Origin of the sequence: Arthrobacter sp. NicSoilB4 (assembly GCF_019977335.1) — a bacterium.
In the GTDB taxonomy this organism is placed as follows: domain Bacteria; phylum Actinomycetota; class Actinomycetes; order Actinomycetales; family Micrococcaceae; genus Arthrobacter.
This window is the reverse complement of sequence record NZ_AP024653.1, coordinates 2,985,616-3,040,333: the sequence shown is the minus strand read 5'-3', so window position 1 is coordinate 3,040,333 and position 54,718 is coordinate 2,985,616. Positions and strand designations below refer to the sequence as shown.

The following is a 54,718-nucleotide window of genomic DNA, read 5'->3' as shown; positions in this document are numbered from 1 at the left end:
CCTCACATGACCGGTGGTGGCGTTGTCCACGGCCCCACGCCGCGTGACTACAGCCAGCGCACCCCCAAGAAGATGATTGCTGCTGCACTGCGCGGCGCTCTCTCTGACCGCGCCCGCAACGGCCGCATCCACGTTGTCGCTGAACTGGTAGCCGGCACCAAGCCGTCCTCCAGCGCTGCACTGGCAACCCTGCGAGGTGTCTCCGAGCGCAAGAACCTGCTCGTCGTCATCGAGCGCGCCAACGATGTTGCTGCACTCTCCGTGCGCAACCTCACGGATGTTCACGTTCTGTACGCAGACCAGCTGAACACCTACGACGTTCTCGTTTCCGATGACGTTGTCTTCACCAAGGCTGCCTACGAAGCATTCGTTGCTGACCGGGCAGTGGCAAAGAACCAGGAGGATGCCAAGTGAGTGCAGCCACCCTCAAGGACCCGCGCGACGTCGTGCTTGCACCCGTCGTCTCGGAAAAGAGCTACGGCCTGATCGATGAGGGAAAGTACACCTTCCTGGTGGACCCCCGCTCGAACAAGACCGAGATCAAGCTGGCCGTGGAGAAAATCTTCTCCGTCAAGGTCGACTCGATCAACACCATCAACCGTGCCGGTAAGCGCAAGCGCACCAAATTCGGATGGGGTACCCGCAAGAACACCAAGCGTGCAATTGTGAGCCTCAAAGAAGGCACTATCGACATCTTCGGCGGTCCGCTCTCGTAGCGGAGACCACTTTAACGAGGAAATAAATTATGGGAATCCGTAAATATAAGCCGACTACCCCGGGCCGTCGCGGCTCGAGCGTAGCGGACTTCACTGAAATCACGCGGTCGACGCCGGAAAAGTCGTTGGTACGTCCCCTCCCGAAAAAGGGTGGCCGTAACAACACCGGTAAGATCACGACCCGTCACAAGGGTGGTGGACACAAGCGCCAGTACCGTCTGATCGACTTCCGTCGCCACGACAAGGACGGCGTCAACGCCCGCGTTGCCGAAATCGAGTACGACCCGAACCGCACGGCTCGCATCGCACTCCTGCACTACGTTGATGGCACCAAGCGTTACATCATCGCCCCGAACAAGCTGGGCCAGGGTGACATCGTGGAAGCAGGTGCCGACGCTGACATCAAGCCCGGCAACAACCTGCCGCTGCGCAACATCCCGGTCGGTACCGTAATCCACGCAGTTGAACTGCGCCCGGGTGGCGGCGCCAAGATGGGCCGCTCCGCCGGCGCATCGATCCAGCTCGTTGCAAAGGAAGGCCGTTTCGCCCAGCTGCGTCTGCCTTCCGGCGAAATCCGCAACGTTGACGTGCGCTGCCGCGCAACCGTCGGCGAGGTCGGCAACGCCGAGCAGTCGAACATCAACTGGGGCAAGGCCGGCCGTATGCGGTGGAAGGGCGTTCGCCCGACCGTCCGTGGTGTCGCCATGAACCCGGTCGACCACCCCCACGGTGGTGGCGAGGGTAAGACGTCCGGTGGACGTCACCCCGTCAACCCGAACGGTAAGCGCGAAGGCCGCACCCGCCGTCCCAACAAAGAGAGCGACAAGCTTATTGTTCGTCGCCGTCGTACTGGCAAGAACAAGCGATAGGAGCCTGGACACATGCCACGCAGCCTGAAAAAAGGTCCTTTCGTTGACCAGCACCTCTTTGTAAAGGTAGCCAGGGAAAACGAAAAGGGCACCAAGAACGTCATCAAGACCTGGTCCCGCCGTTCGATGATCGTCCCCGACATGCTCGGCCACACGATTGCCGTACACGACGGACGCAAGCACATCCCCGTGTTTGTCACTGAGTCGATGGTCGGGCACAAGCTCGGCGAATTCGCTCCCACGCGGACATTCCGCGGCCATGTCAAGGACGACCGTAAGGGCAAGCGCCGCTAGGCGCCTGCACTTACGTCAAAGACGAGAGAAGGAAAGCAATGGAAGCCAAGGCAATTGCGCGTCACATCCGCGTAACGCCTATGAAGGCCCGGCGCGTCGTCAACCTTGTTCGTGGTAAGCAAGCGAATGAGGCTCTGGCAATTCTGAAGTTTGCCCCGCAGGCAGCTTCGGAGCCGGTATTCAAGGTAGTTCAGTCGGCAATCTCCAACGCCCGGGTCCTCGCGGACCGCGACGGCGTGGCGTTTGACGAAGGTGACCTCATCATCAGCGAAGCGTTTGTTGATGAAGGCCCGACCATGAAGCGGTTCCAGCCGCGAGCCCAGGGTCGTGCATTTCAGATCAAGAAGCGCACGAGCCACATCACCGTGGTAGTCGCTACCCCGGAGAAAGAGGAGGCTCGCTAAGTGGGACAGAAAGTTAACCCGCACGGGTTCCGACTCGGCATCACCACCGATCACGTATCGCACTGGTTTGCTGACAGCACCAAGGCCGGCCAGCGGTACAAGGACTTCGTTCGCGAAGACATCCGTATCCGCCAGCTCATGTCCACGGGCATGGAGCGCGCCGGTATCGCCAAGGTTGAAATCGAGCGCACCCGTGACCGCGTCCGTGTGGATATCCACACGGCACGTCCGGGCATCGTTATCGGCCGCCGCGGCGCAGAAGCAGACCGCATCCGCGGCGAGCTCGAAAAGCTCACCGGCAAGCAGGTTCAGCTGAACATCCTCGAGGTCAAGAACCCCGAGATGGAAGCACAGCTTGTTGCCCAGGGCGTTGCTGAGCAGCTGACTTCCCGCGTGGCTTTCCGCCGTGCGATGAAGAAGGCCATGCAGTCCGCACAGCGTGCAGGTGCCAAGGGCATCCGTATCGCTTGCTCGGGTCGACTGGGCGGCGCAGAAATGTCCCGCTCGGAGTTCTACCGTGAAGGCCGTGTGCCCCTGCACACCCTCCGCGCGAACATCGACTACGGCTTCTACGAGGCCAAGACCACCTTCGGCCGCATCGGCGTGAAGGTCTGGATCTACAAGGGTGACGTCACCGCCAAGGAACTGGCTCAGCAGGCAGCTGCTGCTCCGTCCCGTGGCCGTGGTGCCAGCGACCGCCCGGGCCGCCCGGGTGGCGCTGACCGTGGTGACCGCCGTCGTCGTAACGACCGCCCGGCTGAGGCTGCACCCGCTGCTGCCGAAGCTCCGGCGGCTGATGCAGCTTCTGCCGCACCGGCACAGGCAGTAGAAGGAGGACAGGCTTAAATGCTTATCCCACGTCGAGTCAAGCACCGTAAGCAGCACCACCCGGGTCGTTCCGGCGCTGCTACGGGTGGCACCAAGGTCTCCTTCGGTGAGTGGGGTATCCAGGCTCTGAGCCCGGCTTACGTCACCAACCGTCAGATCGAATCTGCCCGTATCGCGATGACCCGCCACATCAAGCGTGGCGGCAAGGTCTGGATCAACATCTACCCGGACCGTCCGCTGACGAAGAAGCCTGCCGAAACCCGCATGGGTTCCGGTAAGGGTTCTCCGGAATGGTGGGTCTCAAACGTCAAGCCGGGCCGGGTTCTCTTCGAACTCTCCGGTGTCAGTGAAGAGGTAGCTCGCGAGGCCCTGCGCCTGGCAATCCACAAGCTGCCGTTGAAGGCACGCATTGTGCGTCGCGAAGGTGGTGAGTAGAAATGGCAGTAGGATCCAAGGAACTTGCATCCGCACAGCTGGACGGTTTCGACAACGAGCGTCTCGTTGAAGAACTCCGCAAGGCCAAGGAAGAGCTGTTCAACCTGCGTTTCCAGTCCGCCACCGGTCAGCTGGAGAACCACGGTCGTCTGCGCGCGGTAAAGAAGGACATCGCCCGCATCTACACCGTTCTCCGTGAGCGCGAGCTGGGCATTCGTGCCGAGGTTGCCGCGCCGGTTGTGGAAGCCAAGGAAGAAAAGAAGTCCAAGAAGTCCGCAGCCAAGGCTGAGAAGGCTGAAAAGCCGGCCGAGGCCGAGACCGAGGAGGACGCCAAGTGAGTGAAAAGGACGAGAACGTGACGGAAACTGTTTCCGGTGCAGCCACGGCTGACGAGCGCGGTTACCGTAAGACGAAGCGCGGCTACGTCGTCTCGGACAAGATGGAAAAGACCATCGTTGTCCAGGTCGAAGACCGCGTGAAGCACGCCCTCTACGGCAAGGTTATCCGCCGCAACACGAAGATCAAGGCTCACGACGAAGAGAACAGCGCCGGCATCGGCGACCTCGTGCTGCTCGCCGAGACCCGCCCGCTCTCCGCTACCAAGCGGTGGCGTCTGGTGGAGATCCTCGAGAAGGCCAAGTAACACCTGCAGCCTCGCTGTCAGTGTGAGAAGCCCCCGTTCCCTGCTGGGAACGGGGGCTTCTCCGTTCCCCGGAGCTCTGGGTTTCCGGGCTGCCGGGTTTGCCGGGTTCGCCGCCTGCGCCGGCACGTCACGCGGTGCAGGCTTTCAGCCGTGCGTGACGCCATCGTCTGTGGTAATGGCTGATTCTGGCTGAGGCCCAAAACGTGCTAAGATTTTGAGTTTGTATGGCGCTATCTGTGCGCCGTCATCAACCTCGTAAACAATCGTGCCACGGCATAGTGCCCCCTAGCGCCCCGATTCGTCGGAACCCGTCTGGGAAGCAAATGTTTTTGGCACGGGAGTTTAGGCCTGGTCTGGCAAAATCCAGGCAGGTCAAGAGACACCCCGATCAACCGTTCCGCAAGGCTCATTCCGTAGGAAGATTTTCGGTCTGAGAACCAGCGCGACGCAAGGAGTAAATAGTGATTCAGCAGGAGTCGCGACTCAAGGTCGCCGACAACACGGGTGCTAAGGAAATCCTTACCATTCGCGTTCTCGGTGGATCTGGCCGTCGCTACGCAGGCATCGGCGACGTCATCGTCGCTACCGTCAAGGACGCAATTCCGGGCGGCAACGTTAAGAAGGGCGACGTCGTCAAGGCTGTCATCGTCCGTACCAAGAAGGAACGCCGCCGTGCGGATGGTTCCTACATCAAGTTTGACGAGAACGCAGCTGTGATCCTGAAGAACGACGGTGACCCCCGCGGTACCCGTATCTTCGGACCGGTTGGTCGTGAACTTCGCGATAAGAAGTTCATGAAGATCGTTTCTCTGGCTCCGGAGGTGCTTTAGTCCATGGCTAAGATCAAAAAGGGTGACCTGGTTCAGGTCATCACTGGCGCCAAGGCTGAGCGCGGCGGCGACAAGGGCAAGCAGGGCAAGGTTCTGCGCGTGTTCCCCGAGACCAACCGCGTGCTGGTCGAAGGAATTAACCGCGTAACCAAGCACACCAAGGTCGGTCAGTCGCAGCGCGGCACCAAGACCGGTGGCATCGAAGTCGTCGAGGCTACGATCCACATCTCCAACGTGGCTCTCGTTGACCCGTCCACCAAGAAGCCCACCCGCGTCGGTTTCCGCACCGAGACCGTTGAGCGCGATGGCGTGAAGCGCGAAGTGCGTGTCCGCGTGGCCAAGAGCTCAGGGAAGGACATCTAATGACTGAGACTCTCGAGACTCCGGCAAGCAAGATCGTTCCTCGTCTGAAGACCAAGTACGCGGATTCCATCAAGAGCACGCTCGTTGAGGAATTCAAGTACGAGAACGTCAACCAGGTTCCCCGCCTGGTCAAGGTCGTTGTGAACATGGGTGTTGGAGATGCCGCCAAGGACTCCAAGCTGATCGACGGCGCTGTCCGCGATCTGACCCTGATCACCGGCCAGAAGCCGCAGGTAACCAAGGCCCGCAAGTCGATCGCACAGTTCAAGCTGCGCGAAGGCATGCCGATCGGTGCACACGCAACTCTGCGTGGGGACCGCATGTGGGAATTCCTGGACCGTCTGGTCACGCTGGCTCTGCCGCGTATCCGCGACTTCCGGGGCCTCAGCGGCAAGCAGTTCGACGGCAACGGCAACTACACCTTCGGTCTGACCGAGCAGGTTATGTTCCACGAGATCGACCAGGATTCCATCGACCGCGTTCGCGGCATGGACATCACCGTCGTGACCACTGCCAAGACCGACGACGAAGGCCGCGCGCTGCTCAAGGCGCTTGGCTTCCCGTTCAAGACCGAAGATTAATCTAGCTACGTAAAAGGTCCGCCCGTGCTGGTTCCGAACTATGTTCGGAAACACCGCACGGCGGAAACCGTTATGAGGAAGGGCATGAGCCCACCATGACAATGACAGATCCCGTCGCAGACATGCTTACGCGTCTGCGCAACGCAAACTCGGCATACCACGATTCCGTGTCTATGCCGTACAGCAAGCTCAAGGCACGCGTTGCCGACATCCTGAAGGCCGAAGGTTACATCGCCTCCTGGAAAGAAGAAGACGCTGAGGTTGGCAAGAAGCTGACCCTCGAGCTCAAGTTCGGTCCGAACCGCGAGCGTTCCATCGCTGGCGTTCGTCGTATTTCCAAGCCGGGACTGCGCGTTTACGCAAAGTCCACCAACCTGCCGCACGTGCTCGGTGGCCTGGGTGTCGCAATCCTGTCCACCTCTTCCGGCCTCTTGACTGACAAGCAGGCCGGCAAGAAGGGCGTGGGCGGCGAAGTCCTCGCTTACGTCTGGTAACGGGAAAGGAAGAGAATAATGTCACGTATTGGACGTCTCCCCATCACCGTTCCTGCCGGCGTTGAGGTCAAGGTTGACGGCTCTGTCGTCAACGTCAAGGGTTCCAAAGGCGAGCTGAGCCACACTGTGCCCAGCCCGATCGAGGTTTCCCTGGAAGATGGCACCCTGACTGTCGCCCGCCCGAACGACGAGCGCGCCTCACGTTCGCTGCACGGCCTGACGCGCACCCTGATCGCCAACATGATCCAGGGTGTCACCGCAGGCTACGAGAAGAAGCTTGAAATCGTCGGTACCGGTTACCGCGTTCAGGCAAAGGGTGCTGACCTGGAGTTCGCTCTGGGCTACAGCCACCCGGTTAACATCACGGCACCGAACGGCATCACCTTTGCAGTAGAGACCCCGACCAAGCTCTCTGTTTCAGGCATCTCCAAGCAGCAGGTCGGCGAGGTTGCTGCCAACATTCGCAAGCTGCGGAAGCCGGACCCCTACAAGGGCAAGGGCATCCGTTACGCAGGCGAAGTCATCCGCCGCAAGGTCGGAAAGGCTGGTAAGTAACCATGGCGATCGCAATTAACAAGAAGCGTACGAACAAGAGCAAGTCTGCCCAGCGCAGCCGTCGCCAGCTTCGTATCCGCAAGCGCATCTCCGGTACGGCTGTACGTCCTCGTCTGGTCGTCAACCGTTCCGCACGCCACGTATTCGTCCAGGTTGTCGATGACACCAAGGGCCTGACCGTAGCGAGCGCCTCCACTTTGGAAGCCGACCTTCGTGCATTCGACGGTGACAAGACAGCCAAGGCCAAGCGCGTTGGCGAGCTCGTTGCCGAGCGTGCCAAGGCTGCCGGTATCGAAGCAGTTGTCTTCGACCGCGGTGGTAACAAGTACCACGGCCGGATCGCCGCCGTCGCTGACGGCGCACGTGAAGGTGGGCTGGCACTGTGACCGAAAATAACGAAAAGGACATTCAGGTGACTGAAGCTGTAGCTGCTCCGGCAACTGAGACCGCTGCGCCTGCTACCACTGATGACCGCCGTGGTGGCGCTCGTCGTGGCGAGCGTGGCGACCGCGGCCAGGGCCGTGGCGACCGTGGTGGCCGTGGTGGCCGCGATGGTGGCCGCGAAGCCGAAAAGAGCCAGTTCGTAGAGCGCGTCGTAACCATCAACCGTGTTTCCAAGGTCGTCAAGGGTGGTCGTCGCTTCAGCTTCACCGCCCTCGTCGTCGTCGGTGACGGCAACGGTATGGTCGGCGTCGGCTACGGCAAGGCTAAGGAAGTTCCTGCCGCCATCGCGAAGGGCGTTGAAGAGGCCAAGAAGTCCTTCTTCCGCGTTCCCCGCATCGGCAGCACCATCCCGCACCGTGTTCAGGGTGAAGCCGCCGCAGGCGTCGTTATGCTGCGTCCGGCTTCCGCCGGTACCGGTGTTATCGCCGGCGGTCCGGTCCGTGCAGTACTGGAGTGCGTGGGCATCCACGACATCCTCTCCAAGTCGCTCGGTTCCTCCAACGCCATCAACATCGTGCACGCGACCGTTGACGCGCTGAAGCGCCTCGAAGAGCCGGCAGCAGTGGCAGCACGCCGCGGCCTCCCGCTCGACGAGATCGCCCCGCCGGCAATGGTGAAGGCGCTCCTGAACCAGAAGGCAGGTGTCTGAGTAATGGCTAAGAACGTGCTTGTCTCCGACGCGAAGTTGGAGATCACTCAGATTAAGTCCGCCATTGGCGGCAAGCAGAACCAGCGCGACACCCTGCGGTCCCTCGGCCTGAAGCGGATCGGACACACCGTTGTCCGCACCGCCGACGCCGTGACCGTCGGAATGGTCAACACGGTTCCGCACCTGATTACGGTAGAGGAGGCGAAGTAAATGGCAGAGAAGAAAACCGCCGAAAAGGCACAGGGCGCCACTGCTGAGAAGCAGAACGCACTGAAGGTTCACCACCTGCGTCCCGCCCCGGGTGCCAAGACCGCCAAGACCCGTGTTGGTCGTGGTGAAGGTTCCAAGGGTAAGACCGCTGGTCGCGGTACCAAGGGTACGAAGGCCCGCTACCAGATCAAGGCTGGCTTTGCCGGCGGCCAGCTGCCGCTGCACATGCGCCTCCCGAAGCTGCGCGGCTTCAAGAACCCGTTCCGGGTTGAGTTCCAGGTTGTAAACCTGGACAAGCTCAACGAGCTGTTCCCGGAAGGTGGCGCAGTCACCGTGGAGAACCTGGTCGAAAAGGGTGCCGTTCGCAAGAACCAGCCCGTCAAGGTGCTTGGCACCGGCGACATCACCGTCAAGGTTGACGTCACCGTCCACGCATTCTCGGCCAGCGCCGCAGAAAAGATTGCTGCAGCAGGCGGAAGCACCACCGCCCTCTAAGAGGCCGGCGGGGCAGTTGCCCGTTGTGGAAACTCCCGGTACCAGGGGCTCAGGCCCCAGGTGCCGGGAGTTTTTCTGTTTTTCCCGGCCCTGCGATTGTTCGCAGGGCGCGTCCACCCGTTAGACTCGGTTGTTGGGTTTATTTGACCTATCTCACACGACTTTACTTATTCATCAGGAGGACGCTTGCTTAGCGCATTTGGCCGGGCCTTTCGCACGCCTGATCTGCGACGCAAGTTGTTGTTCACGCTGGGAATCATCACAATCTTCCGCTTGGGTGCTTTCATCCCCTCGCCTGGTGTGAACTACCAGAATGTCCAGCAATGCTTGCAGACCGGTCAGACCTCGGGCGGTATCTACCAGCTCGTCAACCTGTTCAGCGGCGGTGCATTGCTGCAGGTGTCCGTTTTTGCCCTCGGCATCATGCCGTACATCACGGCCAGCATCATCGTCCAGCTGCTCCGGGTGGTCATTCCCCGGTTCCAGCAGCTCTACGAGGAAGGCGCCTCGGGCCAGTCGAAGCTGACGCAGTACACGCGTTACCTCACGATCGCACTGGGGCTGCTGAACGCCACGACGCTGGTGTCGCTGGCTCGCTCCGGGCAGCTGCTGCCGAACTGCCAGCTGCCGATCATCCCGGACGACAGCATCGTCACCACGATCCTGATCATCATCACGCTGACGGCCGGCACCGGCCTCATCATGTGGATGGGCGAGCTCGTGACCGAAAAGGGCGTCGGCAACGGCATGTCGCTGCTGATCTTCACGTCCATCGTTTCCAGCTTCCCCGGCTCACTCGGTGCGATCTGGACCTCACAGGGCCCGGGCACCTTCTTTATGGTCCTGGTGATCGGCCTGCTGACCGTGGCCGCGGTGGTCTTCGTGGAGCAGTCACAGCGCCGCATCCCGGTGCAGTACGCCAAGCGGATGATCGGCCGCCGCACTGTGGGCGGCACCAGCACCTACATCCCGATCAAGGTGAACATGGCCGGCGTCGTGCCCGTCATCTTCGCTTCCTCGATGCTGTACCTGCCGGGCCTGATCTCCCAGTTCAACCAGCCCAAGCCCGGTGAGCCCGTAGCGCCGTGGGTGGAGTGGATCAACAACAACCTCACCCGCGGTGACCACCCGATCTACATGGCTCTCTACTTCGCCATGATTGTGTTCTTCACTTACTTCTATGTTGCGATCACTTTCAACCCTGAAGAAGTTTCTGACAACATGAAGAAGTACGGCGGCTTCATTCCGGGTATCCGTGCCGGCAAGCCGACCGCGGACTACCTGCAGTATGTGCTTTCCAGGATCACCCTCCCCGGTGCCATTTACTTGGCGTTTGTGGCACTTATCCCGCTCGTCGCATTGGTCCTGATCAACGCCAACCAGAACTTCCCGTTCGGTGGCACCTCGATCCTGATCATGGTCGGCGTAGGTTTGGAGACCGTCAAGCAGATTGATGCGCAGCTACAGCAGCGTCACTACGAAGGGCTTTTGCGATGACGAGAATGTTGATTATCGGACCTCCCGGATCCGGCAAGGGAACGCAGGCGGAGCGCATTTCGGAGCGCCTCGGCGTCATTGCGATCTCCACGGGGGACATCTTCCGCGCCAACGTCAAAGGTGAGACGCCGCTTGGCATCGAAGCCAAGAAGTACATGGACGCGGGCGACTTCGTTCCGGACAGCGTGACCAACAAAATGGTCCGCGACCGCCTCAGCGAGGACGACGTGGAGAACGGCTTCCTGCTGGACGGCTACCCGCGCACTACCGCGCAGGTGGACTACCTCGACGGGATCCTCGCCGACGGCGACCAGAAGCTCGACGTCGTCCTGCAGCTCACGGCCGACGACGAGGAACTTGTCACCCGCCTGCTGGGCCGGGCCAAGGAAACCGGACGCACCGACGACAACGAAGCCGTCATCCGGCACCGCCTTGACCTGTACCACGGCCAGACGGAGGCCGTTGTCGCCAAGTACGACGACCGCGGCATCCTGACCCGTGTCGACGGCATCGGCGGCATGGACGAGGTCACCGACCGCGTCATGCAGGCCATCAAAGAGGCACAGTCGGCCTGATCGGCCCACGGACCCAGAGGCTCCTCCCGGAACACCGGGAGGGGCCTCAGCCATTTTGGCCGTCCGCCCCAGGGCGGCACGGTCCCATCGAAAGGAAGCTGCGGATGGCATTCGGCCAGCCACGCATCGAGTACAAGACCAACGCCCAGATGCGTTCCATGCACGAGGCAGGGCTTGTCCTGAGCCGCGCCCTGGACGCCGCTGTGGCGGCCGCTGCCCCAGGGAAGACCACCAAAGACCTCGACGCCGTGTTCGCCGCGGTGCTCAAGGACGCCGGCGCCACATCCAATTTCCTCGGCTACCACGGCTTCCCCGCCACGATCTGCACATCGGTGAACGAGGAAGTCGTGCACGGCATCCCCGGCGGCCGCGTCCTGCAGGACGGGGACATCCTCTCGATCGACGGCGGTGCGATCCTGGACGGCTGGCACTCGGACTCGGCCCGCACCGTGATCGTCGGCACCGCCGACCCCGAGGACCAGAGGCTCTCGGATGTCACCGAATCAGCCATGTGGCACGGGATTGCCGCGCTGGCTACCGGAAAGTTCGTCGGCGACATCGGCAACGCCGTGGACGACTATGTCTCCTCCGTGCCCGGAAAGGCACTGGGCATCCTCGAGGACTACGTGGGCCACGGGATCGGCTCCGAGATGCACATGGCCCCGGACGTGCCCAATTACCGCACCAACCACCGCGGGCCCAAGATCCGCCCGGGCCTTTGCCTGGCGATCGAACCCATGCTGGTCCGCGGAAGCATCGACACTGCCGTGCTGGACGACGACTGGACGGTGGTGACCACCGACGGCAAACGGTCCTGCCAGTGGGAGCATTCCGTGGCGGTCCACGAGAAGGGCATCTGGGTGCTCTCCGCACCTGACGGGGGAGCCGCAAAACTGGCCCCCCTCGGCGTCGTGCCTGTCCCGATTCCCTAAGCGGGCACCCGGCCGCCGATATGCGGACTCTTCGTTTGACACGACAAATCCCTGGCGACGCCGGAATACGGCAGCACCAGGGATTCGTCGTATCGGGAGCGCGCAGCCGGTGCGTCAGCTCTTGAGCTTCGGCTTCACGTCCTTGGTGTAGATGCCTTCCAGGGTGGCCTTCAGCGACGTCATGGTGGCCTTGACGTCGCCCTGCTGGGTGAGGATCGCCGCAGCCGACTTGGCCATCTCCTGGTCCGCGCCCGGCAGGAACACGCGGGCGTTGTCCTGGACGCGGGTCACGGCGAGCTGGTCCATGGCGGTCTTGATCTGCGGGGTCTTGGCCAGCACAGCGGTCATGTCAGCGGAGGTGCGGGTGGGCATGTAGCCCGTGGCCGCGGAGAACTGCGCCGTGTTTTCCGGTTCCGTCATGAACTTCAGGAAGGTGGCGGCGGCGAGCTGGACCTCCTTGCTGACCCCGCTGGGGATGCCCAGGCCGGCGCCGCCGGTGGGGCACACCGGGCTTTCGTTCTTCGGACCGCCCGGCAGGTATCCGACGCCCACGTTGAACTTCGCGGACTTCAGGACCCCCAGCAGGGAACCGGTCGAGGAAATCGTGGACGAGGTGATCCCTGCGGCGAAGTCGTCGGCAGCTTCCTTGGACGAGACCCCAGCCCACTTGTCCTTGAAGATGGAGTCCTGGGCCCACTGCAGGGCCTCGACCGACTCGGCGGAATCGCAGTTGAACGCCCACTCGTTGGACCAGCTGCCACCCCAGCCCCACAACATGTTCTGCAGCGTCCAGCCTGCGTAGCCGGCCAGGGCGGGGTAGATGTAGGCGTACTGCGCGCCGGAGCTGGCTTTCAGCTTGGGCGCCCACTCTGCGAATTCCTGCCATGTCTTCGGGGCGCGGTCCGGCACTCCGGCCGCCTTGAAGTGGTCCTTGTTGTAGTAGAACAGCGGCGTGGAACGTCCGTAGGGGAGTGCCCACTGCTTGTCCTGGTACTGGTAGTCGGCGACCAGGGACTTCCGGAAGTCATCCACTTTGATGTCCAGCTGCTTGATCAGGCTGTTCAGGGCGATGATGTTGCCGTTGGAGTAGTACCGGAACCACCAGACATCGGAGAGCACCACGAGGCCCGGCAGTCCGGACTTCGCCGCTTGCGAGGTCTGGAACTTCTGGGCGATCTCCTCGTAGTTCGCGCCGGCGGTGACCAGGTTGACCTTGATCTCCGGGAACTTGGCATGGAACTTCTCGATGATGGCCTTTTCCACGTCCTGGGACTTGCCCGGGTGGTTGGACCAGAAATCGAAGGAGGCTGCGGGCTTGACCCCGCCGAAATCGATGTCGGCGGCACCGGTCGCGGCCGTGTTGCCTGCGGTGGATGGGCCTCCGCAGGCGCTCAGCGCGGCGGCGCCGGCGCCGGCCCCGGCCAGTCCCAGGAAGTGCCTGCGGTCAAGATTCAATGCCATGGTGGATCCTCTCGATGATGCTGACTCGGTGAATGGAAATAGCTGTGTTGAAAACTTTGTCCGGCCAGGTCACCCGGTGACGCTGCCCTGGGTCAGGCCGGCGACGATATAGCGCTGCAGGGCCGCGAAGACGAGCAGGATGGGCACGATCACCAGCACGGCCCCGGCCATCAGGATGCCCCAGCCGGAGCCGTTGCCCTCGGAGTTCTGCAGGAGCGTCAGGCCCACAGGCAGCGTCATCGTCTCGGGACGGTCCGTGATGATGAGCGGCCAGATGTAGTCGTTCCACTCGCTCACGACGACGACGAGCGCCACCGTGGCGATCGAGGGCCCGGAGACGGGCACGACGATCCGCCAAAGGCGGCGCCAGTGCCCGGCGCCGTCGATCTCGGCCGATTCCAGGATGGAAGCGGGAAGCGTCAGGAAGTGCTGGCGCAGCAGGAACGTCCCGAACGCCGTGCCAAGGCCGGGGAGAATGATGCCCCACAGGGTGTTCTTGCCGCCCATCCCTGCGATGAGGATGTAGTTGGGCAGGATGGACACCTGAGGCGGGACCATCAGGGCCACGAGGATCAGCACGAAGATGACGTTCTTGTACGGGAAGCGGACAAACACGAGCGCGTAGGCAGTCAGGATGGCCAGGAGGACCTTGATGGTGGCGCCGACGCTGGTGACAATCAGGCTGTTCACGAAGAACTGGGCGAACGGCACGGTGGTCATGGCGATGTTGTAGTTCTCGAAGTTCAGGCTCTCCGGCAGGATCTTCAAGTCCATGGTGATGATCTCGCCGGGCTGCTTGAGCGAACTCAACACCATCCACAGCAGCGGCAGAAAGACCACCAGCGTGGCGAGCACCAGCGGAAGGTAACCGCCGGCAATCGTCTGGACCAGGTTGGCACGGGAGAACGGCCGGTGGCGCTGCAAGGGGATCCCGGGATCTGCGTCGGCAGGGGAGGCCGGGCCGGCGTTGGCGGCGGGGTCAGGGCTGACGGGGGAGAGCAGGCTCACGAGTAGTGCACCTTCCGTTCGACGAACCGCAACTGCAGCACGGTGATGATGAGCAGGATGGCGAACAGGATCACCGAGATCGCGGCCGAGTAGCCGGCCCGGTTGAACGCCCCGAACGCTTGAAGGTAGGCCTCGTAAATCAGCGTGCTGGTGCCGTTGCCCAGGGGGGTCATGATGCGGATCAGGTCGAAGGCCTGCAGCGAGCTCAGCATGGTGGTGATGAGCAGGAAGAATGTTGTGGGGGAGAGCAGCGGAAGGGACATGCTCACAAAGCGGCGGAAGCCGTTGGCGCCGTCCAGCGACGCGGCCTCCATGACATCCTGCGGAAGCGACTGCAACCCGGCCAGGTAGACGACGGCGCAGTAGCCAAGGTTCTTCCAGACGTAGACGATGATGACCATGACGAGGGACAGCTGCGGATCATTGATCCACTGCGGACTCTGCTGGCCGATGCCGCGCAGCAACCACGCCAGCACCCCGTAGCCGGGATCGAAAATGAAGAGCCAGACAAGGCCGACGCCGACGCCGCTGAGCACGTAGGGGGCGAAGACGGCCGAGCGGGCGAATGTTGTGCCGCGGATCCTGGAGTTCAACGCCAGGGCTACCAGCAGGCCCAGGACCATGGAACCGCCGACGGTTACGAGCGTGAAAACGGCGGTGGTGCCGAGAACCTTGGTGGCGTCCGAACTCGTGAAGAAGGTGGCGTAGTTTTCGAAGCCCACGACCGTGGCCGAGGCCGAGCCCAGGGTCCAGTCCAGGGTGGAGTAATAGATGTTGTTGAAGAGCGGGAGGTAGGTGAACACCGCAATCAGGAGCAGATTGGGCAGGGCGAACGCCAGGAAGACGAAGAAATCCCGGCGGGTTCGGGCGGACCAGCGGGCGCGCGGTGCCGGGGCCGGTTTGGCCTCGACGACGGCGCGCGGCCGGTCGGTCAATTGTCGCGTCATTCAGGTCTCTAACGGTTCCGAGCCTGCCAGGGGCAGGCGGATGGGCGGGGATACCTAGCTATCACTTCACCACATGGCTGGTGGGCAGAATCCCGCACAAGACCCCATTAAAGCTTTGTTGTCCAAGGCTTCGTTGCCCGTTCACACTGTGTTGCATGCAGTATTACATAACGCTTGTTTGGTCTGCGGACCTCGGTGTGCGATTCGTCAAGTCGATGGAGGCGTGGAGGCCAGCAGGCGGCTTGCGCCAGAGCGCACAATAGAGCCATGACCGCGATTACGGACGTGCCAGGCCTGAGGGTGGGCCATGCCGGCAGGACAGGCGAAGGCTGGCTGAGCGGAGTGACGGTTGTGCTGCCGCCGCCCGGCACCGTTGGTTCCGTCGACGTCCGGGGCGGCGGCCCCGGAACGCATGAGACCGACGCCCTGGACCCAACGACGCTGTCCCGGACTGTGGACGCCGTCGTGCTCACCGGGGGAAGCGCTTTCGGCCTCGCCTCGGCCCATGGCGCCCAGCGCTGGTGCGAGGAGAACGGCCGCGGATTCCCGGTCACCGGCGGCGTGGTCCCGATCGTGCCGGCGGCGGCGATCTTCGACCTCGGCCGGGGCGGGAACTTCGCCGCCCGCCCGGACGCCGCCATGGGCTACGCGGCCACCGAGGACGCCGCTGCCCGCAAGGAGGGACACGACGTCGAACGCGGCAACATAGGAGCCGGCACCGGAGCCCTCATCGGCCGGGGCACCTACAAGGGCGGCATCGGCACAGCCTCGATCACCCTGGAAAGCATCTCCGCAGACGGCCCGGTGGTCGTGGGGGCCATAGCGGTAGTCAACGCGCTGGGACTGCCGTTTGACGCATCGCCGGCGCCGGCGGAAGCCGCTCACGGCCCAGCCGGCGCGACAGCGCCGGAGCCACCCCCGCTCAACACCACCCTCGTCGTCGTCGCCACCAACGCCATTCTGGACAAGGCCGAGTGCAAGCGCACAGCCTCTGCCGCCCACGCGGGACTGGCCCGGGCGCTGAATCCGAGCCACACGCTGGCGGACGGCGATACGGTCTTTTGCCTCGCCACCGGCGCGCTCGCACTGGACCGCGGCAGCGAGGCCGCCCGCCAGGTGAGCCTCATTACCCTGCAGAGCGCGGCAGCCGACGTCGTTCGCCTCGCGATCCTCGACGGGATCTCCCGGGCGGAGCCCGTGAGCACGCCGGCGGGCGAATTTGGTGCATACGGGCGCTGAGTACGCTACGATTGCTGGATTTAACATTCGGGCCGTAATGGCGTAGTGTTGTCTGTTGGTTGTCTGCCCTGTTGTGCCCTTTTGTGGCCGGGAGGCATCAGCCAATCAATCAAAAACGTCCGCGGTCATTTCCGGTGCAAGCCGGGAGGGCTGCGGCAAACAACAGTTAGCGGAGGGTATGGCCAAGAAGGACGGGGTCATTGAGATCGAGGGCGTTGTGACTGAGGCGCTGCCCAACGCGATGTTTCGCGTTGAGCTCACCAACAAGCACATCGTTCTGGCGCACATCTCTGGAAAGATGCGCCAGCACTACATCAGGATCCTCCCTGAGGACCGGGTAGTGGTGGAGCTGAGCCCGTACGACCTGACACGTGGTCGTATCGTCTACCGCTACAAGTAAACACTGGACGGCCAGAGCAACAGCCGAAGGCCGGTCCAGCTGACCACTGCAACACGCAAAGGAACGCCATGAAGGTCAAGCCGAGCGTCAAGCAGATCTGCGAAAAGTGCAAAGTGATCCGCCGTAATGGCCGGGTCATGGTGATCTGCGAGAACCCGCGCCACAAGCAGCGCCAGGGCTAATTTCCCTTTCGGGAAATCCTGGGTTGCTAACCCACGCAAGTAAATAAAAGGCAGCACAAGCTGATCTGGGACATATGGGCCCGTACAGCTAACCCCCGGTCGGAGGCTGGGGCCGCACGGAACGTGCGGGTGTACTGCCTACGACCTCCGGTTTATACAAGGAGCACTGCCACTATGGCTCGTCTCGCTGGCGTAGACATTCCCCGCGAAAAGCGGTTGGAAATTGCGCTTACTTACATCTACGGCGTGGGCAAGACCCGTGCACACGAAACCCTGGCTGCCACCGGCATCAGCGCGGACGTTCGGGTCAAGGACCTGTCCGACGCCGAGCTCGTCCAGCTGCGTGACTACATTGAAGGCAACTACAAGGTTGAGGGTGACCTTCGCCGCGAAGTAGCAGCAGATATCCGCCGCAAGGTTGAAATCGGCAGCTACGAAGGTATTCGCCACCGCAAGGGCCTGCCAGTGCGCGGACAGCGCACGAAGACGAACGCACGTACCCGCAAGGGTCCGAAGCGCACCGTCGCAGGCAAGAAGAAGACCCGCTAAACCCCTCGGGATTAGCTCGTCTTCCCCCCCCCGATAACTTTCTGTAGGAGAAATAATGCCCCCGAAGACTCGTGGCGCGGTTCGCAAGCCGCGTAAGAAGGACAAGAAGAATATCGCGCTGGGCCAGGCGCACATCAAGAGCACCTTTAACAACACCATCGTGTCCATCACGGACCCGAACGGTGCTGTCATCTCCTGGGCTTCGTCCGGTGAGGTTGGTTTCAAGGGTTCACGTAAGTCCACCCCGTTCGCAGCCCAGATGGCCGCCGAAGCCGCCGCGAAGCGTGCACAGGAGCACGGTATGCGCAAGGTTGACGTATTCGTCAAGGGCCCGGGCTCTGGACGCGAAACGGCTATCCGTTCACTGCAGGCCGCTGGCCTCGAGGTTGGATCCATCCAGGATGTAACCCCCAGCGCCCACAACGGCTGCCGTCCGCCGAAGCGCCGCCGCGTCTAAGGCTTTCCACGCTCCGGTGCTTGCCCGGACCTTCGCGGGTCCGGGCAAGCCCAGCCGCGTTAAGTCTCAGACCGATTTTTCCACCACCTGTGTTGCGTCATATAGCGGATGCTCGCCGAAAGGAAACCTAAGTGCTCATTGCACAGCGCCCCACCCTCTCCGAAGAGGTCGTCTCCGACAACCGCTCCCGTTTCATCATTGAACCGCTGGAGCCCGGTTTCGGTTACACCCTCGGAAACTCCCTCCGCCGTACCCTGCTCTCCTCCATCCCCGGTGCCTCTGTCACGAGCATCCGGATCGATGGCGTGCTGCACGAGTTCACCACGGTTCCGGGTGTCAAGGAAGATGTCACTGAGATCATCCTGAACATCAAGAACCTGTCGGTCTCCTCCGAGCACGACGAGCCGGTTGTTGCTTACCTGCGCAAGCAGGGCCCGGGAGTCGTCACCGCCGCGGACATTGCTCCGCCGGCCGGCGTCGAATTCCACAACCCGGATCTGCACATTGCCACGCTGAACTCGAAGGGCAAGTTCGAACTCGAACTGACCATCGAGCGCGGCCGCGGCTACGTTTCGGCAGCTCAGAACAAGTCCGGCGACTCCGAGATCGGCCGCATTCCGGTCGACTCGATCTACTCGCCGGTCCTGAAGGTTACTTTCCGCGTGGAAGCTACCCGTGTTGAGCAGCGCACTGACTTCGACAAGCTCATTGTCGACGTCGAGACCAAGCAGGCCATCGCCCCGCGCGATGCCGTTGCTTCGGCAGGTACCACCCTGGTGGAACTGTTCGGTCTGGCCCGCGAGCTGAACACCGCAGCTGAAGGTATCGAGATTGGCCCGTCGCCGACGGATGCTGCCCTGGCAGCAGACATGGCCCTGCCGATCGAGGATCTGGACCTCACGGTCCGTTCCTACAACTGCCTCAAGCGTGAGGGCATCCACACCGTGGGTGAACTCGTGGCCCGCTCCGAGGCCGACCTCATGGACATCCGTAACTTCGGTGCGAAGTCCATCGATGAGGTCAAGGCAAAGCTGGTTGAACTGGGCCTGTCCCTCAAGGACTCGCCTCCCGGTTTTGACCTCGCAGCACGCGCCGCAGCAATTGAAGAGGACGACGCCGCTTTCAGCGACGACGAGCTCTAACAAACAGATCTTGGCCCGCGGGCTGATGCACCAAGGTGTGCGCAGCCCAACGGCTTCCATATGAGGAGAAACTATTATGCCTACCCCCGCTAAGGGTCCGCGCCTCGGAGGCGGAGCGGCTCACGAGCGTCTTATGCTCGCGAACCTGTCCGCCGCACTGTTCGAGCACAAGCGGATCACCACCACGGTGACCAAGGCCAAGCGACTGAAGCCGTACGCCGAGCGCCTGGTGACTTTCGCCAAGCGTGGCGACCTGGCTTCCCGCCGCCGTGTACTCGGCTTGATCAGCGACAAGGGCATCGTCCACGAGCTGTTCACCGACATTGCACAGGCAGTGGAGAACCGCAACGGCGGCTACACCCGCATCACCAAGATTGGCAACCGCAAGGGCGACAACGCTCCCATGGCTGTCATCGAACTGGTTCTTGAGCCGGTTTCCGCCAAGCAGGCCGTCGTAGCCGAGGCTACCTCCGCAGCCAAGCGCGACGCTGACAAGAAGGACGCCGATAAGGCAGAAGCTGCTCCGGTTGCTGAAACCGAAGCCGCTGAAGCTGCCGAGTCTGAAGCAGCTACCGAAGAGGCTCCGGCCGCTGAGGAAGCAGACGCCAAGTCCGAGAAGGACGCGAAGTAATTCGCTGATTTCTTGGCATAGACTTAAGTCTATGAACGACCAGAAACCCGCGGCCCCCGTCAGAGGGGGCGGCGGGTTTTTGCGTGTCCGGCTTGATGTCGCGTACGACGGTGGACCCTTCAGCGGGTGGGCCGTCCAGCCTGGCCGGCGCACGGTCCAGGGCACGCTCGAAGAAGCCCTGCAGTTGCTGATCCGCAGGCCCATCCGCGTTACGGTCGCCGGGCGGACCGACGCCGGCGTCCATGCCCGCGGCCAGGTGGTCCATCTGGACCTGAGTGAGGACGAATGGCTCGGCCTGAACCGCGGTGCCGAGCTGGATCCCGCGGTCGCGCTGCTGCGCCGGCTCCGCGGCGCCCTCAGCCGGGGGCTGGGCAATCTCACCGGGGCCATCGAGGTCCACAAGGTGTCCATCGCTCCCGAGGGCTTTGACGCCCGTTTTTCTGCCCTCTGGCGCCGGTACAGCTACCGGATCGCGGACGGCCCCGCCCTCTGGGACCCGCTGGGCCGTTCCTCCACGCTGTGGCACAAACAGCAGCTGGACGTCGGACTGCTCAATGAAGGAGCCTCCCAGCTGCTGGGGCTGCAGGATTTCCGGTCCTACTGCAAGCCGAGGGAAGGCGCCACCACAATCCGGGAACTCCAGCGGTTCGAGTTTTCCCGTGGCGACGACGGCGTCATTGTGGCCACAGTCCAGGCCGACGCCTTCTGCCACAACATGGTGCGGTCCCTCGTGGGCTCCGCCCTCTTTGTGGGGGAGGGCCTCGAATCGCCGGGCTGGCTGCTGGAACGGCTGCTGGCCCGTCAGCGGGACGCGAAGTCCGTGCTGGCCGCCCCGCACCCCCTGGTGCTGGAGGAAGTGGCCTACCCCTCGGCCAGCGGGCTGCTGGCCCGGGCCGAGCTGACCCGCGCCCTGCGCCAGTAGCCGGACCGGCCGGGGCCCTAAAAGGCCTGAGGTGCTGCTTCGGCGGGAAGCTCCACGGTGAAGGTGCTCCCGCAGCCGGGGCGCGACCGGCAGGAAATGCTGCCGCCGTGTCGTTCCACGATGGATTTGGTGATCGCCAGGCCAAGCCCGGCGCCGGGGATCGAGCCCTCGCGCACGGTGGGGCTGCGGAAGAACCGGGTGAAGACCCGTTCGGCGTCGGCGGCGGTCATCCCCATGCCGTCGTCCTCCACGTGCAGCAGCACCCGGCCCCGCTCACTGCTCGCGGAAACGTGGACGGTGCCGCCGTCGGGGGAGTACTTGATGGCGTTGGATACCAGGTTGTCGAGGGCCTGGCTGATCCGCAGCGGATCTACATTGGCCCAGAGCGGGGCCGGCAGGTCCATGGAGAGCGAGACCCTGGACGCGTGCGCGTGGGCCTGGGCCGAGCCGAGGCTGGCCTCGACAAGGCTGGCAAGATCGGTCCGGCGCGGGTGGACATGCACCGTGGAGTTGGCCGACATCAGCAGGTCCGAAACCAGGGCAAGCAGCCGCTCGGCATTGCGTTGAGCCACCTCGATCCGGCGCACGGTGGTGGCGGAGAGCCCCGCAGAATCACCGAGCGCCAGGTCCAGGTTGCCGATGATCGAGGTCAACGGGGTGCGGAACTCGTGCGAGACGGTGGAGACCACGTCGTCCTTGGCGGCCAGGGCGTCGACGAGGCCGGTGACCTCGTTGAACACGACGACGGCGCCGCGGAAACCGCCGTCGTCGTCCTGCAGGGGACGTGCACCGGTGGACACGACGCGGCTGCCCGGTGCCGTGCCGAATCGCACCAGGTAATCCGCAAAGGACTCTCCCGATGCGGCCCGCCGAACCGGGCGGCGTTCGAGGGGGAGCGGGGTTTCCTGGTCCTGGCCGGTCAGCAGCAGTTGCGCTTCCCCGGCACCGTGCGCAGCGCCTGCGGGCGCCGCCGAGCCTTCGAGGGCTGATTGCCAGCTGTTGGTCAACAGGCGCCGGCCCGCGGCGTCGAGCGCAACAATGCCGACGTCGACAGTGTCCAGGATGGTGGTGAGGAGGCGTTCGCGTTCCCTGCTGTCCGCGAGCAATGCCTGCAGCTCCGCCTCCGTGGCGTCGCTCCGGCATTGCTCCTGGCGCAGCCGCACGCGTGCCAGGCTCAGGGCGAAGGACGCGGCAAGGGTCAGGACTCCAGCGAGCGCCACGACGGCGGCCATGCCGGGGGTGTCGAAGAGAGCTGGCCACCATGCGGCAGACGCCGGCACAGCGCCCGCCATGACGAGGGCCAGTGAGAGGTGGCAGGCCACCACCCGCGCACGCGGGCCCCCGGGTTTGTAGTACCGGTCCACGCTCCGGACCGGTTGCTGTTCACTCACTGAAGCCGCGCTCCTTGCTCACAGCTCCAGTTTTACACCAGTTGTCATACAAACTTGACACAAAGCTGGGTATTCTGGGTTCTGTTACTGCGCCGGAACCGGTTTTTTCGCCCAGCGTAGGTATTCTGACAATGACGGTGGGGGCCGGCGCGATCAGCACTGCCAGCGCGTCCGCGTTAGGCAGTGGAGCAGGACCAGATGTGAGGGGGGCCATGACTGACCTAGGAGTCGCGGTCGTAGTTGAAGACGACGCTGACGTACGCAACCTTGTCGAAGCAGTGCTGAGCCAGGCCGGTTTCGAAGTCCATTCGGCCGCAGACGGGCGCGAGGGTGTGGACGTCATCCGGCGCCTGGACGCCGACGTGGTCACCTTGGACGTGGGCCTCCCGGACATCGACGGCTTCGAAGTCCTTCGCCGGGTCCGTCAGTTCAGTGATGCCTATGTGGTCATGTTGACGGCCCGCACGGACGAACTGGACACGCTGACGGCACTGCACACCGGCGCCGACGATTTTATGACCAAGCCTTTCCGGCCGCGCGAACTCCGGGCCCGGGTGGCCGCCATGATGCGGCGGCCCCGGCAGGACACCATCAGCGAAACGCCACGGCCGGCAGTTGCCGCGGACGCCGCGCCCCCGGCGCCGCAGGATTCCGTCCTGCGCCATAACGGGCTGGCTCTCAATCCTGACAGCCGCACTGTGACGGTAGACGGCGAGCCCGCCACGCTGACACGCAGCGAGTTCGATCTCTTGCACGCCCTGCTTAAGGGCGCGGGTGCCGTCCGGTCCAAGACTGACCTGGTCCGCGTGGTGCGGGGTGAGTACTACCGGGCGGATGCGTACATCGGCGAATCCGACGAACGGGCCGTCGAGGTGCATATCGGGAATCTGCGGCGGAAATTGCGCGAGAATCCCCTGCAGCCCCGCTGGCTTCAGACGGTACGCGGTGTGGGGTACCGGCTCGCTCCAGAGCGGGATTAGCTCTCCCAGAGGATGTAGCTGTACTGAAGTTCATCCACGGTTTCGCTGCCGCTCTCCGCTACCTCCCCCAGCAGTGAGCTGGCACGCTCCATGTCGCCGCCGCGTACCGCATCCTCCAGCTCTCCTGCGAGCCGGGCGAGCTGGACTCCTCCCACCATTGCCGAGGACGTCTTCAGGCTCAGTACGGCCTCCAGCGACCCAGCTTCGTCCCGGCGGTTCAGCGCCGATGCCAGGCAGTTGTAGCGCTGGTCCCACATCTTGGCATAGTCCCGGGCGAACCCTCTGGCGACTGATGGGCTTTCCAGCTGGACACCGAGATCCTGGAGTGCCGCGGGGTCCACGAGCGGTGCTTCTTCAGGGGTGGCCTGGCCTGCTCCGCCGGGGAAGGCTGCGGGGGAGAATGCTGTGCTGGAGTCGCCGTCGTCTGGGGCACTGAGAAAGGACATGCGACCACGCTACTTCCTGTCGGGGCCGAGACCCTGCCCTCCGGGTGATCCTGCGGAAACCTTGTGGCATTCCGGCGAAGCCGGCGCTACTGGCCGCTGAAGGTCTCGATCGCGTTGATGACGGCGGGGCCAAGGATGGCAATGAAGAGCACCGGGAAGATGAAGAACAGCAAAGGGAACAAGATGGTGACCGGCAGCTTCATGGCCTTTTCCTCGGCCCGCTGCCGGCGCTTGACCCGCATGACCTTGGCTTGGATCCGGAGCACGCGGCTAATGGCAATGCCGTAGGTGTCGGCCTGGACCACGGCCTGGACGAAGCTGCGCAGCTCCGGGATGTTCGTCCTTTCGGACAGTGCCAGGTAGGACTCGCGGCGGCTCCGGCCCACCTGCATGTCCTGGAGCGTCCGGACAATTTCCTCGGCCAGGGGACCCTTGCCGTTCTCGCCGGCCCGTGCCATGGCTCCTTCGAACCCCAGGCCCGCCTCCACGGAGATGAGCATCTGGTCCAGGGTGTTGGCCAGTTCCAACTGCATGATCTTCTGGCGTTCCTGGCCCTTGCTGTAGAGCAGGAGGTCGGGGATGAAGTAGCCCAGCAGTACTACAAAGACCCCTACAAGCTTGATGATCGCCGTCGGGGCGCTGGAGCTGATGTAGTAGCCGAGCAGGGCACCCAGCAGCCCGAGCAGCGGTTTCGCCGCCAGGACCCGCCCGAGGGGGAGGGAAGCAGGGCGTCCGGCGAGCGACAGGAGCTTGTCGAGTTTGCGGACGTACCCCGCGGGCGTCAGCCGGTAGCCGATCCGCTCCAGCAGCTTGCTCTGTTTCTGCTCCGTTTGCCCGGCGGTGTCCGTTCCGAGCGCGAGCATGGTGCGGACAGCCCGCTGGGAGGAACGGTCGACGGAGAGCAGCGACCAGACCAGGTAGCCCACCGGAGCGGAGACCAGCAGCAGGGAAATCAGGACCACAGGGTTCACGGGCGCCTCAGAACTTCAGGTCGATGATCTTGCGCATCCACAAGCCGCCGATGGTCATCAGGGTGATGGACGTGGCGATCATGGCCCAGCCCAGGGGGCGCGTGAACATGACGTTCATGTAGCCCGGGTTGGCCAGCATTAGCATGGCAACGATGCCGATGGGCATGGCCATCAGGATGTAGGCGGAGAACTTCCCCTCGGCGGCAAGGGCCTTGATGTGGCCCTTGATTTCGCTCCGCTCGCGGATGGTTTCGTTCACTTGGTCCAGGACCTCGGCCAGGTTCCCGCCGACCTCGCGGTTGATCTGGATGGCCTGCGCGATCCAGACGAAGTCCTCGTTCCGCATCCGCTCGGCCGTGTCGTTGAGGGAGGACAGCAGGTCACGTCCCAGGCTGGTTTCTGTGACCACACGGCGCATCTCCTCCGACGTCGGGCTCAGAGATTCGGTGGCGGCGGCATCAATCGCACGCAGGATGCTGTGACCGGCCCGCAGGCCGCCCGCCAGCAGCTGGAGCGTGTCGCCGAGCTGCTGGTCGAACGTGTTACGGCGTTTTCCGGCCAGATAACCAAGCACAAGGTGCCCCACCAGCGGGGCCACCAGGACGAAGAGAACCGCCAGCAGGGGACCGGCCACAACCAGTCCGGCCACGGCTCCCACCAGGGCCCCGGCCAGCACGAGGACGAAGAAGTCGCCCTGGCGCATCCGGAGGCCGGCGTTCTCCAGCGCTTCCCGGTTGAACAGCCGGACCTTTCGCTGCGCGAAGAAGCCGTCCACCAGGTGCACGGCGGAACCGGCGAACCGGGTCAGCTGGGAGTCGGGCCGGTCCTGGACCGGCCGCCGACGGTCCAGCGGGACGCTGGCGCCGCCGGTGGCCAGCAGCGCGTAGCCCAGGAGCAGCACCGCCATGAACAGCAGCCCGACACCAACAGGCAAAAGTGCCATCCTGGGTCACACCCTTCCGGCCGCGGCCAGCGGGGCCGCAAAGACGCTGGGGGAGACGTAGATACCCAGATCCTCGAACCGGTCGATGAACCGTGGGCGGATGCCGGTGGGCACCGGTTTGCCGAGGAAGCGGCCGTGGGCGTCGACGCCGGCTGAGTAGTCGAAGACGAAGGCATCCTGGAGCGTCACGATGTCCCCTTCCATGCCCTGGACCTCGGTGACGTGGGTGATCCGGCGGGTGCCGTCGCGGAGGCGTGAAATCTGGACGATCAGGTTGACGGCTGAGGCGATCTGTTCGCGAATCGCCCGCAGCGGCAGGTCCATGCCTGCCATCAGCACGAGGGTTTCCAGGCGTGCGACAGCGTCGCGGGGCGAGTTTGAGTGGACAGTGGAAAGGGATCCGTCGTGGCCGGTGTTCATGGCCTGGAGCATGTCCAGGGATTCACCGCCGCGGACCTCGCCCACCACGATCCGGTCCGGGCGCATACGCAGTGAGTTGCGGAGCAGTTCCCGGATGGTGACCTCGCCCTTGCCTTCGGTGTTGGGCGGACGGCTTTCGAGCCGGACGACGTGGCGCTGCTGGATCTGCAGTTCGACGGCGTCCTCGATGGTGACGATCCGCTCGTCGTCGGGCAGGAAGGAGGACAGCACATTGAGCAGCGTCGTCTTGCCGGTGCCGGTGCCGCCGGAGACGATGATGTTCAGCTTCGCCTTCACGCAGGCGTTCAGCAGCTCTGCCATTTCAGGCGTCAGGGTGCCGAACTCGATGAGGTTTCGCACGGTCAGCGGCACTTTGCTGAACTTTCGGATGGTCAGCGAGGAGCCGCCCACCGCGAGCGGGGGAATCACTGCGTTGACGCGGGAACCGTCCTCGAGGCGGGCGTCCACAAGCGGGGAAGACTCGTCGATGCGTCGGCCCACTTTGGAGACGATCCGCTCAATAACTTTGCGCAGGTGGTCTTCGGAGCTGAAGCGCGATTCGGTCAGGGTCAGCTTGCCGTGCCGTTCGACGTAAATCTGGTCCATACAGTTGACCATGATTTCCGTGACGGCAGGATCGTCCAGGAGGCGTTGCAGGGGGCCGTAGCCGAGCACATCATCGGCGACGTCCTGGACGAGGCGGGAGCGTTCTTCGACGGAGAGGGGGACCTGCTCGGCGTCGATGATCCGGATGAGCTCCTCCCGCGCGGACGTGCGCAGGTCGTCCTCCTTGGCGGCGGAGTCGTTGAATCTGCTCCCCATCCGCTCGAAGAGGGCGGTCGCGGCGCGTTGCTTGAGGGCCGCGAAAACGTCGACCGGCTGCTGGGTCTTGGACCGGTAGGTCTCTGACGGCTCGGCGAAAGCCGGCGGAACTGTGGCGACGGGCTTGCGGAGTTCTACGGCGGGGGCAGGGGACGCCGTCGGCTCGACCGGGGAGGGCAGCCGCGCTGGCGGCGGTGTCGGGGCGGGACTTCCGGCCGGTGGCAGGGTTCCTTCGGCGGTGCGGAGCCGATCGGAGAGCTTCACTTAGACCACCACCCGGCGGTGCAGCTTCTTTTGCGCTCGGGCCCGCCAAGCGGGATCGAACCTCGCCACAAGTTGCCTGAGGCCTTTGATGGCAGGGTCTTTGCGGCCGTCCTGCAGCACCGGGATGCCGCGATTGGTGGAGAACGCCACTGCTTTGGAACGGGGGATGCTGACGTCGACGGGCGCGCCGATGGTGGCCTCCACGTCCTGGACACTGAGGCCGGACTTGGAATCCGCCATGTTCAGGACCACGTGGCGGGTTTCCGGCAGCAGGTCCAGGCGGCGGAGGATTCCGAGGCCGGAGCGGAGGCCGCGGATGCTGGGGACGTCCATGGCCGTGACCCAGACGACGTCGGTGCACTGTTCCATGGCGGCCAGGCCCACCTCGGGCAGGCCGGGCGCGGTGTCCACAACGACGTACTGGAACTGTTCCGCGAGTTGCTCTAGGAGCCTGGAAACCTGTTGGGGGGTGATGTCGTCGGCTTCCTCCGGGCTCCGTGGCGCGCAGAGGGCGTAGATGTTGCTGGGGTGGACGGTCAGGAACGCTTTGAGCACCAGGGAGTCGTGGCTGGCGGCGGCGGAGACCGCGTCCGTGACGGTGTGCTCGGGGTTCAGGTAGAGTCCGGACGCCACGTCCCCGAACTGCAGGTCCAGATCCACGATGACCACGCCCATCGGGGCGACCTTGCCCAGGCCGATGGCGACATTGGTGGCGATGGTGGTCTTGCCGACACCGCCCTTGGGGGAGAAGACGCCGATGACCAGGCCCTTGGGGCCCTCGGCCTGCTGGACGGCTGTGGTCCGGCTCCGGCTCGTGTAGGACTGGCAGGCCCGTTCCAGCAGCATCCGGATCTGTGTCGGATCCGAGTCGGGGCTGAGGATGTCGCGGATGCCGGCCCGCATGGCGAGCAGGATGAAGGCGGGGTCCGGCTCGCCGACGAGGACGACGCTGAGCTCCGGCAATTGGACGTCGAAGACCGTGGCGAGCCGCAGGGCGTCCTCCACCGGGATGTCCGGCCCCAGGATGAGCACCTCGGGGCGTTCCTGGTTGAGGTTGGCGAACAGCTCGCCGGGGTCGGAGGGGTTGACGAACGCGAAGGTCTGCAGCCCGCCCGGAATCCCCCCAGCCAAGGCCTGCCGGACGCGTGCGTCGAAGTCGGTGTTGGGGGTGATCAGGACAAAGCGACTCATTTGTAGACCTCCGGTTTTGTCATGATTCCGGGTTTGCCGCTGTCCGTGGCGTTGAGCGGCTCTTTGCTCAGCCAGAGGCTCGCGAATTCGGAGAACTCCGATGCGTAGACAATTTTTGTGGCATCCACGTCGTTCACTGCAACGGTGAGCATCAGGGACCCGGTAGGCAGGGACATGTCCTCTGCCGGGGGCGCTGAACCGTCGGCTGAGGGTTGCGGCGAGGGGGTGGCAACGGGGGCCCGCTGCACGGCCGTCACGAGTACCTTATGGATGGAGAGCTGGGTTGTCTGCTTTTCAGGTTTGGCCTCGAGGCCGCCATCCTTCAGGTTGATGAAGATGCCGACGCGGTCACCCGGTGCGATCCTGCCGCCCACGACGCGCTGCGGCTCCAGCTGGAACGAAACTTCCTGCAGGCCTTCCGGGACGTCCACGGACCCGCTCGTCTTGAGGTCCTCCGGCGCGACCAAACGTTCCGCGACCAGTTGCTCGCCGGGGAGCAGTTCGACGGCGGTGACCTTTCCCGCCAGGCCGTCGAGGTTCTTCAGCGCTGACTTGGTGACCGACTTACCGGGAAGCTGCTCACTCGCCACGAATGCTGTCAGGGCTGCAACCGATGTGCCGGCAGGTACGGCCTTCTTGACGACGAGGACGGCGACCGGATCCAGTCCCTGGACTGCCCTGGTATCGGCGCCCTGCGCGTAGCTGACCACCAACAATGCCCCAAGGATCGCCAGGACGAGGGCGGCGACGCCGGCCAACAAGCGTGACTTCAAAGACTGCTCCTGAACTTAAGAGTTACGGGGGTGCTGAAAACTATTGCGTGAGGCGCACTACGTCGACGCCGGAGTCCTCGGTGGTCACTCCGTAGGTGTAGCCGTCGGCGAGCGATACGTACTCCTTGAAGCTGCCGATGATGCCCCGGCAGTTGTTCGTGCAGGCGACGGAGCTGGGAACTGTGGGACTCGTGTGGTGGAAGGATTTCGGCAGCTCGTTGTCAGTGCCGCTGAACTTCCATCCCTTGACGTAAAATGCGGCGAAGGACGTGAGCTGGTACTTGGCGTTGGCCCCTGTCCCTGTCACTCTGTCGAAGACAGGCAGCAGGGCAACGACGTCCTTGTTGGCGGTGATGTCCGCCGCCCACTTCTGCAGGACGCTGTCGCAGACGGTGCCCGGGTAGCTGTTGCCCGAACTGTTGCTGGCGTCGCCCGCTTTGATGTCAATGAGGCCGCCGCACACTCCCGGGCTGCTCGTCAGCCACCCGAACCCACCCGGAACCGGGGCTCCGGAGGGCCCGTAGAGGCAGTCGGGGTTGGCGTTGTCGCCATGGCTCTGCAGCTGCTGCAGGCCGCTGCCCACCCGGAATCTGACCTGGCAAACAGAGAAGGCAAGGGGAAACGGCAGAGGTCCCGCCACCGGTTGGCCCCACCGCACACTGGCCCCGGCCGTGACCTCGGCATCGCTAATGCCGAATACCCGCGCGAAGAATAGCGAGACACGGTTTGGGTCCTTACCGGCTTCCTGGGCTCCTGCTGTCACTTTGACAGTGCCCGCAGCTTTGTCCAGGTCCAGCGAGGAGACGTTCGTTTTTCCATCGCCGGCATTGCCGTTGGCGAGGCTGCGGGCCAACGCGGACGTTGTAGAGCAGTCCGGGTCGTTGAGGTCCCGCGCGCATTTCTGCGCGACGGCAAACGCGGCTGCGTCGGCGCCGTTGCGAAGCTGCGTCCGCTCGGCGTACAGCATGCCGACATCGACGGCGACTGCGGTGAAACCGAGCAGGGTCACCATGAGGATTGCGACCAAGACGCTGATGCCCCCGCGCTCGCCGTCCCCTTGCCTGTGTGTCAACCGTTGCACAACATCACCCCTTTGCCTTCCATCGCAAACGGTCCTGCGATTCCGGTCATGGTGGCCAGGTTGTAAGTGATCTTGAGCGTCATCTGGGCCCCCGGGGCGCATGTTGCGGGGCTGAAGGTGATGTTGGCATCGCTCAGAGCGGGTTGCACTGAAACGGCAGCGTTCTTCGCCGCAGTCCGGGCAGCGGTTGGGTTGTTCCCGATCACCATGACTCGAACGCCTTCGCGGGCGGCGCTGGAAAGGGAGCTCTGAACGTTGTAAGCCCGGCCAAATTCCATGATGCCGAGCAGAAGCATCACCAGAACTGGAGCGAGCAAGGCGAATTCAACCGCGACGGCGCCCCGTTCCTTTGTCTTGGACATGGGGACCGCCTTTCCCGCGATGATTCTCCCTGAGATGACTGTGTGGTGGCGGCTTGATGCCGCCACCACACAGTCATTGACGGACGCGCCGGGCCTGGGCCGGCGTGCTTACGGGGTGCAGGACGCGGCTACGTCGCCGGCACGGGGGACCAAGGTCCCGCTGCTGACGGAGCACTGGACCTGCGTGAATGTGTCCTGCAAAGTGCCGCCGAGAGCGGTGACGGCGATGATGATTACGACGGCGATGAGGCTGACCATAATGCCGTATTCGACGGCGGTGGCGCCGCGCTGGTCGCGGCGAAGGCGGGTTGCGAGATTGGAGAAAAAGGAACGCATGGGTGACTCCTGAGCGAGTTGGGAGGCTGGCCCTGCACCAGCACTGAGAGGAACATAGCAACGAGCGACACGCCGAGGATTCGACCTTGACGCATCCTGTGCCAAGGCTTCCCAAACTGCATGTTTCCTGTACGTTCCCTGCGCAGATTCTGCGCTGGCGCTCACCTTGTTTCGGACACAGGAGGACCCCCTTGGCTCTGGGGTCCAAGGGGGTCCGGTATCTGCGGCGCCATAGCGCCGGTGCGGCAATGAAGCAGCCCGCACTTCGTGAGGAGGTCTATTTTGTTAGGGGATGCCGAGCGCGGCCTTCACTCCGGCGCTGAGCCAGGTGAAGTGCAGGTTAAGTGCCGTTCCGAAGGCTCCCACCCCGACAACGATGACGATGGCAATGAATCCGGCCAGCACGCCGTATTCCGTGGCCGTGGCTCCCCGCTCGTTGGTGTGGAGCGGAACCGCCAGGCGCCTGATCAGCCGCCGCAACCCTGCTGCCTTAATTACCATGACTCCTCCTAAGAAAACGCCGCGATGATGCCCAGGACGGCAGGGCCCAACAAGATGATGAAGAGCGTGGGGAAGATGCAGAAAATCAACGGGAAGAGGATCTTCACGGGAATCTTCATTGCATGCTCTTCCGCGCGTTGGCGACGTTTCGTCCGCATCTCCTGGGCCTGTTCCTTCAGGACCTTAGCGATGGCGATGCCATAGGTGTCGGCCTGAACGACTGCCCGGATGAAGCTGCGCAGATCCGGCGAATCGACACGTGCAGCGAATGAGAGGTAGGCGTCCTTGCGGGCACGACCGACCTGCATGTCCTGCAACGTCCGGCTGAACTCATCCGCCAGCGGCCCCGTACCGTTTTGCGCGCTCCGCGCCATAGCGGCCTCGAAGCCAAGCCCGGCCTGTACTGAAATCAGCATTTGGTCCAGTGCATTTGGCAGTTCCAACCGGATTGCCTCGCGCCGCTTCTCGGCCTTTGTGCGGAGCAGGAGGTCCGGAACGAAATAGGCGAACAGCAGGACAGCCACTGCTATGAGAAGCCGCTGAGGTGAGGGCCCGACCAGGAACATCACCACGCCAACAACAGCCCCGCCGAGTGCCAGTAGCGGCTTGACCATCAGGAGACGCCCGAGCGGCCAGTCCTTGGGCCGCCCTGCGCCGGCGAGTTGCTTATCCAGCCACGCGACGTAGCCGACGGGCGCGAGCTTCTTGCTGAGGGCGGCAAACTGCTCGCCCGTATTCAGCTTGACAGAGGGCGCCGCCGACTTCCGGCCGAGGTTGGTGCGGACGTTCCGGAGACCGGCGCGATCACCTGTGAAAGCGAACCAGACCATACCCGAGATGGGGATAATGATGGCCAACACTGCGGCCATTGCGAGGGGTTGCATAATGTTGACTCCTCAGAACTTCGGCTTGATGAGACGGCTGAGCCAGAAGGCCCCCAGGCTGAGCATGACTGCCGAGACAGCCATCATGATGTACCCGGGAACCGTTGATGAGAATGTCTTGGCGTAGACCGGATTGATGAACTGCAGGGAGATGAACAACACGACCGGCAACGACAGCAGGACGATGGCTGACATCCTTCCTTCAGCGCTGAGGGCTTTGACCTGGCGTCGGATCTGATTCCGGTCACGGATGGTTTCGCCGACATGATCGATCACCTCGGCCAGATCCCCACCGACCTCACGGTGGATCTCGATTGCCTGGGCAATCCAGCTGAAGTCCTCGTTCTTGGTCCGGTCGGCGACGTCGATCAGGGATTCGCCGAGGTCCCGTCCGATGCGGGTCTCGTTGACGATCCGGCTAAGTTCGTCCGCCATTGGAGCGTCGCTTTCCTGAGCTGCCGCATCCAGGGACCGCAACAAACTGTGCCCTGCCCGCATGCCTCCGGCGAGCATCCGGAGGGTGTCCGGGACCTGATCGTCGAACTTCGCCTGACGGCGCGAGGTGAGGAGTTTCACGCTCATCGTGAGCCCGACGATGGTGCCAACGATCATGAGCACCGCGGCGAACAAGCCGCCCAGCAGGAAGCCGAAAACCCCCACAAAGACCGTGATGAGACCCGCGATCAGCAAGTAGTCGGCCGGTTGTTTCTTGAGGCCGGCCGCATCCAGATTTCGGCGGGACAGTATTCCACCGGACCTAGGCTGGATCCTGGCATCAATCACGCCGAGGGTCGCATTTGTCAACTTCGTCAGGCCGGTGGCCTGCACCGGGGCGCCCGGTCTGCGCCGTTCAGCCGAGATGACGTTGCGGGACTTCAGGACAACCCAGAAAAGTATGGCGAGGGATGTGTAGACGAAGGCGAGCCCCAGGACCATCACGGCAGGGGGGAGGTCGTCGGGAATCACCGGATGCTCCCCAGATGGGCGCCAAAGACGGCGGCGGAGATCGGGATGCCAAGTTCCACGAACCGGTCGGTAAAGCGGGGACGGACGCCGGTGGGAATAGGTTTGCCGAGGAACCGTCCGCTGGCGTCGACGCCGGCAGAGTAGTCGAAGACAAAGGCATCTTGGAGCGTGACAATGTCGCCTTCCATGCCTTGGACCTCGGTAATGTGGGTTACCCGTCGGGTACCGTCCCGGAGCCTCGTGATATGGACTATGAGGTTTACCGCGGAGGCGACCTGTTCGCGGATGGCGCGGAGAGGCAGGTCCATCCCTGCCATCAGGACCAGGGTCTCCAATCGGGCTACCGCATCCCGGGGAGAGTTCGCGTGAACAGTGGAGATGGACCCGTCATGGCCGGTGTTCATGGCCTGGAGCATGTCCAGTGATTCGCCGCCGCGGACTTCGCCAACGACGATCCTGTCCGGCCGCATACGGAGTGAATTGCGAACGAGTTCGCGGATGGAAATCTCGCCGCGGCCTTCGATGTTCGCGGGCCGGCTCTCCAGCCGGACCACGTGCTCCTGCTGCAGTTGCAGTTCCACAGCATCCTCGATGGTCACAATGCGGTCAGTCTCCGGGATGAACGACGACAGGACGTTGAGCAACGTTGTCTTTCCGGTACCCGTTCCGCCCGAGACGATGATGTTCATGCGGGCCAGGACGCACGCCCGCAGGAGCTCCGCCATTTCCGGCGACAGGCTGCCGAATTCGATCAGCTTCTCCACTGTGAGCGCCTCGCGGGCGAATTTCCGGATGGTCAGCGAGGGCCCGTTGACGGCCAGAGGCGGAATGATGGCATTTACACGTGAGCCGTCGGCAAGCCGGGCGTCCACCAAGGGCGACGATTCATCGATCCGTCGTCCAACTCGTGAGACGATGCGTTCAATAACCCGGCGGAGTGCTTCGTCCGAGCTGAATTTGGCATCCGTCTTTTGAAGTTGGCCAAACCGCTCCACGTAGATGCTGTCGTGCCTGTTGACCATGACTTCCGTGATTTCCGGGTCGTCAAGGAAGCGCTGGATGGGACCATGGCCCAGGACGTCGTCGATGATTTCCCGCGTCAGGCGCTGCCGTTCGGCCGAGGTGAGTGGAACTTGTTCCTCGTCAACGACCTCCTTGAGCTCATCCCTGACCTGCTGGTGCAGCTCAGCTTCATCCATCGAGGAGTCCGAGATCCGGGAGCCGAGCCGTTCGTAGAGCGCTTGACTTGCCCGCTCCTTGAGCCCGCGGAGAGCCTCGCTCGCCATGCCGGCATTGGGGCCGGCCTCCTGAACCACCAGGGCAGCATGGGCAGCGTCGGCTGCCTTGGCTTCCTGGATGCGGCTCAGGGTGGGCGGAAGCGCCTCGGGAACCCGCGGCGAATCCGCGTCGGCGGGCTGGTTACCGTGGCGCAACTGGTCAAATCTGCTGGTGAGGCTCACTGGACTACCGCCCTTCGATGGAGTTTGCGATGTGTTCGTTCCTGCCAGTTCGGCTTGAAGCGCTCCACAAGTTGCCGCAGGCCCTTCGCCGCGACGTCCCTGCGGCCGTCCTGGAGGAGGGGCACACCCTTGTTGGTCGAGAACGGCAGGGTTCGGGACCGCGGAATAGCTATGTCAACGGGTACTCCAATGGTTGCTTCCACGTCAGGCACCGAGAGGCCGCCCTTGGCATCAGCCATGTTCAAGACCACGTGGCGGCTTTCCGGCAGCAGCCCCAGTTCGTTGAGGATATGGAAACCCGTGCGGAGTCCGCGGATGCTGGGCACGTCCATGCCGCACACCCAGACAGCGTCCGTGGCCTGCTCGAGCGCGGCAAGGACGTGCTCCCCGAGACCGGGGGCTGTGTCGATGACCACGTACTGGAACTCATGCCGCAGTTGCCTCAGCAGGTTGGTGATGTGTGCGGCCGTGATGCCGTCCATTTCTACAGGATTCCGCGGCCCGCACAGTGCATAGATGTTTGCCGAATGCAGGGTCAGATAGGTCTTGAGCACCATGGAGTCCTGGCTGGCCGCACCTGACACCGCATCCGTGATTGTGTGTTGAGGTTCCAGCAGCAGGCCGCTGGCGACGTCCCCGAACTGCAGGTCAAGGTCGACGATCACGACTCCCATGGGCGCCAGCTTTCCCAGACCGACAGCGAGGTTTGTCGCGATGGTTGTCTTGCCAACCCCGCCCTTCGGGGACATGACCGCTATGACGCGGCCGCCGGTACCACTCGACGGAGACTCTGCGGTGCCGGGGATCAGGCCCCTCCGGCGGCCGGCGGCCGCCAGGCTGGAACGTTCGACCATGGACCGGATGCCATCGACCTCCGCTGAGGGCGAGAGGATATCCCGCACTCCGGAGCGCATTGCCGCCAGAATCAGCTCCGGCGTCTGCTCTGCGGCGACGACGACACTGATCTCCGGATACTGCAGATCCAGGAGTGCCGCGTGCTTTAGCACGTCGTCCAGTTCCAGCCCCGGACCGAGGATCAGTACCTCGGGCGGCTCACCCAGAAGCTGGCTGAGAAACTCGTCCGGACCGTCCGGGAGATAGTCCGCCTGGAACCACTGCAGGCTGCCGCTCATACCGGCCGTGGCTGAGCGGACCTTACGTTCAAAGTCGCCATTTGGCGTGATCAATACGAAGCGGCTCATTGGAATACCCTGATGCGTTCCATGACGCCGGTGTTGTCCTGCGTCGAGCTTGCAGATTCCTTGCTGAGGTACACCGTGCCGAACTCAATCGCATGGACGATCTTCTCCACATCGACAGCGGACCTGGCCATAGTGACGAGGTATCCGCCAGCCGGCTGAGCCGCGCTCGAATTGGAACCCATGGAACCATCCGAGGCAGTGCCTGTCGTCGTTGAGCTCTGATCCTGGGCCACGGCACCGGAGGAGTTCTGGACCGCGGTGACCATTACCTGGTGGAATGCCAGCTTGGTCTGATCCGGGACGTTGAGTTTTTCGTTCTCCTTGTAGGAGATGATGACGCCCACGGTGTCTCCGGCCTTGAGGCTTCCCCCGATAACCCGATCGATGGGGAGTTTGACCGTAACTTCCTGCAGCCCGGACGGCACCGGAGCGCGGCCGGGGCCGAGCAGTTGCGCCGGTTCAACCATCCGGGTTGTAAGCAGTTGCTCGCCGGGGACGAGTCCCACGGCCGAGACCTTCTGGCCAAGGTCAGCCAATGTAGTGACGCTGTTGGTTGCGACCGTTGCCTTCGGCACGGTCTTCTTGACGACCGAGTCGCCAAAGTTCGCCGCGGCAGTCCCGGCGGCGATTTCTTTTTGAACCACGTATACCTCGGAGGTCTCCGTGTTGGCCATGGCACGCTTGTCGGCGCCCTGGACGTAGGACACAAGTAGAACGGTCCCGATAATGGCCACAACGAGTGCGGCTATGCCTCCCAGTAGGCGAGCTTTCAATTCTTCCACCCCTTTAGAAATGAACTTGTTTCTGATGTTGAGACCTTGTGGCGGCTATTTCTTGAGTGCTTTCACCGTCACGTTTCCGTTAGGGGTGGTCGATCCACCCGTAAAGATGGACGGATCGCCGGAGTATCCGACGAACGTCCCATAGAGTCCCTTCTCGCTGCTGCCGAAGACATGGGTGGGATCGTGTGAATTCCCGGGGAAGGACCATCCCAGGACCCTGAAGCCGGCCCACTTTTGGATCATGTATCGGACATTGCTACCGGTGCAGGGGGACAACACTCCGGTGCACGTGTACTCGTAGACCGGTATTGCCACCGTTGTCCCGACCAACGAAGGCTCGAACAAGGCGCCGCACCCCGTCGGCATTGACGCGCCGGCGCTGGTGGCGCTCCACTGACCAACCTCCGCCGTCACCTGGCAGCCCGTGTTACCGTCCGGCGCCAGCCAGGCGAAGCCGCCCGGAATGATCTGGTTGGAAGGATTCAGGCCGTTGCAGTCCACTGCGCCGTGCCCCCCGCCCTGCGTCAAAATCTTGTGTGGGAGACCGTCGTTGATGAATTCGCATCCGGCGAAGGTCAGCGGGAGAATGCTGCGGCCGCGGGTCGGGTAATACCAGTACGCGGTGGCGTTTGCCCCGACGGTGACATTCGGAGTATTGAGTGCATTGGCGAAAAGCTTGCTCAGGAAGCTGGAGCCGGTGGCGCCGTTGATGGTCGAGGTGCCGACGGTTATATCGCCGGCAACGCTCAGGTCCACAAAACGGACGTTTGAACGCGCGTCCCTGGAGTTCTGGTTCGCGATGAGCGCTGCTACTGCATCTGCGTCCGCCTGCGCACAGCCCCCGGCGACGGAGCAGATCTCCGCGCCGGCCAACGCGCCGGCATCTGCCGCATTCTGCAGTTCAGCGCGTTCGGCGTACATCTGGCCGACGTCGACGGATATGGCACCCACTCCGAGGAGGACAAGCAGCATCACGGCGACGAGAACGCCGGCGGCCCCTCTCTCGCTGTCCGGCTCCTGCCCGAGTTTGATTAACCGCCGCATCGCATTGCCGCCCGTCCGTTGACTGTGACTGTAGGGCCGAAAAATCCGGTCAGAGAGGCGCGGGTGAACGTGATGGTGGCGATGACGGTGGCGCCCGGCGTCGCGCAACCGCCGGCCGAAAACGTGATGTTGCCCGGGGGTATACCCAGGCCCGGCGCGCCGGCCACTCCCGCGGCGACCGCCTGGCCGGCGTTTTTGGTGACAGCCATTTCGCGGGCCGCCTCGCGGGCCGCCTGGGTTACCGAGATTTGCAGATTGTAGAAGCTTGAAAACTCCACAATCGCCACGACGATTGCCAAGAGGATCGGTGCGACAAGGGCGAACTCGACGGCCACCGCGCCCCGTTCCCGCCCTTTTTGAACTTTGCTGCGTTTCACGATTTCCCCCCGAGGAATGTGCAGCCCGATGTAATGGAAAGTGCCGCGCCCGCGACTGCGGACGCGGCACTCCTTGAATCTGAGAACTGGTGGTGGAGCTGGCTACCAGCCGGCGACCGTGGTGGCGAGACCGCCGAAGAAGGTGTTCAGGGCGGTGCCGAAGAGACCGACGCCGATCGTGATGGCCAGGGCGATGAGGCCCACGAGCAGACCGTATTCAGTAGCGGTGGCGCCCTTTTCGGATCCGAGCTTTTCCTTGACGCCGGCGACGAATGCCAGCATTGAAACCATGAGACCAGTCATTGTATTAATCCTTTTCCAGAGTTTTGTGTGAGAAACGGAATTCCAGCAAATCCCCTTTTGCTAACCCCCTGGAGTTCCGTTGGGACAACATTTGCACGGCGATTAAGGGCGCGGCAATGAATTGGAATACTCGACTTTTTGGGGTCTAAAAGGTGGGACCACCTAGGACAAACCCGGGGTGTACTCAGTTTGTCCCGGCGCTCGGGCGCCCACTACTTGTTTTGGTACGAGCGCTTACTACTGAGCGCAAGAGTGGCGCCAGTTACTGGAGTTACGGAAGGAGTACGATGACGGCTAGTCCTGCCGCGAGCATCGACGGCCCGTGGGCAACCTCTTTAGGCTTGTTTCCGCGGTTCTTGGCGATCAGAACGGCGGCTGCGAGGCCCCCCGCCACGAAGGCCAGGGCTCCTCCATAGAAGAGCTGCGACCAGCCTAGGTAGCCTAAGTACAGTCCAAGTGGTGCGGCGAGCTTCACGTCGCCCATTCCGATGCCGTTTCTACTGGTCAATGCCAAGATTAAGTAAAAAAAGAACAAGATTGCGGACCCCGCGGCTCCGCGAAGCACGTCGCCGGCAGTTCCGGCGGCCAGCGCGGCGCTGCCCAAGAGGACAAAGCCGGCCGCCAGAAGGGGGCCTACAAGTCGGTTGGGCAGTAGATGGTGCACAATGTCGATCCGCGCCAGCGGAATGGCGACGATTGCCAGTAATAGATAGGCGGGAAGTTCGGGCGTAGCACCGAAGCGCCAGGCGAGCAGGGCCGATAGGGCAAAGGAGGCCGCCGCCGTCGTAATCCGCTCCCGCCCGGAGGCGTCACCGGCCAGCTGGGGGAGGGCGCGCCGGACGAGGGCGTCTGCCACGAGCCCCAGACCCATGCCGGCCAGCCCGATCCCGGCAATAAACAGCGGTGTTACGGAGCCAGCGGCGGCGGTGTCGAACACGGTTCCTCCTGGGATGCGGCGGGCCGGGGGCGGGCAGGATGCATCCGGTCACCCCATTTTGACCCAGTGACACGTCATCGGCTATTCTTGGTAGTCGTTGTGCGTGTCCTTCTCGATGATGCGTGCCCGCTTCGGAATCCGGTTGCAGGATGACTACCAAGCGTGCACATTCGAGACCTCAGGATGACTGGTTACATGGAGCCCTCACCTCTGTTCCGGTAGCGCATAGATAGTAGGTGCACCTTCGAGTGACGCCTAAAACAAGAACGCCAGAACAAGAACGAGGCAAACACCGTGCGTACGTACACCCCGAAGCCCGGCGATATCAACCGCCAGTGGCACGTCATTGACGCCACCGACGTTGTCCTTGGTCGTCTTGCCAGCCAGACCGCAATCCTGCTGCGCGGCAAGCACAAGGCCACCTTTGCGTCCCACATGGACATGGGCGACTTCGTCATCATCATCAACGCTGAAAAGGTTGCCCTCACCGGCGCCAAGCTGGAGCAGAAGCGCGCATACCGCCACTCCGGTTACCCGGGCGGCCTGACCTCCGTCACCTACGCGGAGCTGCTGGAATCCAACCCGGTCCGCGCCGTGGAGAAGGCCATCAAGGGCATGCTCCCGAAGAACTCCCTCGCTGCACAGCAGCTGGGCAAGCTGAAGGTCTACAAGGGTGCAGAGCACCCCCACGCCGCCCAGCAGCCCAAGACTTTCGAAATCACCCAGGTCGCCCAGTAGTCCTGGCCACCAACCAACTTTTAATCAAGGAGAATCGTGGCTCAGAACGAAGAACTGACCACCGAGGCCGTTGTGGCTGAGGAAAACCTGACCAGCTACACCTCGGAAAGCGGTCCTGCGGAAGCAGAAGCGCCCAAGAAGGAACGCCCGGCACTGACCGTTGCCGGCGCTGCAGTTGGCCGTCGCAAGGAAGCTGTTGCACGCGTTCGCGTCGTGCCGGGTTCCGGCAAGTGGACCATCAACGGCCGCGAGCTGGCCAACTACTTCCCGAACAAGCTGCACCAGCAGGACGTCAACGAGCCCTTCAAGATCCTCGATCTTGATGGCGCCTACGACGTCATTGCCCGCATCCACGGTGGTGGCATCTCCGGCCAGGCCGGTGCCCTGCGCCTCGGCATCGCCCGTTCACTGAACGAGATCGACACCGAGAACAACCGCGCCACCCTGAAGAAGGCCGGTTACCTGCGTCGTGACGCCCGCGTCATCGAGCGCAAGAAGGCTGGTCTCAAGAAGGCCCGTAAGGCTCAGCAGTACTCGAAGCGCTAAATCCGCTTACCGAAAGCCCGTTCCGCCCTTGTGGCGGGGCGGGCTTTCGCCGTTAATGCCCGTGCGGGGTCCCTGGAGCCGGGTCAGGCGGGACGGTGCTCCCGGGACAGACCGATGCTGGAGAGAATGCAGCCGGCGACGGCCAGCGGCAAAAGCGTGGCGGGCAGCACAATCCCGTAGTAGCCGACGGCCGGGGCGATGAGCGCGAACAGCGCGGCCACAACCGAGCAGGCGAGGGCCAACACCTGGACGCCCTTGTTAAGTCGCAGGGATAGGACGAGGATGCCCGCGGTCAGGCAAGCCAGGGCCAGGAGGAACAGCAGGGATGCCATGCCTCCCTTGCCGCCGCCGACGCCCACGACGGCGTACATGAGCAGGTACGTGCCCAGCACCACTGTCAGGACGCCAGAGGCGGTGCGGACACCAGTTCTCGGCGGCGGTGGTGCAACCCAGCCGGGCTGGAAGTAGGGCTGGTGCGAGTAGGGTGGCCCCGGGTACTGGTCCTGCTGGGGCGGATACGGCTGTTGCCCGTAACCTGGCGGGACGTAGGCCCGGGGCGGCCCGTAGGGCGGCTCGCTGCCAGGGGCTGGGCCGTTGGGCCCTTGCAGCGGGTAGCCGCCCTGGCCGGATTGGGGCCAGCCGCCCAGCGGTTGCGGTCCCGGCGGGGTCTTCTCGGTCAAGATTCCTCCTCGATGGTGGCCAGGGCACTCAGGGCGCGAGCCGGTAGACCGTGGTTCCGCCCAAATCCTGTGGCGTGAAGCTCTCCCGGACCCACGCCTGAATGGCCATGAGCTCCATGCTGTTGCCAGGGACCTCAAGCTGGGCCGGTTGTTCCACCAAGTAGCAAACCCGGCCCGACCTTACCCATTCCTGGAACCGTTCGAGCGTCGGACTCGGATCGAGTGCCGCGAATCCGCCCAGTGGCAGGACCGCCCGCCCGGTCGCGAGCTGGAAACGCGCAGCTGTCTGCCCGGGATACGTGGCTGCGGCCCAGGTGCATCCTGGATCGGAGGCTACGAGGGCGTCGGTCACCGTCGCGTTCGGAGCGTGGCCGATGGCCAGTCCCGTCACCCAGGCCGGTTCACCCGTCTTGGCGTCGCGTAGGAAGTGACTCAGCGTGTTCTCGGCTTTGGTGATGCTTCCCGACAGCGGGTTCGAACCGGACTGGGGGGCCCCAGCCGTGATCACGGCAGTCGCGACCGGACCAATCAGCAGGCCGCCAACAGCCACTGCTCCTGCGATCCGCTCCAGGTTCGGCCATGGTGCAGGCGCCGCAAGCAATGCGGCCGAAATAAGGCCGGCGACAAGTATCACTGTCCCGAGCTCCAGTGGCAAAGCGACTCCAAGCCGCCACATGGCGTAGGAGCAAATCGCACTGAGCAGCAGCCCGGTCACCACAAGGAGGCGCGCCGTCGCTTTCTTGCGCACCTCGAACATCATGAAGGCTCCGATGGCGCAGCATAGGGCCAGCGGGGGAGCGAGGGAGGCAGTGTAATAGGAATGGAAGCTGTTCCCCATGAAGCTCAGCATCGCGTACGTGGTGATCATCCAGACAGCGGCGCTGCCGGCCAGTATCGACTGGGGCCTGTTGAATTCCCGACGAAGGAGCCGCCAAATGATCACCAAGGCACTTAGGAGCCCGGGGGCAAGAAGCCAGCCGATTTCCTGGCCAGTGTTCTGATTCAGCAGCCTGAAGAAGCCCGAGTCTGAGCCGTTGCCGCGGATCTCCGGTGGAAGCAGCGCCGCGGTCGGGTCAGCTTCGTGTTGGATCACACGATTAATGCCGTTGTAGCCGAGGGTTAGCTCAAGAACGCTGTTGTTCGTGGACCCGCCCACGAACGGACGCTGATCGGCCGGCGTTAGATCTACGGCCAGAGGCCACGCCAAGGAAACCCCGACGAGGATGGCTCCAGCGGCCGCCAGGGCAGAGATTCGTCTTCGCCAAGGCATCTGCACGAAGACCAGAAACGCGAAGACAACCGCCGGGAGGACCAGGAAGGCCTGGAGCTGCTTTGCCATGAAACCAAGACCCAGCAGGACGGCGGCAAGAAGGAGCCACCGCGGTGCGGCGTTCTCAGTGGCCCGCACCCCGGCATAAACCGCCAGCAACATCAGGAAGATCATCAGGGGATCGGGGTTGTTGTAACGGGCCATCAGAACCGTGATGGGAGTGAAGGCAAAGATCGAAGCGCCCAACAGGGCGCAATAGGCCGGGAAGCTTCGGCGAACGAGCGCATAGACGAGGTACGTGCTGCCGAGCGTCAGGAGCGCCTGCGGGAGCAGAACCGCCCAGGGGTTTAGCCCGAACACACGGACAGAGGCGCCAATGACCCACAGGCTGAGGGGCGGTTTGTCCACGGATATTGAATTTCCCCAGTCCGAGGACGCAAAAAAGAAGGCGGTCGGGTTGTCCAGGCCAGCCTGCACTGCTGCGGAGTAATAAGCATTGGCCCAGCCGTTTTGATCGAGTTTCCAGATGTACAACATGGACGTGCACACCAACAACGCGAGAATCGCGAGCCGTTCCCACCTCGGCCGGACTTCCCTGCCCCGCCAGGTCCTTCTTGCAGCTGAGCTGATTCGAGCGGACACCGAGGTGAAAACGCCTCGGATGTCATTGGGCGGCTCGATGGTCCTATCTGGGCTGGCTGCGCTGCTCTGCACCGGCCTCACAATACTGGTGCCTGGGAAGGCTTGAGCGGAATACCGAGGAGTTGGCTTTCGTCACGCCGGACCCTGAACACCCAGACCCGAAGAAGGACGAACCTGAGAAGAGTCGCCAGGACGTTGGCACCGGTCAGCACCAGGAGTTCGTGACTCGGAGCCGCGTCGACATTCACGGCATGAAGAACCATCAGCGAGGAGGAAGTAATAGTCCACGCCAGCAGGAAGACCACAAGTCCCTGAAACTGCTGGGTGAAGAGCCGTGCTGGACCACGGATGCCAAACGTGAACCTGCGGTTGGCGGCGGTATTGCCAACGGCAGTCAGAAGCAGCGCCAGGAAGTTGGCCTGCTGCGCGCCAAAGGGCCCCTGCAGGGCGAGGAAAAGCAAGGCAAAAGCTATGGTGGACGCCGCGCCCACTAATCCGAAGCGGAGTACCTGGCCGAAGAAGCTCGGACGCCCCGGTGGGACGATGGGCCGGCGGCCCAGTTCCGCGTAAATGGCCTGGACCGGTATTGTTCCCCGGACCAGCGAACCCGCCACACGGACCAGGCCCCGCAGATCATCCACCGCAGTTTGCCTGATATCGACCCGGCTGTCCGGGTCGTCAATCCAGTCCACCGGGATTTCGTGAATCCTGAGGCCTGAGCGCTCCGCAATAATCAGCAGTTCCGTATCAAAGAACCAGCCGTTGTCCTCGACGTGCGGGAGCAGCTTCCGGGCAACGTCGGCGCGGATGGCCTTGAACCCGCATTGGGCGTCGGAGAACCTCACCTGCATCGTCCGCTTGAGCAGATAGTTGTACGACCGGGAAATAAACTCACGCTTAGGCCCCCGGCTGACCCGGGAACTCTGCCCCAGCCTGGTGCCGATGGAAATATCCGAATGACCGGAAAGCAAGGGTGCCACCAACGGCGGCAGCGCGGCTAGATCGGTTGAAAGGTCCACGTCCAGATAGGCCAGGACCGTTGCCGAAGACGCACTCCAGGCGTCCCGCAAAGCGAAGCCGCGTCCTTTAACGTCAAGCCTTCGATAGGCAACGTTGGGCAATTGCGCGGCCAGCCGCGTCGCTATAGCGGCGGTATTATCCGTACTGGAATTGTCCGCAATTGTGATTTGCCACGTCGAAGGCATTTCCTGCGATAAATACGTCGCGAGCTTTGTGATGCTGTTTTCGAGTACCAATTGTTCATTAAAGACCGGTACCACGATTTCGAGCGCCAAGCCCCCAGAGCTAGGTGTCATGCGTGGAAGCCTAAACGGCTGCCTGATTAGCTGGCGAGTGTTTTCGAAAAATAGAGTACACGGGAATGCAAAACCAAGTAGTCGGCGTCCCTAAAGCCGCCGTGAGGCCCCTGAACATCCACATCAGCACGCTCGAATCCCCTCGGCTCGAGGTGCCGTCCCACCGGCGGCCGCCGCGTCGACTAAACTTGACCCGATGGCTAGATTATTTGGAACAGATGGTGTCCGAGGCTTGGCGAACGGCCTGCTGACTGCGGAGCTGGCGTTGCAGCTGGCGCAGGCCGCCGCCGTCGTGCTTGGCCACGACCGCAATACCGATGGAACCCGGCCGCGTGCCGTGGTTGCCCGGGACCCCCGCGCCAGCGGTGAGTTCATTGCGGCTGCCGTGGAAGCAGGGCTCTCAAGCTCCGGGATCGACGTCTACGACGCCGGCGTGCTTCCCACCCCGGCCGCGGCCTATCTCGTGGCCGACCTGGATGCGGACTTCGGCGTGATGATCTCCGCCTCGCACAACCCCGCACCGGACAACGGCATCAAGTTCTTTGCCCGCGGCGGCCAGAAGCTTCCGGACGATGTGGAAGACGCCATCGAGGAACAGCTCGGCAAGGAGCCTTTCCGCCCGGTCGGGGGAGAAGTCGGCCGGATCCAACGGTTCTCGGATGCCGAGGACCGCTATATCGTCCATCTGCTCGGCACTCTCCCGCACCGCCTGGACGGGCTTAAGGTCGTACTGGACTGCGCCCACGGCGCGGCGAGCGGCTGTTCCCCCCAGGTCTTCAAGGATGCCGGCGCTGACGTCATTGTCATCGGCGCTGAACCGGACGGCCTCAACATCAACGAAGGCGTCGGATCCACTCACCTGGGGCCGCTGAAGGAAGCCGTCCTGCAACACGGCGCCGATCTGGGCATTGCGCACGACGGCGACGCGGACCGCTGCCTTGCGGTGGACCACGAGGGCAGCGAAGTGGACGGCGACGAGATCATGGCCATCCTCGCCGTGGCCCTGAAAGCTTCCGGCAAGCTCAAGGACGACGTCCTAGTCGCAACCGTGATGAGCAACCTCGGACTCAAGATCGCCCTGCGGGAAGCCGGCATCAGCCTGCGCGAAACCGGCGTGGGTGACCGCTACGTCCTGGAAGGGATGCGTGAAGGCGGCTTCAACCTCGGCGGAGAGCAGTCCGGCCACGTAATCTTTGCCGACCATGCCACCACGGGTGACGGCGTTCTCACCGGCCTGCAGATTGCAGCGCAGGTTGCACTCACGGGCCGTCCGCTGAAGGAACTGGCCGCGGTAATGACCAAACTTCCGCAGGTCCTGATCAACGTCAGGGGCGTGGACCGCACCCGGGTCAAGGGCGATGAAACGGTGGCTGAGGCTGTAGCCCTCGCCGAGGCCGAGCTCGGCGATACCGGCCGTGTGCTCCTGCGCCCCTCCGGTACGGAACCGGTGGTCCGCGTCATGGTGGAGGCAGCATCCCAGGAGAGCGCCCAAGCCGTCGCGGAGCGCCTTGCCCAGGTGGTCCGGACCGAGCTGGCGTTGGAACTCGTCGCAGACTGAGGCCCGCTGACCGCAAAACGATGGCGCGCCCCACCGGGACGCGCCATCGTTTTTCTTGCTGCTAGAGCGTTCGCTCCGCGCGAAGGGCGTCACGGATTTCGGTCAGGAGGGCGATCTGCGGATCCTCGGCAGCCTCTTCCTTGACGTCCGGGTTGATGCCGAGGCGGCGGTTGCGTCGTTCGATCATGTGGTTCATGGGCACAACCACAACGAAGTAGATGGCGGCCGCGACCAGCAGGAAGTTGACGATCGCGGTAAGCAGCACGCCGAACTTTATGTCGTTGCCGTTCAGGGTGACGACGGCGAAGCTGTCGAAGTTGGGCGCGCCTACCAGACCTGAGATGAGAGGCATGAGGACGCTTTGAACGAGTGCCGTTACCACGGCGCCGAAGGCGGCGCCGATGACGACTGCGACGGCAAGGTCCGCGACGTTGCCCTTGAGAATAAAGCTCTTGAATCCGTTCAGCATGCCCCCAACCTAGCCCAGCCGCGTGAACACCCTGTGTCGCGGGGGTAAGTTCTGGGCTCGGTGTCGGTGAGTGACAAAGCGTGCACCGCCCGTTGCGGGCAGATCGGACCCTGGCGCCGCTATTTGTAAGCGGGCGCCGCTTCCAACCCAAAGTACTCCTCAAGGGTGGCGATGCCCTTGGTGTTCATCTCGCCGGCCGCTTCCACTCCCACGTAGCGCAGATGCCACGGCTCGTAGTAGTAGCCGGTGATCCCGTGGAACATCCAGGGGTAGCGGACCACGAAGCCGAACAAGTGGGCGTTGGACTTCGCCCAGACCGCTGCCGGCTGGTTGGCGAACGCGGGAGTGAAGCTGTCCCTCCCGCTGCCGTCGCCGATGTCGAAGGACCAGCCGGTCTGGTGTTCCGAATAGCCGGGCCGCGCGGAGGCGGTGTCAGCCGCGGCCTGCCCCTCCGCCTGCACCCACTTGTTGTAGGTGCCGATCTGGGTGTTGAAGGAGCGGTAGCCGCTCGCGAGCGTGATGACGACTCCGCTGGCCGCGGCGGAGGCGAACATCTTCTCCGCCGCTGCCGCCGTCGTGCTGTTGAGCAGCGCCGCTTCGCCGGACACGGCGAGCCGGACTGACGGCTGCACCAGATCGGCCGGCACATAGGCGGCGGGGGAGAGCGGCCGGTGTTTGTTCACGACCACCCACGGGCTCGCCGGGTCGGTGAGCGAGTGCCGGGGCGCTGCAGCAGCGGAGGGCGGCGGCGTGGTCCCTGGCGCTGTCGCCGCGGCACTGCCCGGCGAAGGCTCCGCGGACGGCGTGGCGCTTGCCGTGGCAGACGGCGTGGCAGTGAAAGTCGTCGCAGGGGGCGCCGCAGCGGCGGACGACGTCGGCCGGACGGTCCCAGGGGAGCAGGCGCTCAGGGCCGCGAGGCCGGACCCCGCCAACAGCAGGCGGCCGAAGACCCGCCTGCTGGGAGTGGGATTGACTGAATCCGGCGCCTCCGGATGTTCCGCGGACCCGTAGTAGCTCACCTGTGCTAAACCTTGCGCAGCAGCATGCGGCGGATGGAGTGGTCGGCGTCCTTGGTGAGCACCAGCTGCGCACGGCCGCGGGTGGGCAGCACGTTTTCCTCAAGGTTGGGCTCGTTGATGCGCTTCCAGATCTCGCGGGCCGTCCGTTCCGCCTCGGCGTCCGAGAGTGTGGCGTAACGGTGGAAGTAGGACTCCGGCTGGGCGAACGCCGTGGTCCGCAGTTTGCGGAAGCGGTCCACATACCACTCCTCGATGTAGGACGTTTTGGCATCCACATAGATGGAAAAATCGAAGAAGTCGCTCAGGGCCAGCCCCTGCCGGCCGTCATGCCGGGGGCGGGCCGGTGCCAGGACGTTCAGCCCTTCGACGATCAGCACGTCGGGGCGGCGTACCACCACTTCCTTCCCGGGGACGATGTCATACGTCACATGGGAGTACCAGGGGGCGCGGACTTCCTCTGCGCCGCCCTTGATTTCGCTCACAAACCGGAGCAGCGCGCGGCGGTCATAGGACTCTGGGAAACCCTTGCGTTCCAGCAGCTGGCGGCGCTTGAGTTCGGCCAGCGGGTAGAGGAAGCCGTCCGTGGTGATGAGTTCAACATTCGGGGTGCCGGGCCAGCGGCGGAGCATCTCGCGGAGCACACGGGCAATCGTCGACTTGCCCACAGCCACCGACCCGGCGACGCCGATCACAAACGGTGTGCGCTGGGTCTGCTCGCCCAGGAAGGTGGTGGTTGCCGCATGGAGTTGGCCGGCCGCCTCGACATACAGGTGCAGCAGGCGGGACAACGGGAGGTAGACCTCGCGGATTTCCTTCATGTCCAGGGGATCGCCGAGGCCGCGGAGGCGCAGTACGTCCTCCTGGTTCAGGGGCTGCTCCATCTGGGCAGCGAGCCGGGACCAGGTCTGTCGGTCCAGCTCCACGAACGGGGAGCCTCCGTCGCCGTTCGCTTCATTGCGTTGCAAAGTCACCCTAGAGATTCTGCCCTCCGCCGGGCCGAGAGCGAAATAGGCTGCCCAGCCGGGCGGCAGAGAAAGCCACACGGTCCGCAGGCGGCACGTTGTGTGCGCTTATCCTACGTCCCCACTCGGGGAAACCCGCTAGGCTTGAGTCCATGTGTGGAATCGTTGGATATGTGGGCCACTCCGCTGGCCGGGTAAATACTGGACACAATGCCCTGGACGTTGTCCTTGAGGGACTGCGGCGCCTGGAGTACCGGGGCTACGACTCCGCGGGAATTGCCGTTGTGGCCGACGGGACCATCTCGTCCCGCAAGAAGTCCGGCAAACTGAGCAACCTGATTGCCGAGCTCGAGGCCAGCCCGCTGCCGGAATCGCTGACCGGCATCGGTCACACGCGCTGGGCGACCCACGGCGGCCCGACGGACCAGAACGCGCACCCGCATCTCTCCGATGAGGGCAAGCTGGCCGTAATCCACAACGGCATCATCGAAAACTTTGCCGAACTCAAACTGGAACTCAAGCGCAAGGGCGTGACGTTCCTGTCCGAAACCGATACCGAGGTCGCGGCCGCGCTCCTGGGCGACATCTACCGGAACCAACTTCACGGCGACTCCGCCAATGGCGGCCTCACCAAGGCCATGCAGCTCGCCTGCCAGCGCCTTGAGGGCGCTTTCACCCTCCTCGCCGTGCACGCGGACCAGCCCGACGTCGTCGTGGCCGCCCGCCGCAACTCCCCGCTGGTCGTCGGACTCGGCGACGGCGAAAACTTCCTCGGCTCCGATGTCTCCGGCTTCATCGACTACACCCGCCGCGCCGTCGAACTTGGCCAGGACCAGATCGTCACGATCACCGCCGACTCCGTGGAGATCACGGACTTCTACGGCGCACCGGCCGAAGGCAAGGAATACCACGTCAACTGGGACCCGGCCTCCGCGGAAAAGGGCGGCTTCCCGTCCTTTATGGAAAAGGAAATCCACGATCAGCCGGACGCCGTGCTGCAGACCCTGCTGGGCCGCTCGGACATCAACGGCCGGTTGACCCTCGATGAGCTTCGGGTAGATCCGGAACTGCTGAAAAACGTCGACAAGATCATCGTCCTGGCCTGCGGAACCTCCGCGTACGCCGGACAGGTCGCCAAGTACGCGATCGAGCACTGGTGCCGGATCCCCACCGAGGTGGAGCTCTCCCACGAATTCCGCTACCGCGACCCGATCGTGGACGACAACACCTTGATCGTCTCGATCTCCCAGTCGGGCGAGACCATGGACACGCTGATGGCCGTCCGCTACGCCAAGGAACAGGGCGCCAAGACGGTCTCGATCTGCAACACCAACGGCTCGACGATCCCGCGCGAATCCGACGCCGTGCTGTACACGCACGCCGGCCCGGAAATCGCCGTCGCCTCCACCAAGGCCTTCCTGGCGCAGATCACCGCCGCCTACCTCCTGGGCCTCTACCTGGCCCAGCTGCGGGGCAACAAGTTCCAGGGCGAGATCAAGGACATCCTGGCGGACCTCAACAAGATCCCGGCCAAGATCCAGCAGATCCTTGACAACGAGGCCCAGATCAAGGGGCTCGGCGAATCCATGGCGGACGCCAAGTCCGTGCTGTTCCTGGGCCGCCACGTCGGCTTCCCGGTGGCGATGGAGGGCGCGCTCAAACTCAAGGAGCTCGCCTACATCCACGCCGAGGGCTTTGCTGCAGGTGAACTCAAGCACGGCCCGATTGCGCTGATCGAGGAAGGCCAGCCCGTGTTCGTGGTGGTTCCCTCGCCCCGTGGCCGCGACTCGCTGCACTCCAAGGTGGTCTCCAACATCCAGGAAGTCCGGGCGCGCGGCGCCAAGACGATCGTGATCGCGGAAGAGGGCGATGAGGCCGTCAAGGCCTACGCCGAGCACGTCTTCTACATCCCGGAGACCCCCACCCTGCTGGCTCCGCTGCTCAGCACCGTTCCGCTGCAGATCTTTGCCCTTGCCCTGGCCTCCGCCAAGGGTTACGACGTGGACCAGCCTCGCAACCTGGCCAAGAGCGTGACCGTAGAATAACGCCATGATTGTTGGCATTGGCGTAGACGTCGTAGACATTGAACGGTTCGGCCGGCAGCTGGAGCGCACCCCCGGTCTGCGCGACCGGCTGTTCGTCCCCGCGGAACGCGAACTGAACACGCGTTCGCTGGCTGCCCGGTTCGCCGCCAAGGAGGCCGTGGCCAAGGTCCTCGGCGCTCCTGCCGGCATGAACTGGCAGGACTGCTGGATCGGTCTGGACCAGAACGGGCCGACCGTCCAGGTCAAAGGCACGGTATTGGCCGTCGCGGAGTCGAAGGGCGTCAAACGCTGGCACCTCTCGATGAGTCACGACGGCGGCATCGCCACGGCGACGGTCATCGCCGAGGGCTAAGCGCCACCCGTCCGGACCGAACCGGACTTCCCGCAGCGACTGCACCGCGAATGGACTGAAACCATGATCAGCGCCTACACCGGAACCCAGATACGAGAGGCTGAACGGCCTTTCCTGGAAAAAGGTGTGGGCGCCGTTCTTATGCAGCGGGCCGCCTACGGGCTGGCCAACGCCGTGGTCCGGGAACTCAGGCGCCGTGGGGGGCGCCTTTACGGCGCCAGCGTCACAGTGCTCGCCGGCAAGGGCAACAACGGCGGGGACGGGCTGTTCGCGGCCGCAATGCTGGCCGGCCGCGGCATGCGGACGACGGCGGTGCTCACCGCGGGGGAAGCCCACGCCGACGGACTCGCCGCCCTGGAAAAGGCGGGCGGCCGGGTGCTCCGCCTGACGCCGGATAATACGGAGAAGGCTGTGGCCGCCGCCGCGCAGGCCGACGTCGTGATTGACGCGGTCCTGGGCACGGGCGCGCAGGGCGGGCTCCGGGGTCCGGCCGCCGCGCTGATCGACGCGCTCGGACGTTCGCGTTCCGGACTTGTGGTTGCCTGCGACATCCCGAGCGGAGTGGACGCCGATAACGGAGAGGCTTTCGCTCCGGTGCTCCGCGCGGACCTGACCGCCACGTTCGGGGCGGCCAAAGCCGGACTTCTTGCCGATCCCGGGGCGGACTTTGCCGGCCGCGTGCACGTCATTCCGATCGGAATCGAGGCAGCCCTGCCCGAGCCGGCACTCCGCCGGCTCGAAGCCGCGGACCTTTCGGTGCTGCTTCCCCGTCCCGGGCGGCGCTCGCACAAATACTCCCGCGGTGTCCTGGGCGTGGTCGCCGGCTCGCAGCGGTACCCGGGCGCGGCGGTGCTCGCCTGCCGCGGCGCCTTGGCGTCCGGGGTGGGCATGGTGCGCTACCTTGGGCCGCCCGACGTCGCCGACCTGGTCCGCCGTTCCTGCCCCGAAGTCGTATGCGGAACAGGCAGCGCCGCGGAGGCCCACGTCCAGGCCTGGCTCCTCGGCCCGGGCCTTGATGAAGAGGCCCACGAGCAGCTGGAGCGCGTCCGCGAGGCCGCGGCCGCCGGGCTGCCGGTCGTGGCTGACGCCGGCGCTCTGCCTGCCCTGCCCCGCGACCTCGCCTCCAGGTTCGTGCTGACGCCGCATGCCGGCGAACTGGCTGCGCTGCTGGGGCGATACGGCTCCGGCCCCGGCCGCACCGGAGTCGAGGACGCCACCCTCGCCGCAGCCAGGCGGGCTAGTGAGCTGACCGGAGCCACCGTCCTGCTCAAGGGCGCAACCACGCTGGTGGCGGCGCCCTCCGGGGCCGTCTTCAGCCAGGCCGAGGCCACCCCCTGGCTGGCAACGGCCGGCAGCGGCGACGTCCTGGCGGGTGTGCTCGGTTCCCTGCTGGCACAACTGGCCGAAGTCCCCGGCGTGTTCGACTCCGTGGGCGTCCCGGCCGAGGACCGCTGGGCCGGGATCGCGGCGATGGCGGCCAGCGTCCACGGCCGCGCGGGCAGCCTCGCTTCGGCTGGCGGGCCCGTCAATGCCAGCGGCATCGCGGAAACGATTCCCGAGGTGCTGAGGGCGATGTAACCAAGAACGCACATAAGCGTCCCGAAAGGGATGATAACCCTACTTACAAGTAGTCTGTCTAGAGATTGTCCGCATCTGCACGAGGAGAACACATGGAAGTCTGGCCCGGAACGGCGTACCCGCTGGGAGCCACCTTTGACGGCACTGGCACGAACTTTGCCCTGTTCAGCGAACGTGCCGAGCGGGTGGAGCTCTGCCTCCTCGCTGATGACTTGACCGAGACGCGGATTGAGCTGACCGAAGTGGACGGCTACGTGTGGCACTGCTACCTGCCGCAGGTCCAGCCCGGACAGAAATACGGCTACCGGGTCCACGGCCCGTACGAGCCGGAGCACGGCAACCGCTTCAACCCGAACAAGCTGCTGATGGACCCGTATGCCAAGGCGGTCCAGGGCCAGATCGACTGGGATCCGGCGCTCTTCACCTACGAATTCGGTGACCCCGACTCACGCAACGACGCCGACTCGGCGCCGCACACCATGCACGGCGTGGTCATCAATCCGTTCTTCGAGTGGGACGGTGACCGCCAGCTGCGAATCCCGTACCACCAGTCGGTCATCTACGAGGCCCATGTCAAAGGCCTGACCGAGCTGCATCCGGAGGTTCCCGAAGAGCAGCGCGGCACCTATGCCGGCGTCGCGCACCCGGCCGTGATTGAGCACCTGAAGAAGCTCGGCGTCACGGCGATCGAACTCATGCCCGTCCACCAGTTCGTCAACGACGGCACACTCGAGGAGAAGGGCCTCAACAACTACTGGGGCTACAACACCATCGGCTTCTTCGCCCCGCAGAACACCTACAGCTCCTCCGGCGATGTGGGGCACCAGGTCCAGGAGTTCAAGGCCATGGTCCGGGAACTGCACAAGGCCGGCATGGAAGTGATCCTGGACGTCGTCTACAACCACACAGCCGAAGGCAACCACCTCGGCCCCACACTGTCCTTCAAGGGCATCGACAACCAGGCCTACTACCGGCTGGTCGACGACGACCTGAAGCACTACATGGACTACACCGGCACCGGAAACTCCCTCAACGTCCGGCACCCGCACTCCCTCCAGCTGCTGATGGACTCCCTGCGGTACTGGGTCACGGAAATGCACGTCGACGGCTTCCGCTTCGACCTCGCTTCGACTCTGGCCCGCGAGTTCTACGACGTCGACAAGCTGTCCACCTTCTTCGAACTCATCCAGCAGGACCCGATCGTCTCCCAGGTCAAGCTGATCGCCGAGCCCTGGGACATCGGCCCGGGCGGCTACCAGGTGGGCAACTTCCCGCCGCAGTGGACTGAGTGGAACGGCAAGTACCGCGACACGGTCCGCGATTTCTGGCGCGGCGAGCCCTCCACCCTGGGCGAATTCGCCTCCCGCCTGACAGGCTCCGCGGACCTGTATGAAAGCTCCGCGCGCCGCCCGGTGGCCTCGATCAACTTTGTTACCGCCCACGACGGCTTCACCATGCGCGACCTCGTCTCGTACAACGAGAAGCACAACGACGCCAACGGCGAGGGCAACAATGACGGCGAATCGCACAACAGGTCCTGGAACTGCGGCGAAGAGGGAGACACGGACAACGACCATGTCCTGACCCTCCGCGCCCGCCAGCAGCGCAACTTCATCGCCACCCTGCTGCTTTCCCAGGGCGTCCCGATGCTGCTGCACGGGGACGAGCTGGGCCGCACCCAGCAGGGCAACAACAACACGTACTGCCAGGACTCCGAACTGAGCTGGATCCACTGGGACGCGATGGACCAGCCGCTGGTGGAGTTCACGGCCGTCGTCAACAAGATCCGCCACGACCACCCGACGTTCCGGCGCAGCCGCTTCTTCGACGGCCGCCCCGTGCGCCGCGGTGAGGGCGAGAAGCTGCCGGACATCGTCTGGCTGAAAACAGACGGCACCGAAATGCTGCCGGAGGACTGGGGCAGCGGCTTCGGCCGGACCATCGGCGTGTTCTACAACGGCCACGGCATCCAGGAGCAGGACTCCCGCGGCCGCCGGATCACCGACGACAGCTTCGTGCTCGCTTTCAATGCCCACGACGACGACGTGGACTTCGCGCTGCCGGCCGAGGAGTACTCCAAGTTCTGGGACGTCCTGGTGGACACCGCGGACCAGGCCAACACCGAGGAACCGCTCAAGGCCGGGTCCGTGCTGAAACTGGCCGCCAAGTCGATGGTGGTCCTCCGGGCCCACTCCGGCCCCGAGGTGGAGGTGGACTACTCCGCCGCCGCATCGCTGGCCTCCATGGCCGAACACGAGGAGGCACTCGAGGAGATGGCGGAGGCCCAGGACGAGGCTGCAGAAGCCGTCACGAAGGCCACCGCCAAATGAGGACCCCGGTCTCCACGTACCGGCT

General features: G+C 63.9%; 68 protein-coding genes (2 of these 68 running past the window's edge). 39 read left to right on the top strand and 29 right to left on the bottom strand.

What is annotated here, in order from left to right; genetic code table 11:
- The 21 genes from rplD to map form a co-directional block, all read left to right on the top strand.
- Positions 1–414, top strand: partial view of a 50S ribosomal protein L4 gene (rplD, locus tag LDO13_RS13810; protein ID WP_056425230.1) — the 3' portion only. Its footprint begins 210 nt before the window's first position; the window shows 414 of its 624 coding nt (coding positions 211–624); its start codon lies off the left edge, out of view; it ends in the stop codon at positions 412–414.
- The gene (rplW, locus tag LDO13_RS13805) at positions 411–716 is read left to right on the top strand and encodes a 50S ribosomal protein L23 (RefSeq protein ID WP_056425233.1); all 306 of its coding nucleotides are present in this window, start codon (positions 411–413) and stop codon (positions 714–716) included. Before rplD ends, rplW begins: the two co-directional genes overlap by 4 nt.
- Before the next feature lie 29 nt (positions 717–745).
- Positions 746–1,585: a 50S ribosomal protein L2 gene (gene rplB, locus LDO13_RS13800; RefSeq protein ID WP_224047268.1), complete on the top strand. Its 840-nt coding sequence runs from the start codon at positions 746–748 to the stop codon at positions 1,583–1,585.
- A gap of 12 nt (positions 1,586–1,597) precedes the next feature.
- Positions 1,598–1,879: a 30S ribosomal protein S19 gene (rpsS, locus tag LDO13_RS13795; protein ID WP_018773666.1), complete on the top strand. Its 282-nt coding sequence runs from the start codon at positions 1,598–1,600 to the stop codon at positions 1,877–1,879.
- A gap of 38 nt (positions 1,880–1,917) precedes the next feature.
- A complete protein-coding gene (gene rplV / locus LDO13_RS13790) occupies positions 1,918–2,283 on the top strand; it encodes a 50S ribosomal protein L22 (protein ID WP_003803798.1) in 366 nt (121 codons plus the stop codon).
- On the top strand, positions 2,284–3,129 hold the full coding sequence (gene rpsC / locus LDO13_RS13785; protein ID WP_224047267.1) for a 30S ribosomal protein S3: 846 nt from the start codon (positions 2,284–2,286) through the stop codon (positions 3,127–3,129).
- Positions 3,130–3,546: a 50S ribosomal protein L16 gene (rplP, locus tag LDO13_RS13780; RefSeq protein ID WP_011692803.1), complete on the top strand. Its 417-nt coding sequence runs from the start codon at positions 3,130–3,132 to the stop codon at positions 3,544–3,546.
- A gap of 2 nt (positions 3,547–3,548) precedes the next feature.
- Positions 3,549–3,884 carry a 50S ribosomal protein L29 gene (rpmC, locus tag LDO13_RS18635; protein WP_136321878.1) on the top strand — a complete coding sequence of 112 codons (336 nt, stop codon included), beginning with the start codon at positions 3,549–3,551 and terminating at the stop codon, positions 3,882–3,884.
- Complete coding sequence (gene rpsQ, locus LDO13_RS13770; RefSeq protein ID WP_224047266.1) at positions 3,881–4,189, top strand: 30S ribosomal protein S17; 309 nt, start codon at positions 3,881–3,883, stop codon at positions 4,187–4,189. Before rpmC ends, rpsQ begins: the two co-directional genes overlap by 4 nt.
- Positions 4,190–4,650: 461 nt before the next feature.
- Entirely contained in the window at positions 4,651–5,019 is a 369-nt protein-coding gene (gene rplN / locus LDO13_RS13765; RefSeq protein ID WP_003803789.1) for a 50S ribosomal protein L14, read from the top strand.
- A gap of 3 nt (positions 5,020–5,022) precedes the next feature.
- Positions 5,023–5,382 (top strand): 50S ribosomal protein L24, encoded by a 360-nt coding sequence (gene rplX / locus LDO13_RS13760; RefSeq protein WP_056425237.1) that lies wholly within the window; start codon positions 5,023–5,025, stop codon positions 5,380–5,382.
- A complete protein-coding gene (gene rplE / locus LDO13_RS13755) occupies positions 5,382–5,963 on the top strand; it encodes a 50S ribosomal protein L5 (RefSeq protein ID WP_024366124.1) in 582 nt (193 codons plus the stop codon). Before rplX ends, rplE begins: the two co-directional genes overlap by 1 nt.
- A 95-nt stretch (positions 5,964–6,058) precedes the next feature.
- Positions 6,059–6,457, top strand: coding sequence for a 30S ribosomal protein S8 (gene rpsH, locus LDO13_RS13750; protein ID WP_056425243.1), 399 nt, complete (start codon positions 6,059–6,061; stop codon positions 6,455–6,457).
- Positions 6,458–6,475: 18 nt separating this feature from the next.
- On the top strand, positions 6,476–7,012 hold the full coding sequence (gene rplF, locus LDO13_RS13745) for a 50S ribosomal protein L6 (RefSeq protein ID WP_056425247.1): 537 nt from the start codon (positions 6,476–6,478) through the stop codon (positions 7,010–7,012).
- A gap of 2 nt (positions 7,013–7,014) precedes the next feature.
- Entirely contained in the window at positions 7,015–7,398 is a 384-nt protein-coding gene (rplR, locus tag LDO13_RS13740; protein ID WP_018773674.1) for a 50S ribosomal protein L18, read from the top strand.
- 26 nt (positions 7,399–7,424) lie between these two features.
- A complete protein-coding gene (gene rpsE / locus LDO13_RS13735) occupies positions 7,425–8,105 on the top strand; it encodes a 30S ribosomal protein S5 (RefSeq protein ID WP_173403037.1) in 681 nt (226 codons plus the stop codon).
- 3 nt (positions 8,106–8,108) lie between these two features.
- Positions 8,109–8,315, top strand: a complete 207-nt coding sequence (rpmD, locus tag LDO13_RS13730) for a 50S ribosomal protein L30 (RefSeq protein WP_224047265.1) — start codon at positions 8,109–8,111, stop codon at positions 8,313–8,315.
- Positions 8,316–8,810 carry a 50S ribosomal protein L15 gene (gene rplO / locus LDO13_RS13725; protein WP_224047264.1) on the top strand — a complete coding sequence of 165 codons (495 nt, stop codon included), beginning with the start codon at positions 8,316–8,318 and terminating at the stop codon, positions 8,808–8,810.
- A gap of 186 nt (positions 8,811–8,996) precedes the next feature.
- The gene (secY, locus tag LDO13_RS13720) at positions 8,997–10,307 is read left to right on the top strand and encodes a preprotein translocase subunit SecY (protein ID WP_224047263.1); all 1,311 of its coding nucleotides are present in this window, start codon (positions 8,997–8,999) and stop codon (positions 10,305–10,307) included.
- Between the two features lie 5 nt (positions 10,308–10,312).
- On the top strand, positions 10,313–10,882 hold the full coding sequence (locus tag LDO13_RS13715; protein ID WP_224049792.1) for an adenylate kinase: 570 nt from the start codon (positions 10,313–10,315) through the stop codon (positions 10,880–10,882).
- A 104-nt stretch (positions 10,883–10,986) separates the two neighbouring features.
- A complete protein-coding gene (gene map / locus LDO13_RS13710; protein ID WP_224047262.1) occupies positions 10,987–11,814 on the top strand; it encodes a type I methionyl aminopeptidase in 828 nt (275 codons plus the stop codon).
- A gap of 114 nt (positions 11,815–11,928) precedes the next feature.
- On the opposite strand, the gene LDO13_RS13705 is transcribed toward map, so the two are convergent.
- The 3 genes from LDO13_RS13705 to LDO13_RS13695 all read right to left on the bottom strand — a co-directional run bounded on the left by LDO13_RS13705 (position 11,929) and on the right by LDO13_RS13695 (position 15,230).
- Entirely contained in the window at positions 11,929–13,275 is a 1,347-nt protein-coding gene (locus LDO13_RS13705; RefSeq protein WP_224047261.1) for an ABC transporter substrate-binding protein, read from the bottom strand.
- 69 nt (positions 13,276–13,344) lie between these two features.
- Positions 13,345–14,199 carry a carbohydrate ABC transporter permease gene (locus tag LDO13_RS13700; protein WP_224049791.1) on the bottom strand — a complete coding sequence of 285 codons (855 nt, stop codon included), beginning with the start codon at positions 14,197–14,199 and terminating at the stop codon, positions 13,345–13,347.
- 80 nt (positions 14,200–14,279) lie between these two features.
- A complete protein-coding gene (locus tag LDO13_RS13695) occupies positions 14,280–15,230 on the bottom strand; it encodes a sugar ABC transporter permease (RefSeq protein ID WP_224047260.1) in 951 nt (316 codons plus the stop codon).
- A 267-nt stretch (positions 15,231–15,497) separates the two neighbouring features.
- Here LDO13_RS13695 and LDO13_RS13690 point away from each other — a divergent pair, with 267 nt between their 5' ends.
- The 8 genes from LDO13_RS13690 to truA all read left to right on the top strand — a co-directional run bounded on the left by LDO13_RS13690 (position 15,498) and on the right by truA (position 20,752).
- Positions 15,498–16,469, top strand: a complete 972-nt coding sequence (locus LDO13_RS13690; protein ID WP_224047259.1) for a P1 family peptidase — start codon at positions 15,498–15,500, stop codon at positions 16,467–16,469.
- A 178-nt stretch (positions 16,470–16,647) separates the two neighbouring features.
- Positions 16,648–16,869: a translation initiation factor IF-1 gene (infA, locus tag LDO13_RS13685; protein ID WP_009358723.1), complete on the top strand. Its 222-nt coding sequence runs from the start codon at positions 16,648–16,650 to the stop codon at positions 16,867–16,869.
- 68 nt (positions 16,870–16,937) lie between these two features.
- Positions 16,938–17,051 (top strand): 50S ribosomal protein L36, encoded by a 114-nt coding sequence (gene rpmJ, locus LDO13_RS13680; protein ID WP_009358722.1) that lies wholly within the window; start codon positions 16,938–16,940, stop codon positions 17,049–17,051.
- A gap of 174 nt (positions 17,052–17,225) precedes the next feature.
- Positions 17,226–17,600, top strand: a complete 375-nt coding sequence (gene rpsM / locus LDO13_RS13675; RefSeq protein WP_024366110.1) for a 30S ribosomal protein S13 — start codon at positions 17,226–17,228, stop codon at positions 17,598–17,600.
- A gap of 55 nt (positions 17,601–17,655) precedes the next feature.
- The gene (rpsK, locus tag LDO13_RS13670) at positions 17,656–18,057 is read left to right on the top strand and encodes a 30S ribosomal protein S11 (protein WP_018773682.1); all 402 of its coding nucleotides are present in this window, start codon (positions 17,656–17,658) and stop codon (positions 18,055–18,057) included.
- 131 nt (positions 18,058–18,188) lie between these two features.
- On the top strand, positions 18,189–19,199 hold the full coding sequence (locus LDO13_RS13665; protein ID WP_024366109.1) for a DNA-directed RNA polymerase subunit alpha: 1,011 nt from the start codon (positions 18,189–18,191) through the stop codon (positions 19,197–19,199).
- Between the two features lie 76 nt (positions 19,200–19,275).
- The gene (rplQ, locus tag LDO13_RS13660) at positions 19,276–19,830 is read left to right on the top strand and encodes a 50S ribosomal protein L17 (protein ID WP_224047258.1); all 555 of its coding nucleotides are present in this window, start codon (positions 19,276–19,278) and stop codon (positions 19,828–19,830) included.
- A gap of 31 nt (positions 19,831–19,861) precedes the next feature.
- Positions 19,862–20,752 (top strand): tRNA pseudouridine(38-40) synthase TruA, encoded by an 891-nt coding sequence (gene truA, locus LDO13_RS13655; RefSeq protein WP_224047257.1) that lies wholly within the window; start codon positions 19,862–19,864, stop codon positions 20,750–20,752.
- 17 nt (positions 20,753–20,769) lie between these two features.
- Here truA and LDO13_RS13650 read toward each other — a convergent pair whose 3' ends face one another.
- On the bottom strand, positions 20,770–22,143 hold the full coding sequence (locus LDO13_RS13650; RefSeq protein WP_224047256.1) for a PAS domain-containing sensor histidine kinase: 1,374 nt from the start codon (positions 22,141–22,143) through the stop codon (positions 20,770–20,772).
- A 212-nt stretch (positions 22,144–22,355) separates the two neighbouring features.
- Between LDO13_RS13650 and LDO13_RS13645 the strand changes: the two genes are divergently transcribed.
- A complete protein-coding gene (locus LDO13_RS13645; RefSeq protein WP_224047255.1) occupies positions 22,356–23,123 on the top strand; it encodes a response regulator transcription factor in 768 nt (255 codons plus the stop codon).
- On the opposite strand, the gene LDO13_RS13640 is transcribed toward LDO13_RS13645, so the two are convergent.
- The 19 genes from LDO13_RS13640 to LDO13_RS13550 form a co-directional block, all read right to left on the bottom strand.
- Positions 23,120–23,569, bottom strand: a complete 450-nt coding sequence (locus tag LDO13_RS13640; RefSeq protein WP_224047254.1) for an Hpt domain-containing protein — start codon at positions 23,567–23,569, stop codon at positions 23,120–23,122. The genes LDO13_RS13645 and LDO13_RS13640 overlap by 4 nt on opposite strands.
- A gap of 86 nt (positions 23,570–23,655) precedes the next feature.
- Positions 23,656–24,540: a type II secretion system F family protein gene (locus LDO13_RS13635; RefSeq protein WP_224047253.1), complete on the bottom strand. Its 885-nt coding sequence runs from the start codon at positions 24,538–24,540 to the stop codon at positions 23,656–23,658.
- Positions 24,541–24,547: 7 nt separating this feature from the next.
- The gene (locus LDO13_RS13630) at positions 24,548–25,483 is read right to left on the bottom strand and encodes a type II secretion system F family protein (RefSeq protein ID WP_224047252.1); all 936 of its coding nucleotides are present in this window, start codon (positions 25,481–25,483) and stop codon (positions 24,548–24,550) included.
- A gap of 6 nt (positions 25,484–25,489) precedes the next feature.
- Positions 25,490–26,989, bottom strand: a complete 1,500-nt coding sequence (locus LDO13_RS13625; protein WP_224047251.1) for a CpaF family protein — start codon at positions 26,987–26,989, stop codon at positions 25,490–25,492.
- Positions 26,990–28,180: an AAA family ATPase gene (locus LDO13_RS13620; protein WP_224047250.1), complete on the bottom strand. Its 1,191-nt coding sequence runs from the start codon at positions 28,178–28,180 to the stop codon at positions 26,990–26,992.
- Positions 28,177–28,953, bottom strand: coding sequence for an RcpC/CpaB family pilus assembly protein (locus LDO13_RS13615; protein WP_224047249.1), 777 nt, complete (start codon positions 28,951–28,953; stop codon positions 28,177–28,179). The genes LDO13_RS13620 and LDO13_RS13615 overlap by 4 nt, the downstream gene beginning before the upstream one ends.
- A 40-nt stretch (positions 28,954–28,993) precedes the next feature.
- A complete protein-coding gene (locus tag LDO13_RS13610) occupies positions 28,994–30,034 on the bottom strand; it encodes a Tad domain-containing protein (RefSeq protein WP_224047248.1) in 1,041 nt (346 codons plus the stop codon).
- Positions 30,022–30,396 (bottom strand): TadE/TadG family type IV pilus assembly protein, encoded by a 375-nt coding sequence (locus tag LDO13_RS13605; RefSeq protein ID WP_224047247.1) that lies wholly within the window; start codon positions 30,394–30,396, stop codon positions 30,022–30,024. Before LDO13_RS13605 ends, LDO13_RS13610 begins: the two co-directional genes overlap by 13 nt.
- A 108-nt stretch (positions 30,397–30,504) precedes the next feature.
- On the bottom strand, positions 30,505–30,732 hold the full coding sequence (locus LDO13_RS13600; RefSeq protein ID WP_224047246.1) for a Flp family type IVb pilin: 228 nt from the start codon (positions 30,730–30,732) through the stop codon (positions 30,505–30,507).
- A gap of 285 nt (positions 30,733–31,017) precedes the next feature.
- On the bottom strand, positions 31,018–31,233 hold the full coding sequence (locus LDO13_RS13595) for a Flp family type IVb pilin (protein WP_224047245.1): 216 nt from the start codon (positions 31,231–31,233) through the stop codon (positions 31,018–31,020).
- Positions 31,234–31,241: 8 nt separating this feature from the next.
- Positions 31,242–32,117, bottom strand: a complete 876-nt coding sequence (locus tag LDO13_RS13590; RefSeq protein ID WP_224047244.1) for a type II secretion system F family protein — start codon at positions 32,115–32,117, stop codon at positions 31,242–31,244.
- 12 nt (positions 32,118–32,129) lie between these two features.
- Positions 32,130–33,083, bottom strand: a complete 954-nt coding sequence (locus tag LDO13_RS13585) for a type II secretion system F family protein (RefSeq protein ID WP_224047243.1) — start codon at positions 33,081–33,083, stop codon at positions 32,130–32,132.
- Positions 33,080–34,369 (bottom strand): CpaF family protein, encoded by a 1,290-nt coding sequence (locus LDO13_RS13580; protein WP_224049790.1) that lies wholly within the window; start codon positions 34,367–34,369, stop codon positions 33,080–33,082. Before LDO13_RS13580 ends, LDO13_RS13585 begins: the two co-directional genes overlap by 4 nt.
- 170 nt (positions 34,370–34,539) lie before the next feature.
- A complete protein-coding gene (locus LDO13_RS13575; protein ID WP_224047242.1) occupies positions 34,540–35,745 on the bottom strand; it encodes an AAA family ATPase in 1,206 nt (401 codons plus the stop codon).
- On the bottom strand, positions 35,742–36,527 hold the full coding sequence (locus LDO13_RS13570; RefSeq protein WP_263422134.1) for an RcpC/CpaB family pilus assembly protein: 786 nt from the start codon (positions 36,525–36,527) through the stop codon (positions 35,742–35,744). The genes LDO13_RS13575 and LDO13_RS13570 overlap by 4 nt, the downstream gene beginning before the upstream one ends.
- A gap of 45 nt (positions 36,528–36,572) precedes the next feature.
- On the bottom strand, positions 36,573–37,499 hold the full coding sequence (locus LDO13_RS13565) for a pilus assembly protein TadG-related protein (protein ID WP_263422133.1): 927 nt from the start codon (positions 37,497–37,499) through the stop codon (positions 36,573–36,575).
- A gap of 59 nt (positions 37,500–37,558) precedes the next feature.
- Complete coding sequence (locus tag LDO13_RS13560; protein ID WP_224047239.1) at positions 37,559–37,948, bottom strand: TadE family protein; 390 nt, start codon at positions 37,946–37,948, stop codon at positions 37,559–37,561.
- A 102-nt stretch (positions 37,949–38,050) separates the two neighbouring features.
- Positions 38,051–38,251 carry a Flp family type IVb pilin gene (locus LDO13_RS13555; protein ID WP_224047238.1) on the bottom strand — a complete coding sequence of 67 codons (201 nt, stop codon included), beginning with the start codon at positions 38,249–38,251 and terminating at the stop codon, positions 38,051–38,053.
- 271 nt (positions 38,252–38,522) lie between these two features.
- Positions 38,523–39,188 carry an A24 family peptidase gene (locus tag LDO13_RS13550; protein WP_224047237.1) on the bottom strand — a complete coding sequence of 222 codons (666 nt, stop codon included), beginning with the start codon at positions 39,186–39,188 and terminating at the stop codon, positions 38,523–38,525.
- Positions 39,189–39,482: 294 nt separating this feature from the next.
- On the opposite strand from LDO13_RS13550, the gene rplM reads away from it, so the two are divergent.
- Positions 39,483–39,926 (top strand): 50S ribosomal protein L13, encoded by a 444-nt coding sequence (gene rplM, locus LDO13_RS13545; RefSeq protein ID WP_224047236.1) that lies wholly within the window; start codon positions 39,483–39,485, stop codon positions 39,924–39,926.
- Positions 39,927–39,962: 36 nt separating this feature from the next.
- Positions 39,963–40,472 (top strand): 30S ribosomal protein S9, encoded by a 510-nt coding sequence (rpsI, locus tag LDO13_RS13540; RefSeq protein ID WP_224047235.1) that lies wholly within the window; start codon positions 39,963–39,965, stop codon positions 40,470–40,472.
- Between the two features lie 83 nt (positions 40,473–40,555).
- Here rpsI and LDO13_RS13535 read toward each other — a convergent pair whose 3' ends face one another.
- From LDO13_RS13535 to LDO13_RS13525, 3 genes are all read right to left on the bottom strand, one after another.
- Complete coding sequence (locus LDO13_RS13535) at positions 40,556–41,152, bottom strand: hypothetical protein (RefSeq protein WP_224047234.1); 597 nt, start codon at positions 41,150–41,152, stop codon at positions 40,556–40,558.
- Between the two features lie 28 nt (positions 41,153–41,180).
- Positions 41,181–42,959 (bottom strand): glycosyltransferase family 39 protein, encoded by a 1,779-nt coding sequence (locus LDO13_RS13530; RefSeq protein WP_224047233.1) that lies wholly within the window; start codon positions 42,957–42,959, stop codon positions 41,181–41,183.
- 182 nt (positions 42,960–43,141) lie between these two features.
- Positions 43,142–44,380 (bottom strand): bifunctional glycosyltransferase family 2/GtrA family protein, encoded by a 1,239-nt coding sequence (locus LDO13_RS13525; RefSeq protein WP_224047232.1) that lies wholly within the window; start codon positions 44,378–44,380, stop codon positions 43,142–43,144.
- Between the two features lie 196 nt (positions 44,381–44,576).
- Between LDO13_RS13525 and glmM the strand changes: the two genes are divergently transcribed.
- Positions 44,577–45,938, top strand: a complete 1,362-nt coding sequence (gene glmM / locus LDO13_RS13520; protein ID WP_224047231.1) for a phosphoglucosamine mutase — start codon at positions 44,577–44,579, stop codon at positions 45,936–45,938.
- A 61-nt stretch (positions 45,939–45,999) separates the two neighbouring features.
- Here glmM and mscL read toward each other — a convergent pair whose 3' ends face one another.
- Together mscL and LDO13_RS18655 are read right to left on the bottom strand one after the other, a co-directional pair.
- Positions 46,000–46,407, bottom strand: a complete 408-nt coding sequence (mscL, locus tag LDO13_RS13515; RefSeq protein WP_224047230.1) for a large conductance mechanosensitive channel protein MscL — start codon at positions 46,405–46,407, stop codon at positions 46,000–46,002.
- A 119-nt stretch (positions 46,408–46,526) separates the two neighbouring features.
- A complete protein-coding gene (locus LDO13_RS18655) occupies positions 46,527–47,090 on the bottom strand; it encodes a M15 family metallopeptidase (RefSeq protein WP_346347020.1) in 564 nt (187 codons plus the stop codon).
- On the opposite strand from LDO13_RS18655, the gene LDO13_RS18650 reads away from it, so the two are divergent.
- Positions 47,083–47,418, top strand: a complete 336-nt coding sequence (locus LDO13_RS18650) for a hypothetical protein (RefSeq protein WP_346347019.1) — start codon at positions 47,083–47,085, stop codon at positions 47,416–47,418. The two genes, LDO13_RS18655 and LDO13_RS18650, sit on opposite strands and share 8 nt — an antisense overlap.
- Positions 47,419–47,431: 13 nt before the next feature.
- On the opposite strand, the gene coaA is transcribed toward LDO13_RS18650, so the two are convergent.
- Positions 47,432–48,397, bottom strand: a complete 966-nt coding sequence (coaA, locus tag LDO13_RS13505) for a type I pantothenate kinase (RefSeq protein WP_224047228.1) — start codon at positions 48,395–48,397, stop codon at positions 47,432–47,434.
- Positions 48,398–48,540: 143 nt separating this feature from the next.
- Here coaA and glmS point away from each other — a divergent pair, with 143 nt between their 5' ends.
- The 5 genes from glmS to treY all read left to right on the top strand — a co-directional run.
- Positions 48,541–50,433, top strand: a complete 1,893-nt coding sequence (gene glmS / locus LDO13_RS13500) for a glutamine--fructose-6-phosphate transaminase (isomerizing) (protein WP_224047227.1) — start codon at positions 48,541–48,543, stop codon at positions 50,431–50,433.
- A 4-nt stretch (positions 50,434–50,437) separates the two neighbouring features.
- A complete protein-coding gene (locus tag LDO13_RS13495; RefSeq protein WP_024366340.1) occupies positions 50,438–50,785 on the top strand; it encodes a holo-ACP synthase in 348 nt (115 codons plus the stop codon).
- Positions 50,786–50,848: 63 nt separating this feature from the next.
- On the top strand, positions 50,849–52,363 hold the full coding sequence (locus tag LDO13_RS13490) for an NAD(P)H-hydrate epimerase (protein WP_224047226.1): 1,515 nt from the start codon (positions 50,849–50,851) through the stop codon (positions 52,361–52,363).
- A 92-nt stretch (positions 52,364–52,455) separates the two neighbouring features.
- Complete coding sequence (gene glgX, locus LDO13_RS13485; protein ID WP_224047225.1) at positions 52,456–54,693, top strand: glycogen debranching protein GlgX; 2,238 nt, start codon at positions 52,456–52,458, stop codon at positions 54,691–54,693.
- Positions 54,690–54,718 carry the beginning of a malto-oligosyltrehalose synthase gene (gene treY / locus LDO13_RS13480; RefSeq protein WP_224047224.1) on the top strand. It continues 2,314 nt past the right edge of the window, so the window shows 29 of its 2,343 coding nt (coding positions 1–29); its start codon is at positions 54,690–54,692; the stop codon falls past the right edge of the window. The genes glgX and treY overlap by 4 nt, the downstream gene beginning before the upstream one ends.

What these genes read in the sequence shown, in the direction of transcription:
- rplB (WP_224047268.1), top strand. Translation starts at nt 746, where the DNA reads ATGGGAATCCGTAAATATAAGCCGACTACCCCGGGCCGTCGCGGCTCG.
- rpsS (WP_018773666.1), top strand. Translation starts at nt 1,598, where the DNA reads ATGCCACGCAGCCTGAAAAAAGGTCCTTTCGTTGACCAGCACCTCTTT.
- rplV (WP_003803798.1), top strand. Translation starts at nt 1,918, where the DNA reads ATGGAAGCCAAGGCAATTGCGCGTCACATCCGCGTAACGCCTATGAAG.
- rplP (WP_011692803.1), top strand. Translation starts at nt 3,130, where the DNA reads ATGCTTATCCCACGTCGAGTCAAGCACCGTAAGCAGCACCACCCGGGT.
- rpmC (WP_136321878.1), top strand. Translation starts at nt 3,549, where the DNA reads ATGGCAGTAGGATCCAAGGAACTTGCATCCGCACAGCTGGACGGTTTC.
- rplX (WP_056425237.1), top strand. Translation starts at nt 5,023, where the DNA reads ATGGCTAAGATCAAAAAGGGTGACCTGGTTCAGGTCATCACTGGCGCC.
- rplE (WP_024366124.1), top strand. Translation starts at nt 5,382, where the DNA reads ATGACTGAGACTCTCGAGACTCCGGCAAGCAAGATCGTTCCTCGTCTG.
- rpsH (WP_056425243.1), top strand. Translation starts at nt 6,059, where the DNA reads ATGACAATGACAGATCCCGTCGCAGACATGCTTACGCGTCTGCGCAAC.
- rplF (WP_056425247.1), top strand. Translation starts at nt 6,476, where the DNA reads ATGTCACGTATTGGACGTCTCCCCATCACCGTTCCTGCCGGCGTTGAG.
- rplR (WP_018773674.1), top strand. Translation starts at nt 7,015, where the DNA reads ATGGCGATCGCAATTAACAAGAAGCGTACGAACAAGAGCAAGTCTGCC.
- rpmD (WP_224047265.1), top strand. Translation starts at nt 8,109, where the DNA reads ATGGCTAAGAACGTGCTTGTCTCCGACGCGAAGTTGGAGATCACTCAG.
- rplO (WP_224047264.1), top strand. Translation starts at nt 8,316, where the DNA reads ATGGCAGAGAAGAAAACCGCCGAAAAGGCACAGGGCGCCACTGCTGAG.
- LDO13_RS13715 (WP_224049792.1), top strand. Translation starts at nt 10,313, where the DNA reads ATGTTGATTATCGGACCTCCCGGATCCGGCAAGGGAACGCAGGCGGAG.
- map (WP_224047262.1), top strand. Translation starts at nt 10,987, where the DNA reads ATGGCATTCGGCCAGCCACGCATCGAGTACAAGACCAACGCCCAGATG.
- LDO13_RS13705 (WP_224047261.1), bottom strand. Translation starts at nt 13,275, where the DNA reads ATGGCATTGAATCTTGACCGCAGGCACTTCCTGGGACTGGCCGGGGCC.
- LDO13_RS13695 (WP_224047260.1), bottom strand. Translation starts at nt 15,230, where the DNA reads ATGACGCGACAATTGACCGACCGGCCGCGCGCCGTCGTCGAGGCCAAA.
- LDO13_RS13690 (WP_224047259.1), top strand. Translation starts at nt 15,498, where the DNA reads ATGACCGCGATTACGGACGTGCCAGGCCTGAGGGTGGGCCATGCCGGC.
- infA (WP_009358723.1), top strand. Translation starts at nt 16,648, where the DNA reads ATGGCCAAGAAGGACGGGGTCATTGAGATCGAGGGCGTTGTGACTGAG.
- rpmJ (WP_009358722.1), top strand. Translation starts at nt 16,938, where the DNA reads ATGAAGGTCAAGCCGAGCGTCAAGCAGATCTGCGAAAAGTGCAAAGTG.
- rpsM (WP_024366110.1), top strand. Translation starts at nt 17,226, where the DNA reads ATGGCTCGTCTCGCTGGCGTAGACATTCCCCGCGAAAAGCGGTTGGAA.
- rpsK (WP_018773682.1), top strand. Translation starts at nt 17,656, where the DNA reads ATGCCCCCGAAGACTCGTGGCGCGGTTCGCAAGCCGCGTAAGAAGGAC.
- rplQ (WP_224047258.1), top strand. Translation starts at nt 19,276, where the DNA reads ATGCCTACCCCCGCTAAGGGTCCGCGCCTCGGAGGCGGAGCGGCTCAC.
- truA (WP_224047257.1), top strand. Translation starts at nt 19,862, where the DNA reads ATGAACGACCAGAAACCCGCGGCCCCCGTCAGAGGGGGCGGCGGGTTT.
- LDO13_RS13645 (WP_224047255.1), top strand. Translation starts at nt 22,356, where the DNA reads ATGACTGACCTAGGAGTCGCGGTCGTAGTTGAAGACGACGCTGACGTA.
- LDO13_RS13640 (WP_224047254.1), bottom strand. Translation starts at nt 23,569, where the DNA reads ATGTCCTTTCTCAGTGCCCCAGACGACGGCGACTCCAGCACAGCATTC.
- LDO13_RS13630 (WP_224047252.1), bottom strand. Translation starts at nt 25,483, where the DNA reads ATGGCACTTTTGCCTGTTGGTGTCGGGCTGCTGTTCATGGCGGTGCTG.
- LDO13_RS13620 (WP_224047250.1), bottom strand. Translation starts at nt 28,180, where the DNA reads ATGAGTCGCTTTGTCCTGATCACCCCCAACACCGACTTCGACGCACGC.
- LDO13_RS13605 (WP_224047247.1), bottom strand. Translation starts at nt 30,396, where the DNA reads ATGTCCAAGACAAAGGAACGGGGCGCCGTCGCGGTTGAATTCGCCTTG.
- LDO13_RS13600 (WP_224047246.1), bottom strand. Translation starts at nt 30,732, where the DNA reads ATGCGTTCCTTTTTCTCCAATCTCGCAACCCGCCTTCGCCGCGACCAG.
- LDO13_RS13595 (WP_224047245.1), bottom strand. Translation starts at nt 31,233, where the DNA reads ATGGTAATTAAGGCAGCAGGGTTGCGGCGGCTGATCAGGCGCCTGGCG.
- LDO13_RS13590 (WP_224047244.1), bottom strand. Translation starts at nt 32,117, where the DNA reads ATGCAACCCCTCGCAATGGCCGCAGTGTTGGCCATCATTATCCCCATC.
- LDO13_RS13580 (WP_224049790.1), bottom strand. Translation starts at nt 34,369, where the DNA reads ATGGCGAGCGAGGCTCTCCGCGGGCTCAAGGAGCGGGCAAGTCAAGCG.
- LDO13_RS13575 (WP_224047242.1), bottom strand. Translation starts at nt 35,745, where the DNA reads ATGAGCCGCTTCGTATTGATCACGCCAAATGGCGACTTTGAACGTAAG.
- LDO13_RS13565 (WP_263422133.1), bottom strand. Translation starts at nt 37,499, where the DNA reads ATGCTGCTTGTCCTCCTCGGAGTGGGTGCCATATCCGTCGACGTCGGC.
- LDO13_RS13555 (WP_224047238.1), bottom strand. Translation starts at nt 38,251, where the DNA reads ATGACTGGTCTCATGGTTTCAATGCTGGCATTCGTCGCCGGCGTCAAG.
- LDO13_RS13530 (WP_224047233.1), bottom strand. Translation starts at nt 42,959, where the DNA reads ATGTTGTACATCTGGAAACTCGATCAAAACGGCTGGGCCAATGCTTAT.
- LDO13_RS13525 (WP_224047232.1), bottom strand. Translation starts at nt 44,380, where the DNA reads ATGACACCTAGCTCTGGGGGCTTGGCGCTCGAAATCGTGGTACCGGTC.
- glmM (WP_224047231.1), top strand. Translation starts at nt 44,577, where the DNA reads ATGGCTAGATTATTTGGAACAGATGGTGTCCGAGGCTTGGCGAACGGC.
- mscL (WP_224047230.1), bottom strand. Translation starts at nt 46,407, where the DNA reads ATGCTGAACGGATTCAAGAGCTTTATTCTCAAGGGCAACGTCGCGGAC.
- glmS (WP_224047227.1), top strand. Translation starts at nt 48,541, where the DNA reads ATGTGTGGAATCGTTGGATATGTGGGCCACTCCGCTGGCCGGGTAAAT.
- LDO13_RS13495 (WP_024366340.1), top strand. Translation starts at nt 50,438, where the DNA reads ATGATTGTTGGCATTGGCGTAGACGTCGTAGACATTGAACGGTTCGGC.
- LDO13_RS13490 (WP_224047226.1), top strand. Translation starts at nt 50,849, where the DNA reads ATGATCAGCGCCTACACCGGAACCCAGATACGAGAGGCTGAACGGCCT.
- glgX (WP_224047225.1), top strand. Translation starts at nt 52,456, where the DNA reads ATGGAAGTCTGGCCCGGAACGGCGTACCCGCTGGGAGCCACCTTTGAC.